Raw genomic sequence first — 57671 nt, 5'->3', positions numbered from 1 at the left:
GCCTTTGACACACAACCGGCCCGCATTGGCGGGATGGTGCGGATCGCCAATCACGGTGGCCTGATGAGATCCCTGCGGCGTAACGCAGACGCCACAGCCGACGCCGCAATAGGGACAGGTGCTGTTCATGATGCCTGCGCCAGCTGATTAAGCGGCCGGTTAGCCAGCCAGACCTGACCCGCTTCCAGCTTCACCGGCCAGCAGCGTAGCTGCTGCTGCGGATTATCCAGGCTCTGGCCATCGCGCAGCCGTATCCGCTGCTTGTAGAGCGGCGAAATCACCACCGGTTCGCCGCCGACATCCCCCAGAATCCCGCGTGACAGCACGCTGGCTTCGCTGCCGGGCTCCCGATCTTCCAGCGCATAGAGCGCATCGCCAAAGCGGAACAGCGCGACACGCTCGCTGCCGAGCCGCGCCCCGATCCCCGCCTGCGGCGGAATCGACTCCAGCGTACAGACCGCGCTCCACGGCTCGGCCGGCAGTTGCAGCAGAGCGCGTCCCGGCACCGCTTCGGGCTGGCGCTGACCGCGCACCCGACTGTAGTGCAGCGTCTCATCGGGCCGATCGCTGTTAACCGTCGGCGTAAACAGCGCGCGCCGCGACGGGTCGGCCAGCGTGGTCTGCCATTCGCACTGGTAAGCGTCTACCACCCGCTGCATCTCCTGCTCCAGCGTGGCCCCCAGCCCGAGGCTATCCTCAATCACCACCTGACGCAGATAGTCCAGGCCGCCCTCCAGATTATCCAGCCACACGCTGGTGCGTTGCAGCCGGTCGGCGGTGCGGATATAGAACATCAGCAGGCGATCGACATAACGCAGCAGCGTGGTGTCGTCGAGATCGCTGGCAAACAGATCGGCGTGACGCGGCTTCATGCCGCCGTTGCCGCAGACGTAGAGATTCCAGCCCTTCTCGGTGGCGATCACCCCAATATCTTTGCTCTGCGCTTCCGCGCATTCGCGGGTACAGCCAGAGACCGCCATCTTGATCTTGTGCGGTGCGCGCAGCCCCTTGTAGCGGTTCTCCAGCGTGATGGCGAAGGCGGTCGAATCCTGCACGCCGTAGCGGCACCAGGTTGATCCCACACAGGACTTCACGGTACGCAACGACTTGCCGTAGGCGTGGCCGGTTTCAAAGCCCGCCTCCAGCAGTGTCTGCCAGATTTCGGGCAGCTGATCGAGCCGCGCACCAAACAGATCGATACGCTGGCCGCCGGTAATTTTGGTGTAGAGATCGTAGCGCGCCGCCACCTCGCCAATGGCGATCAGCCCCTGCGGCGTAATCTCGCCCGCTGGCACGCGCGGCACCACGGAGTAGGTGCCATCTTTCTGGATATTGGCGAAGTAGCGATCGTTGGTGTCCTGCAACGGCAGATGGGCCGGTTTCAGCAGATAGTCGTTCCAGCAGGAGGCGAGCAGCGACGCCACCAGCGGTTTACACACTTCACACCCCTCGCCTTTACCGTGCGCGCTCAGCAGCGCATCGAAGGTGCGGAACTCCCCCGCCCGCACCAGGTGATAAAGCTCCTGTCGCGAATAGCTGAAGTGGTCGCAGACATCCTTCTTCACCTCGACGCCGAGATTCTCCAGCTGATACTCCATTACCTGCTTCACCAGCGCCGAACAGCCGCCGCAGCCGGTAGCGGCTTTGGTGCAGCTTTTGATGCTGCTCATCTCACTGCATCCATCTTTCACGGCGGCGCAGATGTCGCCTTTGCTGACGTTTTGACAGGAGCAGACCTGGGCGCTGTCGGGCAGCGCCGCCACGCCGGACGCACGGGCCGGTGCGCCTGCCAGCAGCGGCAGGATCAGGCTCTCCGGCGCGGCGGGCAGGGGTAAAGCGTTCAGCATCATCTGTAACAGCGTGGCGTAGTCGCTGCTGTCACCCACCAGCACCCCGCCCAGCAGCCTTGTCCCCTCCGCCGAGACCACGATTTTCTTGTAGATCCCTTTAGGCCCGTCGGTCCAGTGATAACTCTGACTGCCTGGCGTGCGGCCATGCGCATCACCAAACGACGCCACCTCCACGCCCAGCAGCTTGAGCTTGGTACTCATATCCGCGCCGCTGAACGCGCCCGGCTCCGCCGCCAGATGGGCGGCCAGCGCCCGCGCCATCTGGTAGCCCGGTGCCACCAGACCAAAGATCTGACCGTTCCACAGCGCGCATTCACCAATGGCGAACACATCGTCATCGCTGGTCTGGCAGCGATCGTTAATCTCAATGCCGCCGCGCGGTCCGATGGTCAGCCCCGCCTCACGCGCCAGCTCATCCCGCGGCCGGATACCGGCCGAGAACAGCACCAGATCGCTGTGCAGCGTGCCACCGTCGGCAAAATGCAGCAGCACGCTGCCGTCCGGCTGAGTCTCAATCTGTTCGGTCTGCTTCGCGGTGTGTACCGTAACGCCGAGCGCATCGATCTTCTGGCGCAGCATCAGGGCGCCGCCCTCATCGAGCTGAACGGCCATCAGGCGCGGCGCAAACTCCACCACATGGGTCTCCAGCCCCAGCTGGCGCAGCGCGTTAGCCGCTTCCAGACCCAGCAATCCGCCACCGATCACCACCCCGCGCTGACTGTGGCGGGCGCAGGCGGCGATGGCATCGAGATCGTCCAGCGTGCGGTAGACAAAGCAGCGGTCGCCGTCGTGACCCGGCACCGGCGGCACAAAGGCGCGCGATCCGGTGGCCAGCACCAGCTTATCCCACGCCAGCTGGTTGCCAGCGCTGTCACGCAGGCTGCGCTGTGGCCGATCGATCGCCACCACCTGACAGCCGCTGCGCAGTTCAATGCCGTGCAGAGCAAAAAAGTCCGCGCTGACCAGTGAGAGATCCGCCGCCGTTTTGCCGTTGAAATAGTCCGACAGATGGACGCGGTCGTAAGCCGGCTGGCGCTCTTCGCCATAGACCACAATGTGATAGTGCTGATGTAACTGCCGGGCGACCAGCTGCTCAAGAAACTGGTGACTGACCATGCCGTGACCAATCACGGCTAATACGGGTTTACTCATCTCAGAATTCCGTGCAGCCTGCGGCTGCGGTTCAGGTTGATCGGGATCGAACAGGGCGTTAAGCGTGACGGGGTCAGCCCGTTGCAGTCGCGCCAGCAGCGCAGCGCCCTGTCGGGTATCGCCAGACAGCACCACGCCATGGAGGCGGCCATGCCGCAGAAAGAGACGGCGATAGTCGCCGGAGAGTGGATCAAAGCTGCTGATCGAGTCGGCCTCACTGACATCGCCCGCACTGAACAGCGAAATACCGCTGACTTTCAGCCGGGTCGCCAGCGGCTGACTGACGAAATCCGCCTCAGGCGCGCCCGCCAGCTGCGCCGCCAGAATCTGCGCCTGCGCCAGACAGGGTGCGACCAGACCAAAGGTTTCACCGGCGATCTCACAGCATTCGCCCAGCGCATAGACATCCGGCACTGCGCTGCGTAACTGACCATCCACCAGAATGCCGCGCTGACACGGCAGCCCCGCCGCCTGCGCCAGCGCCACCTCCGGCACCACGCCGATAGCCATCACCACCTGCCCGGCCGCCAGCTGACGCCCATCAACAAGCGTGACCTGCGCTGCGCCAATCGCCCGCAGCCCGCTGTTCAGCTCACAGCGGATGCCGCGCTGTTGCAGCGCCGTCGCCAGCAGTTCGCCCGCCTTTGCATCCAGCTGGCGATCCAGCAGCCAGGGTTTGTGGTGCACCAGCGTCACCTCACGCCCGCGCGCCCGCAGCGCCGCCGCCGCTTCAATGCCGAGAAAGCCGCCGCCCAGCACCACCACCGGCCCCTGCCCGGCCAGCAGCCGTCGGACATCGGCAATGGTGCGAAAAGCCAGCACGTGATCGGCGTGGATGCCGGGAATGGCGGGCAGCCGTGGCTGCGAACCGGTGGCGAACACCAGCCGATCCCACGTCAGCTGCCGCTGATCGGTCTCTGCGGTGCGCGCCGCCAGATTGATCCGCAGCACCGTCTCACCGCTCAGCAGAGTCACACCGTGCTGCTGATACCAGTCGTGATGGTGGATCAGGGTCTCACTGAAGGAGGTTTCACCGGCCAGCACCGGCGAGAGCAGCACGCGGTTGTAGTTGCCGTGCGGCTCGCGGCCAATCACCGTAATGGCGTAACGCTGCGGCGCGCGTTGCAGCAGGCTTTCGACCATCTGCATCCCCGCCATGCCATTGCCTATCACCAGCAGCCGTTGCCTCATGGTCTGCTCCTCACGCCGCGCTGGTCTGTTTTTCATACAAAAAATGCAGCACTTTCTGGCGCAGCTGGTGATAGCGCGGCTCATCCGCCAGCGCGACGCGGGAACGTGGCCGCGGCAGATCGATAGTCAGGATCTCGCCGACCTGCGCCGCCGGTCCGTTGGTCATCATCAGCACCCGGTCTGACAGCAGCACCGCCTCCTCCACGTCATGGGTGATCAGCACGATGGTGGTGTTAAGCTCCTGCTGAATGCGCATCACGCTATCCTGCAAATGGGCGCGGGTTAAGGCATCCAGCGCACCAAATGGCTCGTCCAGCAGCAGTACCCGCGGCTTCATCGCCAGCGCCCGGGCAATGCCGACGCGCTGCTTCATGCCGCCGGAGATTTCGCCGGGCCGCTTGTGCATCGCGTGGCTCATCTGCACCCGGTTGAGATTGTGCTCAATCCAGTCGCGCATCTCCGCTTTGCTGAAGCGGCCTTTAAACACCTGCTGTACCGCCAGCTCGACGTTCTGAAAGGCGGTGAGCCAGGGCAGCAGCGAATGGTTCTGAAACACCACCGCGCGCTCCGGGCCGGGGCCGGTAATCTCGCGGTTATCACACAGCAGCACGCCGCTGCTGGGGCGGGTCAGCCCGGCTATCAGGTTCAGCAGCGTCGATTTGCCGCAGCCGGAGTGACCAATCAGGCTCAGGGTTTCGCCTTCGTGAATATCAAAGCTGACGTTATCCAGCGCCAGAAACTCGCCGCTGGCGGTATTGAAACGCTGACTCACCTGCTGCACGCGAATAATGGGTTGCATGGTTTTCTCCTTATTTATCCCAGCTGAAACGACGCACCAGCAGCATCAGCCCCTGCTCAAGCAGCAGCCCGACCACGCCGATGATCAGAATGGCGATCAGAATGTTTTCCACGTTGAGGTTGTTCCACTCGTTCCAGATCCAGAAGCCAATGCCCAGCCCGCCGGTCAGCATTTCGGCGGCGACAATCACCAGCCAGGCGATGCCGATAGAGAGCCGCACGCCGGTCAGCACCGCCGGCAGCACCGCGGGCAGCAGAATGCGGCGCATCACCGTCCACTCAGAGAGTTGCAGCACCCGCGCCACGTTGAGGTAATCCTGCGGAATGCGCTGCACCCCTTCGGCGGTGTTGATGATCATCGGCCAGATAGAGCAGATGAAAATGGTCCAGCTGGCCGCCGGTTCGGCGCGCTGAAACAGCAGCAGGCCAATCGGCAGCCAGGCCAGCGGGCTCACCGGGCGCAGCAGGGCGATCACCGGATTGAACATCCGGGCCATAAAGGTAAAGCGACCCAGCAGAAAGCCAGCCGGAATGCCGACCAGCGCCGCCAGACCGAAGCCGATCGCCACCCGCTGGAGCGAGGCAAGCACGTTCCAGCCGATGCCCTGGTCGTTCGGACCATTGCTGTAGAAGGGATCGGCGAACAGAATCTGCGCCGCCTGCCAGGTGGCGTAAGGCGAAGGAAAGGCGGGCTCCGACAGCGCCGCAATCTGCCACACCAGCAGCATCAGCAGGATGCCCCCGGCGGCCGGGATGAGGCGCTGAAGCAGCGGGCGCAGCCGTGCTGGCCGGATGGCGGCTTTCGGGGTGAGCTGTAACGGAATAACGGTGGCGCTGCTGTGAGTCTTCACCGGCTGCGCCAGGGCGCGCGCGTCAGTTTTCATGACAACCTCTCTTAACGTTTGATGGCGAAACTGGCGGCATAGGCGGCAGGGTTGCTGCCATCCCAGACTTTGCCGTCGATCAGGGTGCTGCTGCGCATCTCCGTGGCGGGCAGCGCGATCTGCCCGACGGCGCTGGCCGCCTGCTTATAGATGTCGAGGCGGTTGATCTGGCGCGCCACGGCGAGGTAATCGGGATCGCTGTTCAGCAGTCCCCAGCGTTTCATTTGGGTCAGGAACCACATGCCATCTGAGAGCCACGGGAAACTGACGTTGCCGTCGCCAAAGAAGCGCATCGGATGGGCGTCCTGCCACGACTGGCCCAGACCGTTCTGATACTGACCGAGCATCCGCCCCTGAAGCGTCTCTACTTTGGTGTTGATCCAGGCGCGTCCGGCTAACACCTGCGCCGTTTCGCGCCGGTTATCCTCTGAGGCGTCGATCCAGCGCGCCGCCTCCAGCACGGCGGCGGTGAGCGCGCGCGCGGTGTTGGGGTTCTCTTTCACCCACTGCGCGCGGGTGCCGAGCACTTTTTCCGGGTGATCGGGCCAGATCTGCTGGGTGGTGGCGGCGGTGAATCCGATGCTGTCGCTGATGGCACGCTGGTTCCACGGCTCGCCGACGCAGAAGCCGCTCATGTTGCCAATTTTCATGTTCATCACCATCTGCGGCGGCGGGATCACCACGGTGCGCACGTCGTCAAACGGATGGATGCCCGCGTTGGCGAGCCAGTAGTAGAGCCACATGGCGTGGGTGCTGGTGGGAAAGGTATGGGCAAAGGTGAGGCTGCCTTTGGCGCTGCCCGCGACCGCCTGTTTCAGGCTGGCGGCATCGGTGACGCCGCGGGCTTTCAGCTGGTTCGACAGGGTGATCGCCTGGCCGTTCTGGTTGAGCGTCATCAGGTTCGCCATGTCGTGCTGCGGCCCCGCCACGCCGAGTTGCAGCGCGTAGATCATGCCGTACAGCACATGGGCCGCATCCAGCTCGCCGGAGGTGAGTTTGTCGCGCACCGCCGCCCAACTCGCCTCTTTGCTCGCCTGGAGCGTCAGGCCATATTTCTTATCAAAGCCTTTGACCGACGCCATTACCACCGGCGCGCAGTCGGTCAGGGGAATAAAGCCGACCCGGACCTGCGCTTTTTCTGGCGCATCCGATCCCGCCGCCCAGACGGCGTTGCGTAACCCCGGCACAATCCAGGCGGCCCCCAGCGCGGCACCGGAGATCAGCGCCTGGCGTCGTGTCAGTGAAAATGGCGTTTTGCTCATCATCTTGTCCCAAAAAAGGAATAAAAAAAGGCGTCCTCCGCCGGGCCGTAGCCTGCGGATGGACGCCTTTATCCAAAGCACTGATCCCACCGCCGTTGGCGGGAGCAATGCGTACTCAGGGTAAGGTAAAGCAAACTGCGTGCCAGCCCGCAAAACCCGGTGCGCGGCGGGGAATGAGAAGCAGGTGAGTAAAAATTAACCGTTTTTGCACTTCTCTGACGCAGAGCGCGCACAAGCGCTGTGCAGCTACCTCGTTGGAGTTAGCTGCGCAGCGTGGCCGCCACCGCCAGCACCGCCTGCGCGATCTCCAGCACCCGCTTATTCTGGTTCATGGCGCTTTTGCGCAGCGCCTGCCAGGCCGCCTCCTCGCTGAACCCCTGCTGCTGCATCAGCCAGTGTTTAGCCTGATCGATCAGCCGGCGCTCATCCAGCGAAGCGCGCATCGAGGCCAGTTCATCCGCCTGCTGCTGTAACCGCTGCGACTGCTCGCCAATCAGCGACAGCACCGAGCGTCCGAGCTGCGGCGCCAGTCCGTCACTGTCGAGCGTCGCCGCGCCCGGCAGCCAGTCAGCGCCGGAAATATAGAGCGCGAAGTTGCTGTCCGCCTGGGCCACCGTCTGCGCCGCCTGCTGCTGCGCCTGTTCAATCGCCGCGCGGCAGCAGGTCATCAGGCTGGCCGACAGCCGATCTTCCAGCACCTTCATCTGATCCAGCCGCTCAGAGAGCAGTGAAAACCAGTGCAGCGCGCCCCGCTCTTCGCTCTTGCCGCCGGTACAGGCGATGCGCCGCAGCCGCTCAATGTCACGGCTGGCCTGCGCCAGCGGCAGCCAGCTTTCGCACGCGGCGCTATCGGCAAACTGCCGGAAGGTTGTAAAACTCTGCTCCTGAGCCGCGATCAGCGCCACCATCTGGCTGCGCTGGTCGGGCGTGAACTGCCCGGCGGCAAAGCCCGCCGAGCCGATCGCCCGCTCCTGTCCGGCCAGCTCTTTGCCCTGCATAAAGCTGAACAGGGCGATCAGGGCGCGTGAGATAGCGGGATGGCTGGCGGTATCCGCCGCTTCAAAGACCAGATTGAGCAGCGTGCGGATCACCTGGTTAAACGCGCTCATGGCGGCCGCCTGGTCATGCTCACCCAGGCTGATTTGCTGACGCAGGGCCGGCAGTCCCTCCAGCGCCTGCAACGCCGCGGCGATCAGATTGCAGAAGCGGCTGTAGCCCGGCTGCGCCACCGCGGGTGGCAGCGCCTGATAAAAGGCGTGCAGGCTCGCGCTCACCTCCTGCTGGCGGGCCTGACGCTCGGCGGTAAACAGGCGGCCGCGCGAGCAGATCCAGAGATTGCTGGCACCGCGCTCCCGTTGCAGCTGATGCACCAGTTCACTGACGGCGGCGATCAGTTCGCCGGTTTGCAGTAGCCGTTGCAGACTGGCTATATCACTCTGCCGTGATGCCTGTAACCAGCTCAGGGCGTCCCTCATCGCTCACCTCTTATCACGGTTAAAACCCAATCCAAGCAAAAGGCGTGCCGCTTTCCGGCAAAAACCGCGTCATCAGCGGCGCGGAAAGTCTGAAATTAAGCAGATTCTTAAGGCAAATCGATAAAATTTCTCAATAACGAGTCATTAGAAAGGCTTAATAATTTACAATCGGATTGATTGCATGCCAGAATGCGCCACCACGTTCTTAACCGGTTCGCGGTTGCGATAATTCAGTTCGCTTTAACTATCGTAATCTGAGACGCTTTTTTCGCCCTGCTGGCGGGCAAAAAAACGCCTGCTATCACGCATTGCCAGCCGGCGCAATGGTTTGAATTCTCAAAAGTCTTAGGTAGACTAAATACGTTACACCCCCAATATAATCCGTCCTTTTTTAGACTGAATTTCGGCACGATGCGGCGCTGCCCGCGGCGACCTCCGGCATCGGGCCAGGCAATATGCAGATACTTTGATGAGATCACGAGGAACATGGTGAAAAAGAGTCTTGCGTTAACACTGCTGGCGGTTCTCACCCTGGCAGGCTGTAAGGCCCCGCCGCCGCCCGTCACTGACGACACGCTGGTCACCAGCGAAATCAACGGCGTTAAGCTGGTTCACCGGCACGCCGTTGCGGCACCCACCGAATTTGAACCGGTCAACCAGACCTGGCGCGCGCTCTATGGCGCATCGGTCATGACCACGCCCGACTATGGCGGCAAAGTGGTTCGCTATCTCGAAACGGGTAAGCCCTTTGAAGTATTAGGTAATGTGGAACATAACTGGCTGGCGATTGCTGACCAGGCTGACGGCCCGCTGATCGGCTATGTGCCGTTAAAAGCGGGTGTCGAGAGCAGCCGCTACGATGCCACGGTGCAGAGCGATCGTCCCCGTCCCCGTAAAACGAAACAGGTCTGTGTCGCCGTTGGCGGTGCCAGCAAAGCGTGCCGGACTAACGATACCGCGACCTGGATCTTAGACTGAAGATGAAACCCGGCGCATATTGCCCGCAGCACCCTCCTGTGCTGCGGGTAGAGGGATTTGCCATTGGCTGGAAGATCACGAATTAATGACTGTGGAATCCCCTGCGCGTGAGGCGACCCCCTCAGGCAATGAGAATCTTTTACTTCAGGCTGCGGCGCCCCTGCTGAACGCGGTGGTGCAGATCCGTCAGTCAGCCACCCACGACGACCCTGCGGGGCTGCGCCAGTCCCTGATTGATGAAATCCGCCAGTTTGAGCAGCGCTGTAAACAGGCGGGACTGCCGTTTGAGATGATTATCGGCGCGCGTTACTGCATCTGTAGCGCGCTGGATGAAGCGGCGGCGCAGACGCCGTGGGGCACACGCGGCGTCTGGTCCGGCAACGGCATGCTGGTCACCTTCCACAATGAAAGCTGGGGCGGCGAAAAATTTTTTCAGCTGCTGTCGCGCATTTCACAAAGCCCGCAGCAGCACCTCTGGCTGCTGGAGGTGGTGCACTACTGTCTGCTGCTTGGCTACGAAGGCCGTTATCGCGGCAGTGAAAATGGCCGCGCCCAGTGTGACGGCATCCGTAAGCGCCTGAAAATCCTGATTGAAGAAACCCGCGCCCAGCGCCAGATACCGCAGCCGCCGCTGGTGGAGGTGCACCCGCTGGTCAGCACCCTCGCCCGGCCAATGGTGCCGCTCTGGGCCTGTGCCATGCTGGTGGCGCTGATTGGCTGCCTGATCTACAGCGGCCTCAACTGGCGGCTCGGCAACGCCGCGGAGCCGCTGCTGCGCGCCATCTATCAGACCCCGCTGCCGCAGATTACCGCGGGCCGCCGTCCCTCTTCCCCGCAGGCGCTGCTCGATCTGCGCCAGCGCCTGAACGATGTGATTGCCGCCGGGCAGCTGGAAGTGAGCGATGGCGCTTTCGGCAGCAAAGTGATTATTCCGGCGGATAAGCTGTTCGCCGAACAGGGCACGGTAATCAATCCGGTGGGCCGTGCGCTGCTGGCGCGGGTCTCGGCCGCCATGAAAGATGTTAAAGGCACCATTCTGGTGTCGGTGTTTACCGACGATCATCCGGTGGATAACAGCCGTTTTGCCTCCAGTTATGAGTTCTCGTTTGCCCGCGCCAGGGCGATCACCCAGCTCTTACAGCTACAGCTGGAAGATGGCCATACGGTCCGTTCTGAAGGCCGGGGCGACAGCGATCCGCTGCTGCCTAACGACAGCAGCGAAAACCGTACCCGCAACCGTCGCGTTGAAATCACCCTGTTTGCCGCGCCCGAAACGCTCAGTAATCATCAAGGAGCACAATAATGCGCGCTTCCCTGCTTCTGCTGTTAACCCACCGTCTGCTGTGGAGTTTTATCGGCGTCACGGCGCTCAGCTGCCTGGTCTGGATGCTGGGCCCGTTCTGGACATGGGGCGAGGCGCGCCCGCTGGAACCGGCCCTGCCGCGGCAGCTCACCGTCGGGGCGCTCTATTTCCTCTGGGTGCTGTTCCAGCTGATCCCCGCGCTCTATCGCGCCTGGTTTAACAGCCAGTTGCTGAACCGGCTTCAGCTACCGGAGAGCGGCGACCCCGCTGAACGTCAGGCCACCGAAGAGCGGCTTAATCAGCGCTTCAGCGAGGCGGCGATGCAGCTGAAACGCACCCAGTTTGGCCGTCGTCATAGCGGCGGGCTGCTGGCGCGCTTCAACAGCCACTACCTCTATCAGCTCCCCTGGTATCTGGTGATGGGCGCGCCCGGTGCCGGTAAAACCACGGCGCTGCTGAACGCCGGGCTGGAGTTTCCGCTGACCGACACCCTTGGCAAAAACGCCATTCGCGGCGTCGGCGGCACCCGCAACTGCGACTGGTGGTTTACCGACAGCGCGGTGCTGATCGATACCGCGGGCCGCTACGCCCTCCAGGAGAGCCAGCGCGCCCGCGATGCCGCCGAGTGGCACAGTTTTATCAACCTGCTGAAACGCTATCGTACCCGCCAGCCGATCAACGGGGTGATCATGACCATCAGCGTGGCCGATCTGCTGAGTGACTCCGCCGAGGCGCGCTTCGCCCAGGCGAGTGCGCTGCGCGAGCGGATGGCGGAGCTGCATCAGCAGACCGGCATCCACTTTCCGGTCTATGTGATGGTCACTAAAACCGATCTGCTGAAGGGCTTTATGAGCTACTTCGGCTCGGTCGAGAAAGCCAGACGGGACGCCATCTGGGGCTTCACCTTTAACTGGGAGATGGGCAAGCCGCATAAAGGTGACTGGCATCGTCACTTTGGTCAGCAGTTTCAGCAGCTGGAGCAGCAGCTTCAGTTACAGCTGGCGGAGCAGATGACCCAGGAGCGCGATCTCAGTGAGCGCGCAGAGTGCTTCCTGTTTCCGCAGGAGTTCGCCTCACTGCGTCCGCTGCTGAATGAGTACCTCGATATTGTCTTTTCCGAGCATCAGGATGCGGTCGCCTGGAGCCCGCGCGGTCTGTTCTTTACCAGCGGCACCCAGGAAGGGCTCCCTTTTGACCGGGTGATGGGGGAACTGAGCCGTAAGCTGCAACTGCGTCAGGCGGGCGATCACTCGATTGCCGCCTGGGACAGCGTCAACCGCAACAGCCCGATACCGGGTAACAAAGGTCAGAGCTTCTTTATCCGCGATCTGCTGAGCGATCTGATTTTCAAAGAGAGCGGGCTGGCGGGCAGTAACCGGCTGTGGGAGTACCGCAATCAGCTGTTTCACTGGATTGGTTACGGCGTGCTGGCGGGCGCGCTGCTGATTACCTCCAGCCTGTGGGGCATCAGCTACTATCAGAACCAGCACTATCTGCAACAGGTTGCCGCGCGTGTCCCGGCGATTCGTCAGCAGAGCCAGCAGGTGATTCATCAGCCTGCTGATAATATTTTTGATCTGCTACCCTTTCTGAATAGCCTGGTGAAGTTGCCGCTCTCGGAGCGTTTTTCTCTCGATAATCCGCCGCTTACTATGCGGGCGGGCTTATATCGCGGCAATCAGGTCAGCGACGCCGCCTGGGTGCTTTATCAAAATGCGCTTAAGTCTTTGTTGCTGCCGCGCGTGGCGCAGCAGATCACCAATATCCTGCGCAACGACCCTGGCGATGATAATGCGTACAGCCGCAGCGCGCTGCGCGCCTATCAGATGCTCTATCAGCCGCGAAATTATGATGGTGAGTTTTTGCGCGCCTGGCTGTTGCAGAATTTACAGCGTTCTCTGCCTGACACGGTGAGCGCGCGCGATCTTCAGCAGCTTGACTGGCATCTGAGCCAGCTGCTGGACCAGCAGATTCAGTCATCGCCCTATGCGCGGGACAATGCGCTGATGATGCGTAAGCTGGCGGAAAATCTGAAAATTGCGGGCCAGTCTGACCCGGTGCTGGCGGTGACGCCGCTGCACCCTGCCCGGCAATTGACCTCGCATAGCGAGTAAGGGTGAGGTGAATATGGCAGCTTTGGCGGCGCCCGGATGGTATGGCAAGCTGCCGTCAACCGGCGACTTTCTGCACCACCGGTTAGGCGAGCAGCAGATAACCCCCTGGAATCACTGGTTTCAGCAGGGGCTGATGCACTGGCATCAGCAGGAGAACGCGGTCAGCGCAAACTTTTTGCAGGCGCCGGTGTGGAATTTTGTCTTGCCGATCACCCCGACCCGCCAGCAGATCCAGATGGGCTGTCTGCTACCCTCCTGTGACCGCGTCGGGCGCGCCTGGCCGCTGCTGGCGCTGCACAGTTTTCCGCTGGCCCAGTGGCATCCGGCGCAGCTGACCATCTCCGGCGACTGGTTTCAGGACCTGGGCGCGACGCTGTTGCGGGCGGTTCAGACCCCGCTGAACGGCGAGCAGCTGGAGCAGCAGATCCAGACGCTGCCGCCGCTGCTGGTGCCGGTGCGCCAGCCGTCAGAGATTATGGATGTGATTGGTTTTCAGGATTTGCCCTGCACGCTGAGCTGGCGTGAAGTGGCAGAGCGCTTCGATCCTCAGCAGCACATCAGCTACTGGTGGAGTAACCGCAGTGATGGTTTCGCCCATGCCACCCACAAGCACAGCGGCAACCTCACGGCGCAGCTGTTTTCGTTACTGTTTAACCCGGCGGCAGGTGCACAGCCGGGACGTAATGGCCTCTATCCACCGATGTTCGAGTGAGGCCGGATGCGTTTGCCGTTAAATCTGGGATAACTCATGCAATTTACCATTGTGCAAAGCTCTACGGATGTTCCGGCCAGAAGTGTGGCGTTTCAGCCGCCTGGCGGCACCATTGGCCGCAGTCAGGACAACGATCTGGTGCTGCCAGATGAATCGCGGGCGATCTCCCGTTTGCAGGCGCTGGTTCACCTGTCACATGACGGTGAATGCCGTCTGACCAATCAGGGCAGCGTGACGCCGGTTGAACATAACGGGATTGCGCTGGGCCGTGGGATGCAGGTGCTGCTGAAACATGGTGACGCGCTGCGCATTGGCGACTATGCGCTGGAAGTGCGCGATCCCGCCTGTCACAGCGCCCAGAGCGATCCGCTGGCGCTGTTTGCTGGCGACAGTGGCCAGCCCGCCAATCCGCTGGGGATCCATGAGCACCATGAGGTGGAGGATCGCCTGCTGGTCAGTGAGCCGCTCGCGCGCCACGAGCGTCACAACGACGCCCGGCTGGCGATCGATCCGCAGGCCAATGAGCCGCAGCGGGCGCTTTCCGCCCAGCCGGTTGATCAGGATCGGTTAATTGCCGCGCTGCTGGATGGCATGGGACTGAGTAACGGCCACGCCACGCCCATCGACGAAGAGCAGATGCGCATCACCGGCCGGATGCTGAGCCTGTTCTCTCAGGGTACCGTCGCGCTGCTCTCCTCCCGTTCAATCCTCAAGCGCGGGGTGAAAGCGGATATGACGATGATTCTGAACGAGGCCAATAACCCGTTTAAGATCCTGCCCTCCGGTAAAACCGTGCTGATGCAGATGTATCAGAGCCAGATGCCCGGCTTTATGCCGCCGGAACAGGCGGTGCGTGATGCGCTGGTCGACCTCCAGGCCCACCAGCTGGGAATGATTGCCGGTATTCGCGCCATTATCGCCGCGATGCTGCAATCGTTTAATCCGCAGCGGCTGGAGGAGCAGGCGCGTGCCGATGGCGTGATGCCAAAACTGCCGTTTACCGGCGCGAAAAAAGCGGCGCTGTGGGACTACTTCACCCGCAACTATCAGCGTACCGCTGGCGAAATCGAAGATGATTTCCATACCCTGTTTGGTGAGGCGTTTCTGCATGCCTATGACATGGAAGTGAATCAGTATAAAGATTCTCAGACGCGGGTAGATGAAACATGAAAATCGCTTTTGCCAGCCGCTGTCAGCAGGGACTCCGGGATGAGAATCAGGACCGGACCGGGGCCGAACTGGACGAGCGCAAAGCCTGTTTTGTGGTGTGCGATGGCGTGGCCGGTCTGCCCGGCGGTGAAATGGCCGCCCAGCTGGTGCGCGACACGCTGCTGAGTCAGCTAGCGGAGTGTGGCGATTTCACCCCGGACCTGACCCGCGAGGCGGTGGAACAGTGCCGTTCAGCCCTGCATGAAGCACAGGGAAAGAATCCGAAATTTTCACGCATGAGCACCACGCTGGCCGCCCTGTTTATTGACCGCCAGAAACAGCGCGCATGGTGGGCGCACGCCGGTGATAGCCGGGTTTATCACTTCCGGCGTGGGGTACTGCATGAGGTGACGCGCGACCACAGTCTGGCCCAGCAGTTAAAAGAAGCGGGCTATGAAAATACCGGCATTAACAGTAATTTACTCTATAATGCGCTCGGTGCTGAACCGCCTCGCTCAGTGAGCTTTTCACGGGAAATTGCGCTGGAAGATGGCGATGCGTTTCTGATCTGCACCGACGGCTTCTGGCTGAATCTGACCAGCGGCGAAATGGAACAGGCGCTGCGTATGGTGAACGCCTGCGAAGAGTGGCTGGCCCTGATGGAACAGGCGGTCAGCCGCAACGTTAAGAAAGATAATCTCAGCGCCCTGGCGGTGTGGATTGGTGAGCCGGAAGAAGCGACATTGCTCTATTCACTGGCGGATTCGGCGCGCTTCCTGCCGCCTCGTTTTTGATTCCAAGGATCCTTATGAAACTGTGGTTGCCCGGCATCGCCACTCTGCTGATTGCCTTTTACGCCCAGGCTGAAAATTATCGGGTGGTCTACTCCCCCAGCCTTGCGCTGGAGGTCTACATCGATAATGTGGTGAGTAAAGCCCCTGACGACTGGTGTAAAGAGACGCTGCCGCTGCGCATCGTCTCCGGCAAAAGTAAGGATTCGTCGGTGCTGACCACCTTTTTACCGCGCGTCGGCACCCTGCTGGCGAATCAGTGCGGGCTGTTGGACGAACTGCCGTGGCAGATGACCAACAAAGAGGGCAGCGTCTTAGCCAGCGGCAGCGCCAGCAAGTTGCAGAACTGGCGGCCTATTGTGATGGCGGATGCGACCGCCAGCGCCAGCGCCGGTAACGCCGCCCCGCTCGATCTCTCCCGCCCGGCCAACAGCACGCCGCTGCAACATTTCGATCTGCCGAGCGGCTGCCATTTTCGCACCGCCTGGGATGAAAAGGGTCGCACCCTGTTTATCCCGGACGTCAGCAAGCAGCACTGCTCCCCAGACGGCTGGGCGGAAGGCAAAAGTGAGCTGACCCTGGTAACGCCGGACCAGACGACACCGGTCGCGGTCACCTTTTATCAGGGCTATCCGATCGCCAATCTGACGATCCCGGACAGCAAGCTGGAGGTGATCGCCGCCAATAATCAGCGCATGATCGTGACCCGCGCTGACGCGGCCGATAGCTGGCTGGTGCTGCCCTTCGATGCGCAACAGCATCTCTGGCGCTTCAACGGCGCGCTGTTGATTAAGATGGATAAGAATGCTGCGCAGCAGGATGCTGACGCTGTGAAATCGAAAGTCGAGACTTTGCGCGCCCGTTGGGCTCCGCATTTCATGCCACAGCAAAAAGTGAATGTGTTACTCATCGACACCCTGCACGCGGATCTGGTTGATCCCGCCATTGGTGCCTGGCGTAACATCAATTAATTACCGCGCAGCCTGGCGAGCAGGCCGTGTTCAGAGAGTTCACTATGTCGGCAAATGATAATCCGAAAACCGTTCCAAATGCGCTGCCTGACGGATACCGTTTCAACGAGTTTGAGATCAAGGAAGTAATCGGCGGCGGCGGCTTTGGCATCGTCTATCGCGCGTGGGACCACCAGCTTGAGCGCACCATTGCGATCAAAGAGTATATGCCGGTGTCGCTGGCGATACGCACCGCCGATTTAACCCTGGAGCTGCGCGGCGAACGCTTCCAGAAGCTGTTTAACGCCGGTCTGAACAGTTTTATTCAGGAAGCGCGGCTGCTGGCCCGCTTTAATCATCCTGGCTTGCTGCATGTGCTGCGCTTCTGGGAGCAGAACGGCACCGCCTATATGGGCACGCTCTACTACAGCGGCATGACGCTGAAAGAGTGGCAGATCACCAGCCCGGAGTCGATCACCGAAGCCTGGATCCGTCGCCTGCTGCCTCCGCTGCTGGGTGCCATCAGTACCATCCATCAGGCCGGTTATCTGCATCGCGATATTTCGCTCGACAATATCCAGATTCAGGAGAACCAGCTGCCGGTGCTGCTCGATTTCGGCTCGGCGCGCAAAGAGATTGGCAACCTTTCGGATGAAACGGAAATCATGCTGAAGCCTGGCTTTGCCCCGATTGAGCAGTACAGCGAAGAGGGCGAAGTGGAACAGGGACCGTGGACCGATATTTATGCGCTGGGCGCGGTGCTGCACAGCCTGATTACCGGTAATCCGCCACCGGTCAGCGTGGTGCGCTGCATTGAGGATAATTATCAGCCGCTGGTGGAGCGTCAGCCAGAGGGCTACTCCCTGCCGCTGCTGCATGCGATTGACTGCGCGCTGGCGATGAAACCCGGCGATCGGCCACAGAGTATCGACGCTTTTGCCGCACTAATCGATCTGCCGGTCAGCGATGTCGAGGCGGTGGTCAACAGCTTCCCGGTGCCGGGCGAGCCCTCTCCGCCAGTGGAAGAGGAGCCTGCTGAGCCGGTAGCGCCGGTGGTGATGGCGATGAACCCTGCCGCAGCGGCAGCCGAGCCAATAACCCCGCGTTCGGTTCGCCGGCTGTCGCCTGGCCTGCTGGGCATGGCCGCCGTAGCGGTTCTGGCGGTGATCGCCGCCGTCTGGCTGGCGAACCGGCATAGCGCGGCACCGGTCGAGGCGAGCCGTTCACCGGCGGTCAGCCAGGCACCCGCCGCTGTCCCGCCCGCCGCCGCGGTGCCCGCCGCGCTGGCCACGGTTTATCTTAAACTGGAGAGCGGTGAAAACGTGGTGCTCAACGGCCAGCCGGTTGAGGTGAAGCCGGGCAGCAGCGGATTTGCCGCGCTGACGCTGGCGGCGGGACAATACAAAATTGAAGTGCAGAATGGCAGCGTGATCCACACCCAGTCGCTGACCATCGATAAGCCCGGTACCTGGCTGATTAATCCCGGCAACTGACGGCTGAAAACCGCAAAAGGGCGCGTCACGATGACGCGCCCTTTTGTTGTGGGTGGTTAACCGCGCGATTATGCCTGTTTACGGCACTCCTGCTGCTGCGATTGCTGTAAGGTGCGCACCCGATGGGCCAGCTGGCTCAGTTGCTCCTCCACCATGCCGCGTCTGGTCAGCTCCTCTTCCAGCGCAAACAGATATTGTGCATTGGAGCCGAGCGGGCCGCTGGCGGAGGCGATCAATGGCGCAACCGCCTCCGGGCAGGAGTCCGATTCATACAGCGGATGGCGCGGGTCCATGATAAAGGTCAGCGCGGTCACGCTGCGCCCATCGTCCAGTTGCAGTTCGCACCAGGTCGGCAGATAGCAGCCGGTGATCATCTCACGCTTCCACAGCAGCGCCAGCTCTTCATGCAGCCGCGCTTCCGGCAGCCGGAACGCCAGTCCGCTGGTTCTGCCGCCCTGCTTCAGCGCCAGCATCCGGCCAGGATGGGTGGCGGTGCCGCGTCCGGCGGTCAGCCGCAGACAGAAAGCGCGGTGCCAGCCCTCCAGCGAGCCGGAGGCCACTTCATCCGCCTCAAAAATAGGATTCCACATCAGCGAGCCATAACCAAAGATCCAGACCGGGCTGTGATCGGGACGGCACGCCAGGGTAGCCGCCAGCGACGCCGCGCGCTGCTCGCAACTCCAGAGCAGGGTCTCTTCGATATCACCGAACGACGTTTTACAATCCGCTTTTAACAGAAATTCCCGGGTAAGCAATGCGACCTCCTCGACCTCAACGGCGTTCTGCTGAATGGCTCCCTGATGATGAACGCCTGAACGACAGTGCGACGGGTTCATAAAATTGACATTAATCTATTTCTGCGCGGGGTTTCAAGCGTGAGGTCGGTCGCAGGTTAAAAAAAACCAGATAAACCTGATAGCACTGCGGGAAAAAAGGGCCAGATATGCCTGGCCCTTTGGCGTAAACCGGCTAGCGGCTGAATTACTTAGGATGCCACTTATCGTCATCCCCTTTTTTATACTCTTTTTTCACGGCAGCCCAGGCGACTTTGTGCGCCACCTCTTCCCGTGAATCATCGCCGCGTCGATCTTCCGCCTCTTTATACTGGTCCCAGGCGCTGTTGAACGCCTGCTGATAGATCGCCTGCGCATGGGGCGGCAGAACGTGCTTAACATTGTCCGGTAACTCACTGCGGTTGTGGTAAGGCATATCCTCTCCTCCTTTTACGAACAGACATTAAGCCTGGCGCAGTCGCGCGAAAAAACAAATCGTCACTTATGCTGGCCTGAAATTAAAAATCAGCAGAAGCCCGTACAAAGTGAAATGATCATCCCTTTTTCAGCTGGATAAGCGTGATATTACTGAAGTGAGTGAAGTTGTGTGTTACTGATTAATCTTGCAATATTTATGATAACTGAGAGTTAACGCCAACTCGTTATGATTTTGCATTTAAGTAAAAAGCAGTAAATTTCCCCCGCAAGCGCCAGCAAAAAGATAAACTGCGCGCTGCCCTGAAACTGATTATATTTTTAACAGCAGCAGCCGCTGCGCTGGTAATCCTTAACCTGAGAGGATGGTGAATGCCTTCACATGAAAAAACACGTCACAAGGAATTCTCGCTGATATTCCCCCTCATCACGCTGGGTATTCTCTATTTCTTTGGCGCGCAGACCGCCTTTCCGGTGGTGGTCGGGATTAACCTGCTGGCGCTGATTGCCATTCTCAGCAGCGCCTTTAGCGTGGTGCGTCACGCTGACGTGCTGGCGCATCGCCTCGGTGAGCCCTATGGTTCGCTGATCCTCAGCCTGTCGGTGGTGATCCTTGAGGTGAGTCTGATCTCGGCGCTGATGGCGACCGGTGATGCCGCGCCCGGACTGATGCGCGACACGCTCTATTCGATTGTGATGATTGTCACCGGCGGTCTGGTGGGCTTTGCCCTGCTGCTCGGCGGAAATAAGTTTGCGACGCAGTACGTTAATCTGGCGGGGGTGAAGCAATATCTGATCGCCATCTTCCCGCTGGCGATTCTGGTGCTGGTGTTTCCTAACGCGCTGCCGGGCGGTAATTTCACCGTAACGCAGGGGCTGCTGATCTCCGCCATCTCCGCGGCCATGTATGGCGTTTTCCTGCTGATTCAGACCAAGACGCACCAGAGTCTGTTTGTCTATGAGCATGAAGATGAGAGTGACGATGGTGACCCGCACCATGGCAAACCCTCGGCGCACAGCAGCGGCTGGCACACCATCTGGCTTATCGTGCATCTGATGGCGGTGATTGCCGTTACCAAGATGAATGCGAATACGCTGGAGAGCCTGCTGACCGAGATGAACGCGCCAGCGCAGTTCACCGGCTTCCTGGTTGCCCTGCTGATTCTGTCACCGGAAGGTCTGGGTGCAATTAAAGCCGTGCTGATGAATCAGGTGCAGCGCGCCATGAACCTGTTCTTTGGGTCGGTGATGGCGACCATCTCGCTGACCGTCCCGGCGGTGACCATCATTGCGACCCTAACCGGTCAGGATCTGATTTTTGGCCTGGAGCCGCCGCAGATGGTAATCATGATGGCGTCGCTGCTGCTGTGTCAGCTCTCCTTCTCCACCGGACGCACCAATGTGCTGAACGGCGCGGCGCATCTGGCGCTTTTTGTCGGGTATCTGATGACGATTATGCTGTAACGGCACCGGAATTCAGACGAAAAAAAAGAGCGATTTATCGCTCTTTTTAATGCTGAAAACCCCGGACAGGGTGAATTTAACAGCAATGAATAAACTTAATGCGCAGGGAACCGGGCCAGAGGAGAAAAGCGTCCCGCGCCATGGACGGCGCGGGCCGAGCGGCCAGGGATGGCTTAGCGCCTTTTCGATCTGGCCCGGTTCCCTGCGCTGGCTCGATTTCACAGCGAATCCAGCCAGACGTTTTCAACCACCTTATTAAACGACTCCGCGCTCTTTTTACCGCAAACTTATTTGCTGGTATCCAGCTCGGCGAAACTCTTCACCAGGTCATCAATCGCTTTCATCTGCACCAGGAACGGCTCCAGCTTATCCAGCGGCAGCGCGGAAGGACCGTCACACAGCGCGTGGTCAGGGTCCGGGTGCGCCTCAATGAACAGACCGGCAATGCCGACCGCCATACCGGCACGCGCCAGCTCAGCAACCTGTGCACGACGACCGCCCGATGCCGCACCAAAGGGATCGCGCGTTTGCAGCGCATGGGTCACGTCGAAAATCACCGGGCTGTTTTTGGTCACTTTCTTCATCACATTGAAGCCAAGCATGTCGACCACCAGGTTATCGTAACCAAAGTTGCTGCCACGATCGCACAGGATCACCTGTTCGTTGCCGCCTTCGGCAAACTTGTCGACGATATTCCCCATCTGACCCGGGCTGACGAACTGCGGCTTCTTCACGTTGATCACCGCGCCGGTTTTCGCCATCGCTTCCACCAGGTCGGTCTGACGCGCCAGAAAAGCCGGCAGCTGGATCACATCAACCACTTCAGAGACCGGCTGCGCCTGGGACGCTTCATGAACGTCAGTGATGATTTTCACGCCAAAGGCCTGCTTAAGCTGCTGGAAAATCTTCATCCCCTCTTCCAGGCCCGGACCACGATAGGAGTGAATAGAGGAGCGGTTCGCTTTATCAAACGACGCCTTAAACACGTAAGGAATACCGAGTTTATCGGTAACGGTTACGTAGTGTTCGCAGATGCGCATCGCCAGGTCGCGCGACTCCAGCACATTCATCCCGCCGAACAGCACAAACGGCAGATCGTTTGCTACTTTGATGTCACCAATACTCACGACTTTCTGTGTCATGCCCTTTCCTTTTCAGTGGGTCCGCTTAGTGCAGCGTGACCTGTTTTTGTTCGATTGCGTGAATCTGAACTTTGATCATTTCGCTGACCGGGTCCTCAGGACACTGCTCAACGAAGTAAGTTAAATCATTCAGGGCGATATGTTCGCACTCCAGCTGCGCATAGATCAAACCGCGATCGCGGATTTCATAGGGATCGTCGGGATCGATACGCAACAGCACCTGACTCACCTTCAGCGCCAGCTCCATCTTCTTCTCTTCCATCAGCGCCGCTTTCAGCGTGTCGAGCATTTTGCGCATCACGGTCACGGTTTTGGCTTCGTCGAGGTCATCTTCATAGAGACGCGCGGTGGGGCTGATATTCCCCTTGAGCCACACTTCCAGCGTGTGTCTGTCGAGGGTTTCACCATTGAAGGGATTGATCATCCACTTGTCGCCATCAATCCAGTCAGCGCGCAGGATCAGCTGGGTCGGGAAGATCACCGGCATCAGCGGCAGATCCAGCTCACCGGCGATGTGCAGCAGGATGATACCCAGCGAAACCGCGGTGCCCTGACGGGTCTTCAGCACATTATCCAGCCACAGCGCATCGGAAAGATTGTATACGCCGCTGGCCCCGCCAAATCCCCACTGGCGATAGAACAGCTCCAGCAGCTTTTCGAGTTGCAGATCGGCTTCTTCTGTGTGACTGACATAGTCACGTGCTTCGGCCACCAGGGCCGCAAGTTGTTCTTCCACCGACAGCGCCGGAAAATCGGCGCGGATGGCCTGCGTGGCACCAATCACCGCTTCACACAGCGGCGTCTGGCTAAAATCTAATTGTTCGGTCGAGGTCATACTATCCCCATAACGGCATTTTGGTCAGCGCCAGCGTAATGATGGTCACCAGGGCGATTAACGCCACCAGAAAAGCGATCCAGCGGGTGCGATCAGTGCGTGGACGGCGACTCAATGCCACAAATCCTAAGGCGATGTAGATGATAACCCCTAAAAGCTTCTCCGTCAGCCAGCTTCCTTGCGGAGTAAAGGGATAGAAGTGAGTGATCATGACCAGCAGGACGCCGGTCAGCAGGAGCAGCGTGTCATTAATGTGCGGAAGAATGCGCACCCAGCGCCGCGTCAGCATCGCCGAGCCGCGGCGCTGCCAGTAAAAACGCAGCAGAAACAGCGTCACGGTGATGATCACTGTCAGCAGGTGCAGATTTTTAATCAGGGGATAAAAAGCGTACATCATCAATCCTTTTAAGGCGCTTTTATAAAAGAGTGTGGCCGAGGGTGACGCGCGGATTGCCGCCGTAATCGTTAACGGTTGCCACCGCCTGATAGCCTTTTTGCCGCATCAGCGCAGCGACCGCCTCGCCCTGCTGCCAGCCATGTTCCAGCAGCAGCCAGCCGCCCGGTTGCAGCCAGTCAGGCGCCTGTTCAATCAGCGTACGCAGATCCGCCAGACCCGCTTCCTCCGCCACCAGCGCGCTACGCGGTTCAAACCGCACGTCACCCTGCTCCAGATGGCGGTCGCTGGCGTCAATATAGGGCGGGTTGCTGACAATCATCGTAAACCGCTGCGGTAAGAGCGCCTGAAACCAGTGACTGAGCAGGAAAGTGGCGTTGGTGAGATTAAGCCGCTGCGCGTTACTGCGCGCCAGCTCCACCGCCGCCTCGATGCGATCAACGCCGGTGATCTGACAGTCGGGCCGTTCACTGGCCAGCGCCAGCGCAATCGCGCCGGTGCCGGTTCCCAGATCCAGAAGGGTGGCCGGCGTGGCGGGCAGCTGCGCCAGCGCCTGTTCAACCAGCAGCTCGGTGTCCGGGCGCGGGATCAGCGTGGCGTCATTGACCTGCAACGGCAGCGACCAGAACTCCCGTTCGCCCACCAGATGCGCCACCGGCTCACCGCGGGCGCGACGCGCCAGCAGGCTCTCCAGCTGCGCGAGCTGCTCAGCGCTAAGTACCGTTTCATCAAAGGCAACTAACCAGCTGCGCGATTTGCCGGTCACGAAACTCAACAGGATCTCTGCGTCACGCTTCGGGCTGTCGCCTCCGCACAGGGTGGCGATCGCCTGTTTCAGCCAGTGACGAATATCCATTAGTCCTGACCAGCCAGCGCCGCCAGCTGATCCGCCTGATACTCCTGCACAATCGGCTCGATCAGGCTGTCGATTTTGCCTTCCATGGTTTCATCCAGACGGTAGATGGTCAGGTTGATACGGTGGTCGGTAACGCGGCCCTGCGGGAAGTTATAGGTGCGGATACGGTCGGAACGGTCGCCGCTGCCCAGCAGATTGCGGCGGGTACTGGCTTCCGCGGCGTGACGACGGGCCATTTCGGCGGCGTGGATGCGCGCGCCCAGCACCGCCAGCGCTTTGGCTTTGTTTTTATGCTGTGAACGTTCGTCCTGACACTCCACCACAATGCCGGTTGGCAGGTGGGTAATACGAATGGCGGAGTCGGTGGTGTTGACGTGCTGACCGCCCGCGCCTGAGGAGCGGAAGGTATCGATTTTCAGATCGCCCGCGTTGATCTCCGGCAGCTCCGCTTCCGGGATTTCCGGCATCACGGCGACGGTACAGGCGGAAGTATGGATACGGCCCTGTGATTCAGTCTCTGGCACGCGCTGCACCCGGTGTCCGCCAGACTCAAACTTCAGGCGACCATAGGCGCCCTCACCGGTGACACGGGCGATCACCTCTTTGTAACCGCCATGCTCGCCTTCGTTGGCGCTGACGATCTCAACCCGCCAGCGACGCGCTTCCGCGTAGCGGCTGTACATGCGGAACAGATCGCCAGCGAAGATCGCCGCCTCGTCGCCGCCGGTCCCGGCGCGCACTTCAACAAAACAGGCGCGCTCATCATCGGGATCGCGCGGCAGCAATAAGACCTGCAACTGCTGCTCCAGCGCCTCGCCCTTCTCACGCGCCGCCTGCAACTCCTCCTGCGCCATATCGCGCATTTCAGGATCGTCGAGCATCAGCTGCGCCGTCTCAATATCTTCCTGCACCTGCTGCCAGTCACGGAAGCAGCGGGTCACATCGGTAAGCTGAGCATATTCGCGCGACAGCGCACGGAAGCGTTCCTGGTCAGCGATCACGCCAGCATCGCCCAGCATCGCTTCCACTTCTTCGTGGCGCTCCTGTAGGGCTTCCAGTTTGGCAACAATAGAGGTTTTCATTTAAATGTGGGATTCCCGTAACAGGTGGCGACAGCGGTGTGTCTAATCGAGACCCAGGCTGTCGCGTAAAATCTGCAAGCGTTCATTATCGCCATCGCGGGCGGCCTGCTGAAGTGATTTGGTTGGAGCGTGAATTAAACGGTTGGTCAGCTTGTGCGCCAGCTCCTGCATGACTTTCTGCGGATCGGCACCCTGTTGCAGCGCCTGCAACGCACGGCCTTCCAGCTCAGTGCGGATCTCCTCCGCCTGAGAACGATATTCACGGATGGTGTTTACCGCGCCCTGGGAGCGCAGCCAGGCCATGAATTCGCTGCTTTCCTGAACCACAATGCTTTCAGCCTGAACCGCCGCCGCTTTGCGCTGCGCCAGGTTCTGCTCAATGATCGCCTGTAAGTCATCCACGCTGTAGAGATAGGCGTTGGGCAGCTTGCCCACTTCCGGCTCCACGTCGCGCGGTACGGCAATATCCACCAGCAGCATCGGCTGATTACGACGCGCTTTCAGCGCGCGCTCCATCATCCCCTTGCCGATAATCGGCAGCGGACTGGAGGTGGAAGAGATGATAATATCCGCTTCGGCCAGACGGGCATCGATCTCCGCCAGGGTGATCACCTCAGCGCCCACTTCCGCCGCCAGCGTTTCGGCACGCTCGCGGGTACGGTTGGCGATGATCAGATTTTTAACCTGATGTTCGCGCAGATGGCGTGCCACCAGCTCGATGGTTTCACCCGCGCCGACCAGCAGCACGTTCACGGATGAAAGCGATTCGAAAATCTGACGCGCCAGCGTGCAGGCGGCAAAGGCGACCGAGACCGCGTTGGCGCCAATCTCGGTTTCGGTGCGGACCCGCTTGGCCACCGAGAAGGTTTTCTGGAACATCCGCTCCAGCTCGCTGCTCAGCGCCTGTCCGCGGGAGGAGTCGGCGAAGGCTTTTTTTACCTGACCGAGGATCTGCGGTTCGCCCAGCACCAGCGAATCGAGTCCGCTGGCGACACGCATCAGGTGGCTGACCGCCTCGTTATCCTGATGCCAGTAGAGGCTGTTACGTACATCCTCTTCATTGAGCTGATGATAATTGCACAACCAGCTCACCAGCCGCGCCTGTAAGTCCGCCTGCTGCTCGACGCTGAGGTAGAGCTCAGTCCGGTTACAGGTCGACAGCACCACGCCGCTCTGCACCATTGGCTCGGATAACAGGCTGTTCAGCGCCTGCTCAAGCGTCTCCGGCCCGAACGAGACACGTTCGCGCAGAGCAATGGGGGCAGTTTTGTGATTGATTCCGAGAGCGAGCAGCGTCATGGCGATTTTGGTTGGGATGTCCCAATAATGTCAGGGTTTTGTTTTGTGATGCGCATTCTACAAGATGCGGCAGATCAAGAAAAGCCATACAAAGGCTATGACTGTAATAAGATTAACCTGATCGTGCTCAATTTGCTGCATAACAGCATTGACGGTTAAAAGATGGATGGTTAGCGTTATCCGTTGCCAATAATAAATGTGTCCGAGGAGATGACCACTTGATGCTTAAATCACCACGCAATCTGTTGCGCCTTTTGCCCCTTGCCAGCGTCCTGCTGGCTGCCTGTAGCGTCAACAAACCGCAGGGCCCGGGTCCCAGCGTGACCGCGCCACAGTGGCAACAGCATCAGCAGGCGGTCTCAAAGGTCACCCACTACCAGACCCGCGGTGCCTTTGCCTACCTCTCCGATAAGCAGAAAGTCTATGCCCGCTTCAACTGGCAGCAGACCGCGCCCGATCGCTACCGTCTGCTGCTGACCAACCCGCTGGGCAGCACTGAACTGCAACTCGATGCGCAGGGTTCGGTGGTGCAGATTGTGGACAACAAGGGCAAACGCTACGTCAGCAACGACGCGCAGAAGATGATTTCGCAGCTGACCGGCATGAACATCCCGCTGGCTAACCTGCGACAGTGGATGATGGGGCTGCCTGGCGACGCCAGCGACTATCAGCTCAACGAAAACTATCAGTTGCGCAGCCTGAACTACAGCCGTGACGGCCAGAGCTGGCAGGTTTCCATCGCCGGTTATGACAGCAACGTAACCCCGCCGCTGCCGTCCAGCCTGGAGCTGAAAGAGGGCGACCAGCGGATTAAACTGCGCATGGACAGCTGGACCGTTCAATGATCACCCACTGGCCAGCCCCGGCGAAACTGAATCTTTTTCTCTACATCACCGGCCGTCGCCCCGACGGCTACCACAACCTGCAAACGCTTTTTCAGTTTCTTGATTATGGCGATGAGTTGCAGATTAGCGTTGATCACAGCGATCGCATTACGCTGCTGACCCCGGTGGTGGGCGTGGCGGATGCGGATAACCTGATCGTCCGGGCGGCGAATATGCTGAAACAGGCGGCGCAGGCTAACCACCGCCTTCCTGCACGGGCGGGTGCTCAGATTGGCGTTGAAAAACGTCTGCCGATGGGCGGCGGCCTCGGCGGCGGCTCTTCTGATGCGGCGACCGTGCTGGTGGCGCTGAACCATTTGTGGCAAACCGGCTTCACCCCGGAAGAGCTGGCGGCGATGGGCGTCAGGCTGGGCGCGGACGTTCCGGTGTTCGTGCACGGCTTTGCCGCCTTCGCCGAAGGGGTGGGTGAACAACTTCAGCCCGCAGCGCCGGCAGAAAAGTGGTATCTTGTCGCCCATCCCGGCGTGAATATCAGTACCCCGGACGTCTTCAACGACCCCGCACTGACGCGAGATACCCCATCGCGCAGTTTATCGACGCTTTTATCCTCCCCCTTCGCGAATGATTGTGAAGCGGCGGTAAGAAAACGTTTTCGCGAGGTTGATGAGCTTGTTTCCTGGCTGCTAGAATACGCGCCGTCGCGCCTGACTGGCACTGGCGCTTGTGTGTTTGCTGAATTTGACACCGAGTCCGCCGCCCGTCAGGTGCTGGAGCTTGCCCCGAATGGGGTACGCGGCTTTGTAGCCCGAGGCGTGAACGTTTCGCCGCTACAGCGTACCCTGCGAGGCGATTAGCGAATGCGTGACAGTGTCACCCCGTTCCAGACACTGCATGTTTCGCATCAACACACCCGTGTGAACGCCCATGACTGTACACGCCGGTTACCGTCATGCCGTTCATTCTCTGGACGCAAAGCCTGAGGTTCTTCTCGTGCCTGATATGAAGCTATTTGCTGGTAACGCCACCCCGGAACTAGCACAACGTATTGCCAACCGCCTTTACACCAGTCTGGGAGACGCCGCTGTTGGACGTTTCAGTGACGGTGAAGTGAGCGTACAGATCAACGAAAATGTACGCGGTGGTGATATTTTCATCATCCAGTCCACCTGTGCTCCCACCAACGATAATCTGATGGAACTGGTTGTGATGGTCGACGCGCTGCGTCGTGCTTCTGCTGGTCGTATTACCGCAGTCATTCCCTACTTTGGTTATGCCCGTCAGGACCGCCGCGTGCGTTCCGCGCGTGTGCCTATCACCGCTAAAGTAGTGGCAGACTTCCTTTCCAGCGTCGGAGTTGACCGTGTTCTTACGGTTGACCTGCACGCCGAGCAGATCCAGGGCTTCTTCGACGTCCCGGTTGATAACGTATTTGGCAGCCCGATCCTGCTGGAAGATATGATGCAGATCGGTCTGGAAAACCCGATTGTGGTCTCGCCTGATATTGGCGGCGTAGTACGTGCCCGTGCTATCGCTAAACTGCTGAACGACACCGATATGGCAATCATCGATAAACGCCGCCCGCGCGCGAACGTTTCTCAGGTGATGCACATTATCGGTGACGTTGCTGGCCGCGACTGCGTGCTGGTCGACGACATGATCGACACCGGCGGCACGCTGTGTAAAGCGGCTGAAGCGCTGAAAGAACGGGGCGCTAAGCGCGTGTTTGCTTACGCCACCCATCCGATCTTCTCCGGCAATGCGGTTGAAAACCTGCGTAAATCTGTTCTCGACCAGGTGATTGTCTGCGATACCATCCCGCTCTCTGAAGAGATTAAGTCACTGCCGAATGTGCGCACGCTGACCTTATCTGGCATGCTGGCGGAAGCGATTCGCCGCATCAGTAACGAAGAGTCGATCTCGGCGATGTTCGAGCATTAATCTTCGTGCAACCGGGCCTCGCGCCCGGTTTTTTTTCTGCCGCAACCTCTGCCCGATTAACACGCTTCTTTTTCTGATATTTCCGCGATAAATTTCCCTAAAAACCGCTATTTTCAACGCCACCCACTCTTTTACGTAAACGCCGCGCGCCGCACTTCTGCGCCGGGCCGTTAAGTGGTAATTTGCTGCGCACTTTTCATAAGAACCCTGGCACCATGAGCCTCGATATTTATACGTTATTTGTCTGCGAGCTCTACGTGCTGGGGTTTTTAAGCATCATCATGATTTTTGCCTGGATGGGATCGCAATACGATCGCGTGCTCGGCTTTACCTGCCTGACGCTGACGTTGACGCTGGTGGCGGTGTTTTTGAGCAGCCTGCGCAGCAGTGGCCTGCACTTCCTGCCGGTTGCGGTGGGTAACGTTCTGGTGATGCTGGCCTACGGCGGGTTACTGAATGCCTTCCGGCGCTTCTGCGGCAGACCCATCGGCAGTCACTGGCTGCTGGGTGCCCTGCTCTGGGCCATCCTCTGCTGTTTTCCTGAATTCTACTACAGCCTGCCCAAACGGGTGATCGTGCTCTGCATTGCCTGCATGACCTACACGGCGGCGCTGATCCATCTGCTCTGGCAGGTGCGCGATACCCTGAGAGCCACCTTCTGGCCCGCCCAGCTGCTGTTGTGGATCCATCTGCTGTTTCACCTGGCGCGGCTGTTTCTGGACAACACCGTCCCGATTAATCTGCCGGGCGCGATTGGCGGCTCAAAATTCTCGGTCTACGTTATCCTGGAATCGATTCTGTTTGTCATCGGCCTGACCTTTACCATCCTGGCGATGGTCAATGAGCGCACCCAGATCGCCTATAAACATGCGTCGCTGCACGATCCGCTGACCAGCGTCTGGAACCGGCGGGCCTTATTTAATGAGGCGGAGAAAATCGTGGCGCGCTGTCGCCGCCAGGATCGCCCCTTCAGCGCGATACTTTTCGATCTCGACCATTTTAAGAGCATTAATGACCGCTACGGGCATTATCAGGGCGACCGGGTTCTGATCGACTTTTGCGGGATCGTCAAAAGGCTGATCCCGGCTGAGGGACGCTTCGCACGGCTGGGGGGAGAAGAGTTTGCGGCGATTATCCCGGCGGCTGCGCCGGAGACCGAAGCCTGGTGTGAAGCTATCCGGCTGGCAGTGTGTGAGTCGCAACCTGACGCGATTAACTATTCAGTCAGCATCGGCTTTGCTACGGTCACACACCGCCATCAGGGATTTGAGGATTTACTGGCGCAGGCGGATCAGGCGCTCTATCACGCTAAGGCCAGCGGCAGAAACCGCACGGCACAGCATCCCCTGCCTGCAACCCTCTATTAATGATGTGGATGCGATGAGCGGCGGCAGCGTTTGTCATAGTGACGCAGCCAGAAATAGCGATCTTCCACTTTTTCACGGCCACTGATACGCGCGCCCGCTAACCACAACAGCGCCCCAATAAAGATGCTGAAAATCGCACCCTGGGCCAGTTCCTGCGGCAGATCGAGTGACGGCAACTGATTCATAATTGAAAAACCGATGCCCAGCACCATGATGACTAATCCCAGTATTATCAGACCATTACCCGCCACGCGGCAGTGTTGATGTTTCATGCTGAACCTCCATCCATATGAGTAAGTAAACCGCACATAATGTTAACTGCCATAAGTTTAGGCAATGACCCCGACGCACGTTGCGGACTGGATCACACATCAGCTATAAAGAATCGATCGGATCTGAATGCAGCCTGTTGATTCTGATAGAAAATGATTAATCACCTGTCTCAATTATTTCAATGCGCGTGCTTTGTCATCTCGCCTGTGGCGAAGTAAACTAACGCCCTTTCGCGACAACAGCAGGATAATCATTGTGAGCAGCATTAAACTGATTGTGGGCCTTGCCAATCCGGGCGCTGAATATGCCGCCACGCGCCACAATGCGGGTGCCTGGTATCTCGATCTACTGGCTGAGCGCCACAATCAGTCACTGAAAGAGGAAGGCAAATTCTATGGCTATACCGCCCGCCTGGCGCTGGCCGGAGAAGATGTGCGCTTACTGGTTCCGACCACCTTTATGAACCTGAGCGGTAAAGCGGTGGCGGCGATGGCCACTTTCTATCGCATCGCCCCGGAAGAGATTCTGGTGGCACACGATGAACTCGATTTACCGCCCGGCGTCGCGAAGTTTAAGCAGGGCGGCGGGCATGGCGGTCACAACGGGCTGAAGGACATCATCAGCAAACTGGGCAACAACAACAATTTCCATCGGCTGCGCATCGGTATCGGGCATCCCGGCGATCGCAACAAAGTGACCGGATTTGTGCTGGGCAAGCCGCCCGCCAGTGAGCAGAAGCTGATTGATGACGCGATTGATGAAGCGGCGCGCTGTACGGAGCTGTGGCTGAAAGAGGATCGCATTAAGGCGATGAACCGGCTGCACGCCTTCAAACCTGCTTAAACGCCCGAATCGTCGCGATTCTGTGTATAATGCGCGAAATTTTTCATTTCGTTTCTGACAGCCTGCCGTCTGGTGGGCTGTCCATCCAGGTATAAAGGGTATCAAACCATGGGATTCAAATGCGGTATCGTGGGCCTGCCGAACGTCGGTAAATCCACTCTGTTTAACGCGCTGACCAAAGCGGGTATCGAAGCGGCTAACTTCCCCTTCTGCACCATTGAACCTAACACTGGCGTGGTGCCAATGCCTGACCTGCGTCTCGATCAGCTCTCTGAGATTGTTAAGCCGCAGCGCGTGGTGCCGACTACCATGGAATTCGTCGACATCGCCGGGCTGGTAAAAGGCGCGTCCAAAGGTGAAGGCCTGGGCAACCAGTTCCTGACCAACATCCGTGAAACCGAAGCGATCGGTCACGTGGTGCGCTGCTTTGAAAACGACAACATCATTCACGTGGCGGGCAAAGTGAACCCGGCGGAAGATATTGATGTGATCAACACTGAGCTGGCGCTATCCGATCTCGATACCTGCGAACGTGCGATTCAGCGCGTGCAGAAGAAAGCCAAAGGCGGCGATAAAGACGCCAAAGCGGAACTGGCCGCGCTGGAGAAATGCCTGCCGCATCTCTCTGAAGCAGGCATGCTGCGTTCGCTGAATCTGGATGCGGATGAGAAAGCGGCTATCCGCTATCTGAGCTTCCTGACGCTGAAGCCGACCATGTACATTGCCAACGTCAATGAAGATGGTTTTGAGAACAACCCGTATCTGGATCAGGTGCGTGCTATCGCTGAAGCGGAAGGTTCCGTCGTCGTGCCGGTGTGCGCCGCTGTTGAATCGGACATTGCCGAGCTGGAAGATGAAGACCGTGACGAGTTTATGGCGGAGCTGGGACTGGAAGAGCCGGGCCTGAACCGTGTAATCCGCGCCGGTTACTCACTGCTGAACCTGCAAACCTACTTCACCGCTGGCGTGAAAGAAGTGCGCGCCTGGACCATCCCGGTTGGCGCGACGGCCCCGCAGGCAGCCGGTAAAATCCACACCGACTTCGAGAAAGGCTTTATCCGCGCCCAGACCATCGCGTTTGAAGATTTTATCGCTTACAAAGGCGAGCAAGGCGCGAAAGAAGCCGGCAAGATGCGTTCAGAAGGTAAAGAGTACATCGTGAAAGATGGCGATGTGATGAACTTCCTGTTCAACGTCTGATGGGTTGACCCATGAGGTTTGACTGAACCTTATGACAGCTTGAGAAATTCATAAAATCCACGCAGCTGCGTGGATTTTTTCTTTTCATGGTGTCTGTGATTTCAGACGCAATGAAAAATGAGCCCAGCTTTATTACTGGCGAGCAGAATATTGATACCACGCCCAATGGCGCAAATATCACCTTTCGTGATGTTCTGAATAGCACGCGCGCTCTCAATGAGGCACACCAGCAAGGTACCCTGAATGCCGCTCAGGAGCAGTGTTTTAACCGCAAGCCTGCTGAAGAGCTTTACGATCTGCAAAAAGATCCGTGGCAATTACACAACATTGCCGGGGATGCAGACGCCGGGCCTCAACTCGCCCTGTTTCGTCAAAAGCTGGAGCAGTGGCGCAACGAAACGAACGATAGTGACGTTCAGCCGTTTGCCCTCCCCGGCAGGCAGCAGTAGTGGCTCAGGTTGGTTTATTGCTACCCGCGAATGAGGCTCCCGGATGACCCGCGTTGAAGTTCATTCACCGCGCGTTTCTGCTCAGTTATACCGGTAAAACCCGCAAGCCGGGCGGCTAAGCGCGCCGCGACGAATGACCTTATCGCGGCATGAAAAAGTGTTGTGCTGCTAACCGGAGGCGTTACCCGGTTTTTGCATTTCAGAGATCCCGACTGCATGTAACAATATCCGTCACGCTTCCCACATCATTGTGGATATAGCCCGCTCCCAAATCGATGTAATAGTGCCCCCCACTACTATCGGGCTCCGATGACCAGTAATTACTGCCGAAAAATCCTGCCCCACTGTAGTGCGTGACATTTCCCCACTCGTTCCATAATGCGCCGGTTCCGCGCACCTGAGTTGCCACATATCCTGAGTTCTGGGACAGCTGAGCAACGGTTGGCAGACTATAGCCACTCTGACCCGAACAGTAAGCATTAGCCTGCGCCCAGGTCATCTGTACTGACTGATCATTGATAAACCAGTTTTTGAGTGAGAACGCATAACGGATGGTTTTATTCTGCGCATTTTTGGGAGCTCCTGTAATAACGACCTTATCGCCATTCCCTGTGCCGGTGAACTGAACGACACCATCCGTAACAGCTACCCAACTTAAATTTGCCGACCAATTATATTCCGAAGCATCAATATTATTTTTTGGAATAATGGTAAATGTCGCGCCCACAAATCCTGTTGAAGGGAACGTTCCCTCCTCACTACTGATGGTGAAGGTATGGGAATCGGCTTGCGTATTGATGGAGAGCGGAGCTTCAGTTTCCTGCAAAATATCATAGGAAGCGGATGTATTGCTTCCGCTCCAGCCGCTCAGCTTCAGCACTGCCTTCAGACCGGTGCCCGCCGTGCTGGCGGTATAGGTCGCCGTATAGGTGCCGTCGCCGTTGTCACTCCAGCCGCTGCCCGACTTCGGCACCGCGTTCGGCACGGTGACCGCACTCGCCGTCAGCTGGGATGATGCCCCGGTCACCGCGTTATCCTGTGCATCCTTCAGCGTCACCGTTACCGTTATGTCCGCCCCGGAGGCGTAGGTGCTGCTATCCACCGCAATGGCTGACTTCGCCTGATCCGGCGTGGCCGCCGTGATGGTGTAGGCCGCCGACTCCGCGTTTGCGCTCCAGCCGCTCAGCTTCAGAAGCGCCTTCAGGCCGGTGCCCGCCGTGCTGGCGGTATAGGTCGCCATATAGGTGCCGTCGCCGTTGTCACTCCAGTTGCTGCCCGACTTCAGCACCGCGTTCGCCACGGTGACCGCACCCGTGGTCAGCAGGGATGATGCCCCGATCACCGCGTTATCCTGTGCATCCTTCAGCGTCACCGTCACCGTTATGTCTGTGCCGGAGGCGTAGGTGCTGTTATCCACCGCAATGGCTGACTTCGCCTGATCCGGTGAGGCCGCCGTGATGGTGTAGGCCGCCGACTCCGCGTTTGCGCTCCAGCCGCTCAGCTTCAGCACTGCCTTCAGGCCGGTGCCCGCCGTGCTGGCGGTATAGGTCGCCGTATAGGTGCCGTCGCCGTTGTCACTCCAGCCGCTGCCCGACTTCAGCACCGCGTCCGGCACGCTCACCGCCTCCGCTGTCAGCAGGGACGCTGCGCCGATCACCGCGTTACCCTGTGCATCCTTCAGCGTCACCGTTATCGCCATATCCGCACCGGAGAGGTAGCTGCTGTTATCAACCTTAATGGCTGACGCCGCCTGCTCCGGCGTGGCCGGGGTAAGCGTAACGACCGCGCTCAGACTGCCCAGCGCGGTACCATTGAATTGTGGAATCACTTTGTATTGTGCGGCCGTCGTTCCTTTCAGGGTCGCCGTATAGGTTCCCTTTACACTGCTTTCCGTTATAGCGCTCTCCGTGATAACGCCACTGGCTGGCGCTTTACCGCTGTTGTCGGTGACCAGGAAGGTCAGGTTATCCTTCAGGCCCGTCAGAATGTTACCCTGGGCATCCTTCGCCATCAGAGTCAGCGTCGAGGTAGCACTGTTGTCAGCCACAATCCGCTCCGGGCTCGCCGTGAACACAGACTGCCCTGCATCCGGGGTCGTGCTGTTTATGGTGACCACCGCTGAAGAGAGCGTGATGCCGCTGACTACCGGCGTCAGGGTAACATTCTCAACATCTGTGCCAGCCGTCACCGTGACGCTATAAACACCGGCAGATTTCCTTGTGAGTGTTGATACCAGGGCGCTTTTCAGGCTATTACTCCGCAGGCTGATCTCCTGCGTCTCAACATCCACCAGCTGATTATTCTCATCTCTTAGCGTCAGGGTAAGTATCTGCGTGCCCTTTCCATCCGCCTGTAGCACGCTGCTCGCCGGGGTGAAGGTACTGTACTGTTTATTGACCTCAGGGGCCTGCACTGTCACCTGGGTGTCACTCCGGTCGGAGTGATTACCCCGGATGTCCACCGCCACACCGCTGACGGAATAGGTGTTCACCGCCTGTGCTGAAGCCTGATAGGCCGGCAGCAGCACAGCGTAATCCGCGCCATTCTGCACAATCCTGCCGCCAGCGGCGGTCAGGGCTGCCGCATCCCAGTCAATACGGGACAGTCCATAAGTCGTCGTCACCGACACCCCCAGGGATTTCTGCTCACCCGCTTTACCGGTAATCAGGTCCACCGTGTGCAGTTTGATGACCTCTTTCCTGCGATACTCCAGCACAATATTGTTATTGCGCTCCACCAGGTCATAGCGGCTGCCTGTCAGACTGCGCATCGCGGCCACCGCCGCCGGGTCCATCTGACTGCGCCACGGCACCCCGAGCTGGTAGTTCATGTTCACCATAACGCGCGTATCACTTTGCCCCGATTGCCCCTGCCGCTGCTCTCCTGCCAGGGTAATCAACGGAACGGGTGTATAGCTGAGCCCGGCCGTAATGGCATGCGGATCCCTCTGACGATGATCAACGCCGAACAGAGCGACCTCTTTGCCGTAGTACTGCTCATACGTCAGCCTGGCACCCAGCTGCGGCAGAGCAGGCACCCACGCCTGCGCCCGCAGGTCCCAGCCGTTTGCCGGTCGCTCCTGGTAGTCGGTCAGGCCCGGCGAGTCTTTCCAGCCCGTCAGACGTCGGTAACCATTGAGACCCAGCTTCAGGTAGTCACGCCAGTATTCGAGACCCGCGCCAGCACGCGCATGATCGCGTGAGAGGTCGTAGTCACCGAACAGGTTCCCGCCGAACATGTAGGTGGAGGTGAAGTAACGCAGACCGGAGCCGAGATTAGCCTGGGTCCGGCCATCTGTCCGGTGCAGGCTGCCCTGGGTGAAGAGCAGATCATCCCCCTGGTCATAGAGCGGCATCAGCAGGTCAAACTGCGAGTTTTTCAGAGAGAAGTTTTTATCCGCATCCAGCTGAACGCGGGCGGTACCAAAATGACTCAGCCACTGCTGAAGCGCGCCCCCGGCCTCATTCGTGGCCATACCGCGTGCCCTGGAAGCGGCGGCATCACTTTTTGCGCTGCCGCTCAGGAAACTCCCGGTCTGAGAGGCGTATCCTGCCATCTTCCGCGCCTGTTCATCATCCTCACCACGACCGGCTGACTGTGGGTGTTCATCGCCAGCGTTCCCGGAGGCATCCACGAAAAAAGGAGGTAAGGATGATTTTTTACCTTCCGGCATAACTACCGGCACGTCCACATCATCCCCCGGCCGCAGGCCGTTCAAACCCCGGGCAAAGGTGCGGAACTGATTGAGTTCACTGAGCTGTGCCAGAGTAAGACCATACTTTGCCGCAACAGAGGCGGCTGTCTCATGTTCTTTTAATGTGTAAACCTGTGTGCGCGGTGTTGATACAGCGGCAGGATGCTGAAGAAAGTGCTGTTCTGATGTCGCTGCGATTGCTGGCGTGAAAGCCACCGCAATGGGAAAGCCCGCCTGAACGGCAATATTGATCCAGCTAAGGAACAGACAAAGTCTGGAAGAAGACGTCACACCGATCGGGTTTGCTGAATGGAATGTTGTTTTTTTCATTTATTTTACAACCGAACCCAAAAGGACGTTAACCACCAAAACCCGTCACAAGTCCGCCTGATGAAAAGGAGTCATCAGACTTTGCTAAAAAACAAAATCACCTGGGAACAGTTAATTAAGAAAAGATACTACACCGCATTGAAATAAACAATCATGCCCTGCAACAATTAACATTATCACTACAACATAGATTGGAAAATGAGAACACCTGTATTTCTCTTTCTGTGAACCAACACAGCGTAAGCCTTATAGTTAACGGACTCTGCTCCGCTGTGATCCTCTGCAAAATATCTGTCATCTTTTATTATCGCATCCGGCTCGGCAGCCCCATCGCATTACGTCGCGCCTGCTGAAAAGCACGCCGTGCGGGATAACAGGTTACTTTATGGAAACGCAGCCAGAACGAGACGGGATGATCAATCTTCGTTCAGCAGACAATGCCAACGGGCCTGCGCGCTAATGTCCGTAACGCCAGGGCCGCTGCAACGAACAACGCCTGCTGCTGAACATTAATTTTAAAACGCACGCTAGTCATCACGGGTAAAAGCTGCGTTAACAGCGCTTAACGTTAATAAGGAATTTAAGGTAGGCGTATTTAATCAATTATCGGAGTCTATCGATCTCTTTACTGAATGGATTAATTTTAAAATCCAGCAAATCATAAAGTTATTATTTCAATGTAAATACTCTTTTATCCACGCTGAAACGGTATCCGCCTGCCACTGCTTCAGCGACAGAGGAGCAAAATATTGACTCCTCAATAATCCCGGACGCAAACGGCGCAATAGTCATGATAATCAGCAGGCAAGACTTCCCGTTTTCCAGACCGCACCTTATAACATCTCGCCACAGGAAATGACCTGGCATAAACACCGCCCTAACCTCATTAAGGACGGTTAACTGATAAAGATCAGCCAAAAAAGAACCACGCCGTAGCGTGGTTCCCTGTTAACAGAGCGGCGCCGTTAACCGCGCCCGCCTCCCCCACTGACTCAGAAGAAGCCCAGCGGTTCGATGCTGTAGCTCACCAGCAGGTTTTTGGTCTGCTGATAGTGATCGAGCATCATTTTATGGGTTTCACGCCCGATACCCGATTTCTTATACCCGCCAAAGGCGGCGTGGGCCGGATAGAGGTGATAGCAGTTGGTCCAGACGCGACCCGCTTTAATCGCCCGGCCAACGCGGTAGGCGCGGTTAATATCGCGGGTCCAGACGCCCGCCCCCAGGCCATAAATAGAGTCGTTGGCGATGCTGACCGCTTCCGCTTCATCTTTGAAGGTGGTGATGCCGATGACCGGGCCAAAGATCTCCTCCTGGAAAACGCGCATCGAGTTGTTGCCTTTCAGCAAGGTTGGCTGGATGTAGTAGCCGCTGTTCAGTGAATCATCCAGCTTCTCTACGCCACCGCCCACCAGCACTTCCGCGCCCTCCTGCCGGGCAACGTCCAGATAGGAGAGGATTTTATCGAACTGCTGCTGCGACGCCTGCGCGCCAACCATTGTCTCGGTGTCCAGCGGGTCGCCGCGCTTGATGGTTTTGACCCGCTTCATCACCGCCGCCATAAACGGCTCATAGATCGACTCCTGCACCAGCGCACGCGACGGACAGGTACAGATCTCGCCCTGATTCAGGAAGCCCAGCACCACACCCTCGGCGGCTTTCTCAATAAAGCTCTCTTCCGCCTGCATGATGTCTTCAAAGAAGATGTTAGGGGACTTGCCGCCCAGCTCGACCGTAGAGGGGATCAGGCTCTTGGCCGCCAGCTCCAGAATATGACCACCGGTGGCGGTGGAGCCGGTAAAGGCCACTTTAGCGATACCGGAATGGGAGGCCAGGGCCTCACCCGCCTCTTTACCAAAGCCGTGCACCACGTTCAGCACGCCGGGCGGCAGCAGATCTTTAATCAGATCGACAAAAACGGTGATAGAGAGTGGCGTCTGCTCAGCCGGTTTCAGCACCACACAGTTGCCTGCGCCCAGCGCCGGAGCCAGCTTCCACGCCGCCATCAGCAGCGGGAAGTTCCACGGAATAATCTGCGCCACCACGCCCAGCGGCTCATGGAAATGGTAGGCGGCGGTGAACTCGTCAATTTCTGCGGCACTACCCTCCTGCGCCCGAAGACAGCCCGCAAAATAGCGGAAGTGATCGACCGCCAGTGGCATATCCGCCGCCAGCGTCTCGCGCACCGGCTTGCCGTTATCCCAGGTTTCATACACCGCCAGGGTTTCCAGATTCTGTTCCAGCCGATCGGCAATTTTCAGTAACAGCAGCGAGCGCTGCTGCGCAGAGGTCTTACCCCAGGCGTCAGCCGCGGCGGTCGCGGCGGCCACGGCGTTATCCACATCCGCACTGTCTGAGCGTGGAAACTCACCCGCCACCGAGCCATTCACCGGCGAGGTATTGGTGAAGTAGTTGCCATTCACCGGCGCGACGAATTCACCGTTAATGAAGTTGCCATAATTCTTTTGTAGCGTGATCAGAGAACCCTGTTCTCCGGGGGCGGCGTAACGCATGGTCATTCTCCTTACTGGCGTCGTATGCAACAATGATGAAACTTATTATTAACATAAGGGATCGCCATCAGCCTGCCAGTTCTGCTATGCGGAAACTGTGACCGCCCCGAAGGAATCGCTGAATTGCCGGCTGGCTAAAGAAAATTCTGACTTTTCCCGGGAGGGCTTGCTGAGAAGAAACTTGTGCGCCACAAAGGAGTCCACCTCAGGAAGAATTCATTCTGGAGATAAGCATGCTGGCTTCGGCTTTCACCTCAATGCGCGCAAAAGCCAACTTTGTGCATCAGTTCATCCTCAACCCGCGCAAGATGGGCAGCATTACGCCCTCGTCAGACGCGCTGTGTCGCGCCATGACCGACTCGGTGGCGTGGCGTCCTCAGTTGCGTATCGCTGAACTCGGTGCAGGAGATGGGGTGCTGACGCGCCAGATACTGGCGCGGATGGCCCCGGACGCCACGCTGGACGCCTTTGAGATCAGCAGCACGCTGGCGGATAAGCTGATTGCCCTGGATGATGCGCGCATGACGGTGCGCACCTGCTCGGCACAGTATCTGAACGGCGAATATGACGCGATCTTCTCCGGGCTGCCGCTGTTGTCGTTACCGCCCGACCTGCGTGAGTCGATTCTGCACGCGGTGTTTACCGCCCTGAAGCCGGATGGCGTCTTTGTGCAGTTTCAGTACACCTCGCTGACCCAGCCCGATCTGTCGCGCTACTTCACCTGGGAACGCCAGCGGGTGCTGAAAAATGTGCCCCCCGCCTGGGTCTATCGCTGTACGCGCCACTACGCGCCCTGAAGACGCTCTGCAACCGCCGGGCGCGTCTGCTGCCAGAAGGCGGCTAGCAGCTCACGTCCCCAGTCGCGCCCCTCGATGGCTGGCCCATCCTCTGCGCCACCTTCCGGCTGGCAGGCGCGCATAATGCGTGACGAAAACTCCGGGTGAAACTGCACCGACAGCGCCTGCGGCGAGTAGCGCAGGATCTGACAGCCATCATACGCTGACGCGGCCAGCACCTGCGCCTGAGCAGGCGGCGTGACCACCGACTGGCGATGCGACAGCCAGACATTGAAGCTGTCAGGCAGGTTTTGCAGCAGCGGATCGTGCCGCGCCTGAGTTGCGCAGCAGATCGGCAGCAGACCACGCTCCCAGCCATGGGGATTATCCGCCACCTCACCGCCCAGCGCATAGGCCATCAGCTGATGGCCGTAGCAGACCCCCAGCAGCGGCAGCCCGGCTTCCAGCGCGGCCCGAACCCAGGCCGCACAGCGTTCGCTCCAGTCGGCATGATCGGTGACCATCGCCCAGGAACCACTGAGGATCGCCCCGGCTATCTGATCGAAAGCGGGTAACGCCTCGCCCAGATGGGGGCGCACAATCAGATACTCATCGCTCTGGAGTTGCAGCGCATCGATAAACCAGCGCGGCTGTTCACCAATCTGCGCGACGACATTTGCAGGCGGCACTTCAAGCTGAATTAAAGCAATGGGTAAGGCGGGGGTGTGGGTCATACCGAATCGGGTCCTGTTTCAGAAAGTCGTTTCGAAAAGTCAGTCTGCCAGCAACCTGGCGGAATGTCTCAGCCATCAGAGAAAATTTCCGGCCACCGTTGGCCGGAACCCCGGAGTTCGTGCCATCATTAGCGGGCTAAGCAAAAAACTTCAAAGGATATTATTGTGGCCGTGCGGCATTTTTTTCTGGTTCTGATGGTGGTGTGTATCTGGGCCTTCAACAACGTCGCGGTGAAATGGGGCCTGCTGGAGCTTCCGCCGCTGTTTCTCACCTTTATGCGTTTTGTGGTGGTGGCCATCGTGCTGGTGCCCTTCTGTCGCATTACCCGCCAACAGCTGCCCTGGCTGCTGCTGCTCGCTTTCACCTTCGGCTTTATGCACTTCTCGCTGCTGTTTCTTGGCCTGCGCTATACCGACGCCGGGACGGGCGCGATTGTGGTGCAGCTGGGCACACCGATCGCCATGCTGCTGGCGATGGTGGTGCTGAAAGAGAAGTTAAAGCTGGTGCAGCTGCTGGGCATTATGATTTCGCTCAGCGGCGTGGTGGTCCTCTCCGGCAGCCCGACCATCCCCTCCTGGTGGGTGCTGTGCCTGCTGTTGTGCAGTGCGACCGGCTGGGCGGTCAGCAACCTGATTGTAAAAAAGTCGCCATCCATTAAGCCGCTGACCATGACCGGCTGGATCGCCTTTCTGGCGATCCCGATAGTCGGCGCCTCCAGTCTGGTGCTGGAGTCGCATCAGCTTTACGCGCTGCGTCACGCTGGCTGGCACGGCTGGTTCGCCATTCTCTACAGCGCCATTGCGTCATCGATATTCGCCTACACGCTGTGGTATATGCTGCTGAAAAAATATAACGTCAACCTGATCATGCCCTACTCGCTGCTGACGCCGGTGCTCTCGGTGCTGATGGGAATTGTGGTGCTGGGCGACAGCCTCAACAGCTTCAAAATTATCGGCGCGTCACTGGTGATCCTCGGCACTGCCATTGCGGTGATCAACCTGCGTAACCTGCGGATGCATGCACGCTTCCCGCGTCTGCGGCGGCGTTAATGCTGCGTGCTATGCTTGAGAAACCATTCTTCTCAGGGAGCACCGCATGGACTTCCAGCTCGCCACCTCTCTCTGGCAGCAGATGCAGCAGGGATTGCGTGGCAACGCCGCAGCGTGGCCGGTTCCTGACTTTGTCGATTGCGCCACCTTTTCTTCCGCCTTTGCCGTCAGCGAACTGGCGGCCACCTCTGTCGGCCTGGCCACGCAGGCCAGCGCCGCGCTGATCGCCACCGCCCACCCGTTATACCGCTCCCGGCCAGTCAGGGTGAATGTCCGGCTGGCGTCACGCTGGTTCCAGCACAGCTTTATCCCGCTGAACCGCGCAGCACCGGCAATGTGGGATGCGTTTGCCGGTGACTACCGCAGCCGGGATGGCTGGATCCGCCTGCATACCAACGCTGCGCATCACCGGCTGGCGATGGAGCAGGTGCTGGGCACGCATCCCGACCGCACGGCGCTGGCGCAGCAGGTACGGCAGTGGCGGGCTGGCGAACTGGAGCAGGCGATTATCGACGCAGGCGGCTGTGCCGCGGAGATGCGCAGCGCCGCCGCCTGGCAGCAGCATCCGCAGGGTAAAGCGGTACGCCAGGAGCCGCTGTTTGACTGGCGCACCACCGCTGCCGCCCCTGCGCCTGACCGGGCGCTGGCTGAAGCCCGTCCGCTGCTGGGGATCAAAGTGCTGGATCTGACGCGCATCATTGCCGGTCCGGTCGCCACCCGCTTTCTTGCCAGCCTCGGTGCCGATGTGCTGCGTATCGACCCGCCCGGCTGGCAGGAACCGACGCTGGATGAGGAGATGAGTTGTGGCAAGCGGCGGGCGGTGCTGGATTTAACCCGGCCCGCCGATCGCGAACAGTTCACCCGTCTGCTGCGTGAGGCGGATGTGCTGGTGCATGGCTATCGGGCAGATGCGCTGGAACGGCTCGGATTTGACGCCGCCACCCGTCAGCGGCTGGCTCCTGGCCTGGTTGATGCCGCTCTGAATGCCTGGGGCTGGCAGGGACCGTGGCGTAATCGCCGCGGCTTTGACAGTCTGGTGCAGATGGGCTGCGGCATCGCCGAACAGGGTATGCAGTGGCAGCAGAGCGACAAACCCACCCCGCTGCCGGTGCAGGCGCTGGATCACGCCAGCGGCTATCTGCTGGCAGCCGCGGTGCTGGAGGGATTACGGCGGCGGATGGTCAGCGGACACGGCAGTCAGGTGCGGCTGTCGCTGGCGCGCACCGCCTGGCTGCTACAGCAGCATCCCTGTGGTCAGAACCAGCAGAGCGGGATTGTGCCGCAGGTGAAGGATAACCTGCCCGGTTTTGAATTAACGCCGTGGGGATTCGGGGTAAGGCTGCGTGCCGCCGCCTGGCTGCCTGGCACCCCGCAGCTGTGCGCGACGCCGGGCTGTGCGCCGGGCACCCACCCGGCGGCCTGGTAAATCAGGCGTCAGCGCCGGGTTCGCTGCTCTCCAGTAACTCGTTGTACATCACCTGGATCGCCTCACGGCTCAGCATCGCCAGCGTGCGGTAGAAGGCCGTGGTGGCGTGCGCTTCCACTTTGCCCAGGAAAGCGCCACACCACGGCAGCAGATACTCTTCGAACAGCGCCAGCTGCGCCGCGCTCTCATCTTCCGCTGACTGATCTTCCAGCCACGAGGCGGCCAGCAGCAGCACGCCAAAATGGTCGGCTGGCGCATCGCTCAGTGGCATTCCGCGCGAGGTTAAAAACGCCCGCACTTCCGGCTCGGTTTTGCCTTCCGGCCAGCGGGAAGCGTAAGGCGGCACATTCGCGTCGCTGCCGACAAACAGCGCGTTGTAATCAGCGGCCAGCGCCTGCGGATCGCTGTTCTGTTGCAGACGCTGAAGCAGTTCATCCTGTTCCAGCGGCCACTGCGCCTGAAGTTTCCCTTCACGTAGCAGGGTAAACAGCGGCACCAGCAGCGGGTCCTGCGGCTGACGATTGAACAGTGAGCCGATCACACGGCACAGAATGGAAAACTCATTCATGAGTCAGATTTCCTTGAGGCAAAGTAAGTTAAAAGTCAGCCAGTTCAGCAACGGGTTTGCCGCTGCGCCGTTCGGAAAAGCCGGGCAGGCGACGCGGCGTGACATTTAACACCCGATCCCCGGGAAAATCCACCTCGCGGGCGATATGCAGAGCGTGTTTGCAATGGCTTCGGATAATGAGGGCGTGGGGATCGGGGCTGAACGCCAGTCGTTCAATCGCGTCGCACACCGCTACCGCAAACGTTCGGCAGTTTTTTTAACTGTTGATCGGGAATGGATGCGTTGGAGCAGACTGGTGCAGATAACGGCATATCGGAATTCTTTTGAACGTATCGGGAGAGTATCCCTGGTGAAGCCGGGCCAGACGATGACGAAACCCTACCCGGTGCTGTCGTCGACATCATGGCTGCACAGGATGTCAGTTTACAAACTGCATGGCGTCTCTAACGTGGTCTGAGCCAGCACGATGTCGCTGAATACGACGCAGAGTGCTGCCTCGTGTGGAAAGTTAGCCACAGCAGAAGAGGCGCGAACGGCGGGCAAAGATTTATGATTGCCGACCCGGGCAGTTAGTACTCCAAAATAAAAGGCTATCGTACAGGGTAGCTTTTTGCTTATTTAAGATCGTATCGGGCACTCTCGCCTGAGCCATCACTATATAATTGTTTTAAGGTAAGATTATTACCGTTAATACTATAAGTGATCACAGCATCGGCAGGATGATTACGCCATCTCCCCGTGCTATCAGGATTATCAGATGCCCACAATACTCGATCGCCTTCAAGTCGGCATTTAATAGCCCAGCGTGTATTATCTGAGGGCCGATTATAGTGTACGTAAGCGATCCCGTCAGCATCAACTTTATCCAGCTGCATAATTTTATAATCACGTCCAAAAGTCATTGCAGCAGTCGCTTTACAGATCTGGCCTGACCTTGGGTTTACATCAACTTTTGCAGCTTGTGCATTTTGTATGGAGCCGCTTTTATCGGAAAAGTGGACATAAGTAGAAATGCCTGCAATCGCGATAAATAATAGATGCCGTATCTTCACCAGTAATCCTTTAATGAATAAATGACAGAAGTAATATCGGCATTATTTTCATTTTCTTTAGCCCTATTTTGGTTTGCTATTTTGATATTATATTGAGCACTTTCTTTTGCATAGCAGACTCGATACACTCCTGTCACTGGCTACCGGCAACTGATCAGGGTAGTTACGCTGATTATTTACTAAGGTGTCATACTACATATGAGATGTGGTAACTAAACTTCATCATAAATCTGGGGCTTAGCATATGCCTGTTTACGAGCGCATTCACCTTGATTATTATTCCGGCCAACAAGAAAAACCTTCCAGAAATCAGCTTCTGTTTTAAGGATGAATCATGACCGAAGCCGCTGATCTAGCATTAGTTAAAGAGTGTCTGTTTGAATTCCTCAAGAAAAAAGAAATAAAAGCCAAGCTCTCCTTTATCATTGAAAAAGAATACCGCGACTGGGAAAAGTGGTTCCAGATTGAGTTTGAAAGTTTTCTGATGCATGAAAAGGGGTATCGTACCCGTAGAGAACTCAAGGCAAAGTCTGATAAGAGGAGCCGACTTAACAGATTTTATATGTTTGTTGACCTGATTTTCAGGAAACCTAATACCAGTAAAAATAAATATATCTATCTTGAATTCAAACGGGCAATGAGAGCGACAACGCTGGTTAATGGCATGATTTCAGACATCACTAAAGTTAACTCCATCGTTAAATCCCATTATACTGAAGGTGAATTTAAACAGCGGTCTTTTTGGTGTGTTGGATTTTATCAATCTTTTCAACCCATCAGTGTTAACCGAGCGGGTAAAGACATAGGTGCTTATAAACGTTATGTACATGAACCTGTGTATCTCTGTGCATGTAGAGGAAAAACACACACCGAGGAATGTTTAAAGTTAGGAGTGGTGGTTATTTAGTCCGGCTGAGAGGAGTTGATAAAGAGAGACACTAAGAAAAAATAGCAGGACGAAATGCCTTTTTTGACCAGTTCATCGTTGATGACTCCTTTCACGCATCAGGCCGCTATCTCAGCGGCCTGACTGACAGCTCCGGCATTCGTGCAGCATCAGCGATGCCACACGCGATAAGTCCCCCACCTCACTCCATCCTGCGCCGGGTTTCCCTGAAGTAAAGTCAGTTAAAACTCAGCCAGTTCCGCAATGGTCTTACCGCTGCGCAGTTCGAGAAAGTCGAGCAGGCGACGCGGCGTGACATTTAATATCCGATCCTCAGGAAAATCGACCTCGCGGGCGATGCGCAGACAGTGTTCAAAGTTGCCGAGGGTAAAGGCGGTGTGGGAATCGGAGCCAAACGCCAGCCATCCACCGGCGTCGCGCACCGCGGCGGCGATCGCCCGGCAGTTCGGTTCGCTGCCCGGTCGGGAGTGGGTGAAAGAGGAGTTATTCAGCTCCAGCGCCACATTGTAGTGGGCCGCCGCCTCGGCAATCGCCGGAATATCCACCGGGAACTTCGGGTTGCCGAAAGTAATTTGTGAACACATAATACTTACCTATTAAACCCTATGTCAATCAAGTAATTAAAGCACATGCAGGTTGGTAATTAACCATAAGGCATAATGCAGATCTTTACCAGCTTCATAGTATGTACACCTTCAAACCGCGTAAGAAAATTACATTAGGTAATTAGAAAAATGATCTTGAAATGATTAGGTATTGATCATACTATCTAATCATCCCAAGCGGGATATGTTCTTTAAAATTTGGGGGCATAATGGTTGAAGTAGTTTGGTCTAAGCGTGCATTGAAGCACTTGACTAAGATCGATAGCCGCTACCGGAAAGCCATTAACGAGAAGACTCAGCAGTTAGTAACCTTCCCTCTTGTGACTTTAGACATAAAGAAGTTACAGGATACAGATAACCAGTACAGGTTACGTGTTGGTGACTACAGGATAATCTTTGAGTTGATAGATGGTGAACCGGTAGTACTAAGGATCGAAGAAGTGACACGCAGAACATCGAAGACTTACTGATACAAGGCGGGGCAACCCGCCGATTATGCTCCATGACATTAACCGCGACTCCAAGACACCCGGATAAACTATGTCAAAACAGTACATTTATGATGAAGCAGGTAAGCCACAATTTGTGGTACTTCCTGTAGCAGAGTACGAAAAACTTCTCTCAGACGCTGAAGGCGAATGGGAGAGTATACCTATTGAAGCAGGCCCAGATGATGACGAAACTGTACCTGGTGAAGTCGTGAACATCATGGTTGAACAGGACGTAAGCTTACAAGCCGCCTGGCGTATCCATCGTGGACTAAGCCAGTACGATGTAGCGGAAAAATTAGGTACTACTCAGAGTGCTATCTCTCAATTGGAACGTACAGAGAGTAAACCACAGAAGAAGACGCGTGAACGTCTGGCAAAGCTCTATGATTGCCGTCCAGAACAGTTAGTACTTTAAAGCAAAAGGCCACCAAATTAGGTGGCCTTTTGCTTATTTAAGATCGTATGTTGCGTTATCGCCTGAACCATCACTATATACTTGTTTTAAATTCAATTTTTTTCCATTAATACTATAAGTGATAACTTCATCGGCGGGGTTATTACGCCATCTGCCAGTACTGTCAGGATTATCAGATGCCCACATTACACGTTCTCCTTCAAGTCGGCATTTGATCGCCCAGCGTGTATTATCTGAGGGTCGATTGTAATATACATATGCAATCCCATCAGGATCTACTTTATCCAACTTCATGATTTTATAATCACGCCCAAAAGTCATTGCAGCAGTGGCTTTACAAATTTGGCCTAACTGCGGATTCACATCAACCTTCGCAGCTTGTGCTTCTGGTATTGGGCTGCTTTTGCCCGAAAAATGGACATAAGCAGTAATGCCTGCAATCGCGATAAACAATACATGACGTGTTTTCACAAGGAATCCTTTTCTAAAGAATAGACAGCAAGAATATCGGCGTTACTTCTGTATTCTTTAGTCAAAGTAATGTTTGTACTTTTGAAAATGTTACTGAGCGATACAGATAACCTTGAACACCCCATACATCAGCCTCCTTCAAAATCCCCAACTCGCCCTTCTCTTCTACACCTTCAACGATAATGCGATCACAGTAACGCTTGATGTTTTTGCTCAGAGTACTGAATGTTGGCTTCTGTACTTCATGGCGATAGAAGGCTTTATCAAGTTTGACTGTGTGATAGCAGCCTGTAGTAAGTGCTGCCAGGTTAGCCCGCCCTGCACCGAGAGCATCAAGGAAAAGATCATTACCGTTGGCGATAAGCTTTTTGAGTAGAGGCTCATTGATACCGTACTCTAACCCCTCAAAATCTTCAGAGATCTCGATACGTACAAAGTCACTCAAGCCTGCCAGCCATTCGACTAACTCACGGTCATACGCACATAACCTTGCCTGATGCCGGTCAACATTTAGAGAACAGAACAATCCGTAGTCCCTGAACCAAGACGCGGCGATCTGAATCTCTATTAATTGCTGTATCAGTAGTTGCCGTTTCTGCTCTATCGGCATTGCCAGTATGTAGTACTTGCTATCCAGTACTGGCATATCTGCATGATGGAACTTAGACAGTAGTTCTACCCCTAAAAGTTTTCCGTCGGTACTCATTACTGGTTCTGCGAAGAAGGTTTTGTTGATCATTCTTGTTATCTCTTTTTTTGGTAATAGATCAATTATTGATCATTTTTAGTTGTTACCATTGATCATTAAGTTCTTGATATTGATCATTTTTATCTGGATTTGGCGGTTTTGCTTGTTGAAGCAGATATACTTAGAAATACTGTACGCATGAACAGTATTTTATTGTGGGGGAAAGTAAAATGGCTATCATTGAGATGAGTGGTAAAACTATTGTGCATTGTCAGAAAGGAGACGTTTTCACCTGCTACAAACCTGAGCTACACGGCTGTTACGGGCTTTTCGAAAGCTACACAAACCCATGTTTTTACTGGATTGTCTTCGTTTATTCACATCACGTAGAATTTATAATTAACACGCCAATGTACATAGATGATGCGTTCAGAATCGTTCAGGAACACGGTCCGAGTACTTTCTTAGTACGTTAAACTCATAGTATGATGTTTGAAGATATGGACAACTTCGAATACTAATTTCATAACAGAGAAACCTCTATGTATCTTGCCAGATATATCAAAAGTTTGTTCAGTTCAATAAAATATTATTATGACAAGCTGGATGCCTGGAAGAATTATGTTGCTTTAATAGCAACCGGGAGTGTTTTATATTATTCTATTGACCCATTTGAAAAATTAAAAGAATATGAAAGCTACAAGCCAACCTTCTTTATCTTGCTCGCATTCGTAGTGCTTTTTATGGCTGGCTATCGCTCCTGGAAAGAGCAGTTTGAAAAAAACGTTAAAGAAGATTCTATAGTCTTAGCTGCCGATTGTTCAACCTCTCTCATGACAACGTGGAAATTAGGCGTTAAATTTGGACATTAAAAAACCATCTTTACTTTTTCTATCAGAAACATGAAAACTCATCCTGTCACTATCAAAAAAATAAGCGTTGAACTTTTTGAAAGGCAACTTGATTTCAATAAGTATTACAGATCAGATTTTATTAGCCAACAAAATATCCCTTCAGTATTAGAGCCTTTAGGCACAAAAGAGATAACGATTGATAGAGACTACGATATTTCCAAACTTGAATATATAGAACAAGTCCAGCTTATTGATAGTTTAAACAACATTAATTCAGAGTGCGTTATAACTTTTGTCTCCATATTAGGTGAAGAAAGTATTGTTGTTCCAGTACAGATTGATAGCCAGAAACTATTTATCGATAATTTTAACAAGAGAAAAGATACAGGGATGAACGGTAGCCCGATTAAAGCGGTATTAGAAAAGAGAGGCATAAATTTAGAATGGTAAGTGTCGCCCATCGAGGTTTTGCAGAACACTCTTCAATATGGGTTAGGGCGACAATGAATGATATAAAAAAATTGACTATTTTTTAAAGTTCAATACAAGACGGGAGCCTTATGTTTAGTGAATCCTTTCAACAGTTCTTAATAGAAGCATCCTTAGCAAGTTCATCGATTCGTGGGGGATTAACAGCCCTCAACAGATGCACCATTACAGATAAAGGTACTTTCTATAGTGCATTCTTTCCATTGTCTGTTGGGCTTGAAAGATTTTTTAAGATTATCTACATCTTGCAGTATATGGTAAACAACAACCTCAATAAGCCAGAATTTAAAGAAATTAAAGCGTTAGGTCACGACATAAGATCGTTGCATAAAGCTGCCGCTGATATTGGTAAAAATCATACAGAAAACACATCACTATTTGATCTTAATGATTTACAGTCCGATATAATTAACATGCTGTCTGATTTTGGTGATCAATCAAGATATTATGTTTTAAATACAATTACAAAAGCAAAAAAGAAGACTAACGATCCATTAGAAATGTGGAACGATATAATTGACTCTGGTTTTTGGATTCATTTTTCTGAAAGTAAAAGAAAGAAAATAGTCGATAATGCAATAAGCATAGTAGATAGGTCAGGAGAGTTTACCTATTCTCAGTATTTCAGCTTAGATGGTTTTATCATGTCAGAAATTGATTTTATCGTTTTGGATTGGAAAATAAAAAATGTTTCGCCTTGTATAGTTGCTGAAATCATTGCCCTTTTACAACCTTACTACACCTTATTATGTAAACTTAGAGAAGGCATTTTCATTATTGATCAATCCAAGGGAAGCCAGGAACAACCAGTACCTTACTTTGAAGAATTGTTCCCATACCTCTTAGAATCCTCAACAAGAGCAAAAAAACGTAAGAATTGGCTCCAATAAAAAAGGGATACCGTATGGTATCCCCTCTTCTACTTCCCAAATTTGTGTATGTAGCTTTGTATCTCTTCTTTGTCAGTCATAGTCCCGGCAAGTAGTTCACTCTCCATTAAACGCCTTGTATATAGCCCGTAACATAGCTTGTTAGGCTTACCGTGATGGTACTTAGAGCAATCATAATAGTACTTACCATTTCTGTGTTCCCAACAACCTTTAGAGTAATCAGGCTTCTTCTGAGAGACGTAACGCCATTGCAGTACTGCCTTACTTGCTTGTGCATAGTTACCTTCTGCGAGCCGTTTTTTTACTTTACTGCTATTCGCTACGTTTATACCTGCATTATATGCAAAATCCAGAAAACCTACAGTTGTTGAAACTGGCATTACTGGCAGATTGTTCAGTACTATTGTGTCCTTATAAAGAGTCTTATCAAGCAGTACATCACACTCTTTTTTATAAACTCTTTCTGTATAGCTCCTGTCATTTGTGGAACATAGCCATAACATAGAGTCGTAATACCAACAGGATCTTTATACGGCGAGTAACTACCGTTAGGATTCATTGATGGTAATCCTTCAAAGGTTACTACGCTTGTTCCAAACAGAAATATTACTCCTGCACTTACTCCCTTAATTGTGCTTTTTAAATCCATCCATAGACTCCGTTTTTAATATCTTGAAATCAGTTATATCAGTACAATCATGAATCTTTCCATCCACTACTACACATTGAATATAACTAATTCCTTTCGGCTCTGTTTGTTTACTATTGTGTGCAAAGAACTGGAAAGAACCGATAACAATAATAAGTTCGACAACAATCTTTTTATATAAAACTCTCATAAAATTAAATGTCAGGAAGGGAATTTGCTTTCCTTTCCTGATATTATTTAATTAAATAGTAAAAAAGAGGTCCAAATGAAATGAGTTTATTTTTCTTTTTTATCTTGATAATACTATTTAATTTTATTATAGCAGCTATCCAAAAACCGTATGAACTTAACTAAATTCCTCACAAACAAAAGTATTGCACCAATAGCGAGAATGATTGCGAACAAATCTTTTTCATTCAGATTAGATAATCCGAGCCCCGCTACTATTCGCCACCGCGCCGCGTAATATAGATAACGCAGTCGAGCCGCCACAACACACCTCCCCCTGAAAGAATGGTGATCGTCTTATTCCGGTCGCCGTGTAAAATTTTGTTCTACTGCGTAATCTCCTGAATCCGGGCAACTTCTTTTTCTGTGCAAAGCGGCGGGAAATAACCGTCAAGAACGATATGTCTGCCCGTTGGATAGGGTTATGGCGGGTTACTCATGGTGGGTTGTTCCTCAGCCCGATGGCTGGGCCAAGTAGTATAATCCTGGATCAACATTCAGTAAGGATGATTCTCCAGTATCCATCAGGGTGATTCTTTTATTCTCCCTATCTGCGCCCCCTGCTTTGCGTTATTCAGATCTCTAACGCATCAGGCCGCTATCTCAGCGGCCTGACTGACAGCTCCGGCATTCGTGCAGCATCAGCGATGCCACCCGCGATAAGTCCCCCACCTCACGCCATCCTGCGCCGGGTTTCCCTGAAGTAAAGTCAGTTAAAACTCAGTCAGTTCCGCAATGGTCTTACCGCTGCGCAGTTCGAGAAAGTCGAGCAGGCGACGCGGCGTGACATTTAATATCCGATCCTCAGGAAAATCGACCTCGCGGGCGATGCGCAGACAGTGTTCAAAGTTGCCGAGGGTAAAGGCGGTGTGGGAATCGGAGCCAAACGCCAGCCATCCACCGGCGTCGCGCACCGCGGCGGCGATCGCCCGGCAGTTCGGTTCGCTGCCCGGTCGGGAGTGGGTGAAAGAGGAGTTATTCAGCTCCAGCGCCACATTGTAGTGGGCCGCCGCCTCGGCAATTGCCGGAATATCAACCGGGAACTTTGGGTTGCCCGGATGACTGATGATATGCACCAGCCCGCTCGCCATCGCGGCAATCATCGCGTCGGTATGGTGTTTCCGGTCCCGCGGCGCATAGACCGGTTCGTGGAAGCCGGCGATGATCAGATCGAGCGCATCCAGCATCGGGCCGGAACAGTCGATCTCACCCTGCTGATTTTTAATATTGGCTTCGATACCGCGCAGGATCGCCACGCCATCGATCACCCGTGGCCAGATGCGCATATTGATAAAGTGCCAGTAGTGCGGCGCGTCGGCCATATCGGGGCCGTGATCGGTAATGGCAAACAGTTTCAGGCCCGCCTGCTTCGCCTGTGCCACATAGTCATGCAGCGTGCTGTAAGCGTGGGTGCTGGCAATGGTGTGCATATGCAAATCTACCGGATACATCCTCTTCTCCTGCTGATTGCCCCTGCCGGGGTCGGTTGATTAATAGCCGCGCTGACGATCCACCCGGCCCTGCGGCTCCTCGCCGGCCTGATGCTGGTTGATGGCGCGGGCAATATAGTCGATAGCTTCGTCGATCAAAGTTACCGCCGCATTATGCGGCGTAATGGTGACGCGCGGATGGGACCAGAGCGGATGCGTCTCAGGCAGCGGTTCAACCTGAAACACATCAAGCGCCGCACCTTTAAGCTGGCCGCTCTCCAGCGCGTGCAGCAAATCCTCTTCAACCACCTGTGCGCCACGCGCGATGTTAAGCAGGAAGGCGCCGTGCGGCAGCTGCTGCAAGAAGTCACGGTCGATCAGGTTAATCGTCTCGCTGGTGCTCGGCAGCAGGTTGATCAACACCCGCGTGCCGTGCAGAAAATCGTGCAGCGCCTCGCGACCGGCAAAACTGGTGACGCCGTCGATCTGTTTGGGCGAACGGCTCCAGACCCGCAGCGGGAATCCCCAGGGACGCAGGCTCTGCGCCACGCTCTGCCCCAGCACGCCAGCGCCCAGAATGCCAATGGTGAAACTTTCCCGTTCAAAGGCGGGCAGCGGCTGCCAGCACTGTTGCTGCTGCTGAAGGCGGTAGTCGTCGAAGCGGCGGAACCAGTTCAGTACGCTGTGTACCGCATACTCCTGCATCTGGCGCGCCATGCCGGTATCCTCCAGCCGGAACAGCGGCACGCTGTCGGGCAGCATTTCCGGGTGCTGTTGCAGCTGCTTCAGGATCTCGTCTACGCCCGCGCCCAGTGCAAAGACGCCGCGCAGAGCGGCGCGCCCCTGCAACATCTCAACCGGCGGGGAACGCACCAGCGCGTAATCGGCCGGGCCCGTGTCGCCGGGCTGCCAGGCGCGGACCCGCGCCTGCGGCAGACGCTGCTGTAAACCGTTAATCCAGGCCGCAGCGGATTGCGACGGGTGATACCAGATGATCTCCATGCTGCTCTCCTTTTTTTTGCTTCAGCGTCGGGGAAAAGTGGAGGGAGAGCAAGAAAAAACCCGCCAGGCCTGACGAATTTTTCCATAAAAATAATTCCCGTGGCTTCACATTTCCGGCTCGCCTCAGGGTGAAGTGGTCAGATAAGGTCTAAAGTTGGTCCTGTGGTCAATGCGTTACGTGCGGCCGCGTTTCGGACAAGGAGAAAAACCGATGACAAAATTTGAGGTAAACGCCGCTGACCGGCGTCAGCGTTATGCGCCCCTTCTGCTCACCTTACTGCTGAGTGTGCCCGCTTTCACCGCCCATGCCGACGAGACCCGCATGCTGAATAATCAGCCGCAGCCGCCGGATGTACGTTTAGGACCGCTATTTAATGCCGTGCAGCAGGCGAAGTTCTATCCCGATCAAAAAACCTTTGCGGATGCGGTGCCTAAATTCGATCCCGCCTCCATTCTTGCCGACTGGCAGATGCAGAAGAAACAGCGCAATTTCGATCTGAAACGCTTTGTCGATGCCAACTTTACCCTGCCTAAAGCGGGCGACAAATATGTGCCACCGGCCGGACAGAATCTGCGTGACCACATTGATGGCCTGTGGCCGGTGCTGACCCGCACCGCCAGCAGCGCCGGCCAGTATGATTCGCTGCTGCCGCTCCCCAAACCCTATGTGGTGCCGGGTGGTCGCTTCCGCGAAATCTACTACTGGGACAGCTACTTCACCATGCTGGGTCTGGCGGAGAGCGGACACTGGGATAAGGTGCAGGATATGGTGGATAACTTCGCCTCCCTGCTCGACCGCTACGGTCACATCCCCAACGGCAACCGCAGCTACTACCTGAGCCGTTCCCAGCCGCCCTTCTTTAGCATGATGGTCGATCTGCTGGCGACGCACGACGATGGCAAGGCTTACACCCGCTATCTGCCGCAGTTGCAGAAAGAGTATGACTACTGGATGGCGGACAGCGACAGCGTCGCCGCCGGATCAGCCAGCAAGCGGGTCATCAAACTGGCCGATGGCACCCTGCTCAACCGCTACTGGGATGCGCGCGACGTGCCGCGAACCGAGTCATGGATGGATGACATCGCCACCGCACAGAAAGCGCCACAGCGTAATAAAGCCGAACTCTACCGCGAGCTGCGTTCTGGTGCGGCGTCGGGCTGGGATTTCAGCTCACGCTGGTTTACCGATGCGCATAACCTGGCGACCATCCGCACCACCCAGCTCGCCCCGGTGGACCTCAACAGCCTGCTGTTCCATCTGGAGCAGACGCTGTCGAAAGGCTACCAGATGAATAAGCAGCAGGATCGGGCGAAGCAGTTTGCCGATCGCGCGGAGAAGCGCCAGGCGGCGATTAACCGCTATCTGTGGGACAGCAAACAGAACTGGTACGCCGACTACGACTGGCAGAAAAAGCAGGTCCATCCGCAGCTGACGGCGGCCACCCTGTTTCCGCTCTACCTGCGGGTCGCCAGCGATAAGCAGGCGGAAAGCACCGCCCGCGCGGTGGAGAAACAGCTGCTGAAACCGGGCGGTCTGGTGACCACCACGGTGAATAACGGCCAGCAGTGGGACGCGCCTAACGGCTGGGCCCCGCTGCAATGGGTGGCGGTTGAGGGACTGGAGCACTACAACCAGCCGAAACTGGCGAAAGAGGTCGGGCTGCGCTTCCTGCAGAACGTGCAGAGCACCTACGACCGCGAGCATAAGCTGGTGGAAAAATATGTGGTGGAAGGCAAAAACCTCGGTGGTGGCGGCGGCGGTGAATACCCGCTCCAGGATGGTTTTGGCTGGACCAACGGCGTCACCCTGAAGCTGCTGGACAAGTATTGCCCGAAAGAGAAAACCTGTAACAGCGCCCACGATATTCCGCAGGCGTCTGCCTCTCAACCCTGATCCACTCGGGATACCGCTGGCCTTGCCGGTGGTATCCCCCCACCTGACTCAGCGAATTTTACTTGACCTTCTTTCATCAACAGGCAAAATTGCAGCGAATTTATAAACGGTAATAATTCTCAATATGATAATGAGATTACCTATCATTAATTTTTCCAACCTGCCTGAGCCTTTGCTATGAAAGGAATTTCAATGAAACTGCCATTGCCGCTGAAAGGTTATTTTCCCCTCTGTACGCTGGCGCTGACCGCGCCGGTCCTGAGCTTTGCCGCCGATGATATGGTGGTCACGGCCCAGCCCACGGAAACCGCTGCATCCCCGACCCAGGGTTATCTGGCGACCACCAGCCAGGGCGCGACCAAAAGCGATCGTCCGCTGGTGACCACGCCCCAGTCGGTGTCGGTGGTGACCCGCCAGCAGATGCAGGATCAGGGCGCGCTGACGCTGAATCAGGCACTGGGCTACAGCGCCGGCGTCTTTACCAACTTCGGCGGTGCCGCCACCCGTTACGACACGGTCGCCCTGCGCGGCTTCCACGGCGGTGATGTGGATAACACCTTCCTCGACGGGATGCGGGTTATGAGCGACGGCGGCAGTTTCAACGTATTGCAGGTCGACAACGCCTTCCTGGAGCGAATTGATGTGATCAAAGGCCCCTCGTCAGCGCTCTATGGTCAGACGGTGCCCGGCGGGCTGGTCAATATGGTGACCAAACGCCCGCAGTTCAGTGAAGAAGGACATATTGAGGTGCAGGCGGGCAGCAACGCCACCACCGGCACGATGTTTGACTACACCAACGCGATTAACAACCAGTGGGCGTTTCGTCTCACCGGCGTGACCCGCAACAGCGATACCCAGTACGATCACACCCGGGAAGAGAAATATGCGCTGATGCCACAGCTGATGTGGCAGCCGGACGAAGATACCCAGCTGATCCTCAAAGCCTATCTGCAAAAAGATCCCTCCGGCGGCTATCACGGTTCGGTTCCCGGTGACGGCAGCATCACCGAACATAACGGCTATAAGCTGAGCAACGGCTTTTACGAAGGCAACAGCAACCTCGACCAGTTCAAGCGTCGCGAGCAGATCTACAGTTTCGATTTCACCCATCGCTTTAACGACGTCTGGTCTTTCGCCTCAACCGGCAGCTACAGCCACTCCGATGTCGATCTCGATCAGGTCTATCAGATTGGCTGGGATGCGGTTAACCCCGACCTG

At 56.6% G+C, this 57671-nt stretch carries 54 protein-coding genes and 1 pseudogene (2 of these 55 running past the window's edge); 27 read left to right on the top strand and 28 right to left on the bottom strand.

All coding sequences use genetic code 11. From position 1 onward, the window contains the following. From ACCW71_RS02190 to ACCW71_RS02165, 6 genes are all read right to left on the bottom strand, one after another. Positions 1-129, bottom strand: the 5' end (the start) of a protein-coding gene (locus tag ACCW71_RS02190; protein WP_436369339.1) for a nitrate reductase. 2490 nt of this gene lie to the left of the window's left edge; only the first 129 of its 2619 coding nucleotides appear in the window; its start codon is at positions 127-129; its stop codon lies beyond the left edge, outside the window. Continuing rightward, positions 126-4193 carry a nitrite reductase large subunit NirB gene (nirB, locus tag ACCW71_RS02185; protein ID WP_436369337.1) on the bottom strand — a complete coding sequence of 1356 codons (4068 nt, stop codon included), beginning with the start codon at positions 4191-4193 and terminating at the stop codon, positions 126-128. The genes ACCW71_RS02190 and nirB overlap by 4 nt, the downstream gene beginning before the upstream one ends. 10 nt (positions 4194-4203) lie before the next feature. After that, positions 4204-4992, bottom strand: coding sequence for an ABC transporter ATP-binding protein (locus ACCW71_RS02180; RefSeq protein ID WP_436369335.1), 789 nt, complete (start codon positions 4990-4992; stop codon positions 4204-4206). Between the two features lie 10 nt (positions 4993-5002). Beyond that, on the bottom strand, positions 5003-5875 hold the full coding sequence (gene ntrB / locus ACCW71_RS02175) for a nitrate ABC transporter permease (protein ID WP_436369333.1): 873 nt from the start codon (positions 5873-5875) through the stop codon (positions 5003-5005). An 11-nt stretch (positions 5876-5886) separates the two neighbouring features. Continuing rightward, positions 5887-7137: a CmpA/NrtA family ABC transporter substrate-binding protein gene (locus ACCW71_RS02170; protein WP_436369332.1), complete on the bottom strand. Its 1251-nt coding sequence runs from the start codon at positions 7135-7137 to the stop codon at positions 5887-5889. A 260-nt stretch (positions 7138-7397) separates the two neighbouring features. After that, entirely contained in the window at positions 7398-8612 is a 1215-nt protein-coding gene (locus ACCW71_RS02165) for a nitrate- and nitrite sensing domain-containing protein (protein ID WP_436369330.1), read from the bottom strand. A 486-nt stretch (positions 8613-9098) separates the two neighbouring features. Here ACCW71_RS02165 and ACCW71_RS02160 point away from each other — a divergent pair, with 486 nt between their 5' ends. The 8 genes from ACCW71_RS02160 (at position 9099) to ACCW71_RS02125 (ending at position 18102) form a co-directional block, all read left to right on the top strand. Further along, complete coding sequence (locus tag ACCW71_RS02160) at positions 9099-9590, top strand: SH3 domain-containing protein (protein WP_436369329.1); 492 nt, start codon at positions 9099-9101, stop codon at positions 9588-9590. A gap of 85 nt (positions 9591-9675) precedes the next feature. Then, positions 9676-10893 (top strand): type IVB secretion system protein IcmH/DotU, encoded by a 1218-nt coding sequence (gene icmH / locus ACCW71_RS02155; protein ID WP_436369327.1) that lies wholly within the window; start codon positions 9676-9678, stop codon positions 10891-10893. Further along, complete coding sequence (tssM, locus tag ACCW71_RS02150) at positions 10893-13007, top strand: type VI secretion system membrane subunit TssM (RefSeq protein ID WP_436369325.1); 2115 nt, start codon at positions 10893-10895, stop codon at positions 13005-13007. The genes icmH and tssM overlap by 1 nt, the downstream gene beginning before the upstream one ends. Positions 13008-13020: 13 nt before the next feature. Next, a complete protein-coding gene (gene tagF, locus ACCW71_RS02145) occupies positions 13021-13719 on the top strand; it encodes a type VI secretion system-associated protein TagF (RefSeq protein ID WP_436369323.1) in 699 nt (232 codons plus the stop codon). A 36-nt stretch (positions 13720-13755) separates the two neighbouring features. Next, the gene (gene tagH, locus ACCW71_RS02140; RefSeq protein ID WP_436369321.1) at positions 13756-14889 is read left to right on the top strand and encodes a type VI secretion system-associated FHA domain protein TagH; all 1134 of its coding nucleotides are present in this window, start codon (positions 13756-13758) and stop codon (positions 14887-14889) included. Continuing rightward, positions 14886-15662, top strand: coding sequence for a PP2C family protein-serine/threonine phosphatase (locus tag ACCW71_RS02135; protein WP_436369320.1), 777 nt, complete (start codon positions 14886-14888; stop codon positions 15660-15662). The genes tagH and ACCW71_RS02135 overlap by 4 nt, the downstream gene beginning before the upstream one ends. A gap of 14 nt (positions 15663-15676) precedes the next feature. Further along, positions 15677-16630 (top strand): hypothetical protein, encoded by a 954-nt coding sequence (locus tag ACCW71_RS02130; protein ID WP_436369318.1) that lies wholly within the window; start codon positions 15677-15679, stop codon positions 16628-16630. 44 nt (positions 16631-16674) lie between these two features. Beyond that, the gene (locus tag ACCW71_RS02125) at positions 16675-18102 is read left to right on the top strand and encodes a serine/threonine protein kinase (RefSeq protein WP_436369316.1); all 1428 of its coding nucleotides are present in this window, start codon (positions 16675-16677) and stop codon (positions 18100-18102) included. 68 nt (positions 18103-18170) lie between these two features. Here ACCW71_RS02125 and ACCW71_RS02120 read toward each other — a convergent pair whose 3' ends face one another. Then, positions 18171-18857, bottom strand: coding sequence for a gamma-glutamylcyclotransferase (locus ACCW71_RS02120; protein ID WP_436369711.1), 687 nt, complete (start codon positions 18855-18857; stop codon positions 18171-18173). 226 nt (positions 18858-19083) lie between these two features. Next, positions 19084-19311 carry a putative cation transport regulator ChaB gene (chaB, locus tag ACCW71_RS02115; RefSeq protein ID WP_436369314.1) on the bottom strand — a complete coding sequence of 76 codons (228 nt, stop codon included), beginning with the start codon at positions 19309-19311 and terminating at the stop codon, positions 19084-19086. A gap of 371 nt (positions 19312-19682) precedes the next feature. On the opposite strand from chaB, the gene chaA reads away from it, so the two are divergent. Beyond that, positions 19683-20774: a sodium-potassium/proton antiporter ChaA gene (chaA, locus tag ACCW71_RS02110; protein WP_436369313.1), complete on the top strand. Its 1092-nt coding sequence runs from the start codon at positions 19683-19685 to the stop codon at positions 20772-20774. A gap of 12 nt (positions 20775-20786) precedes the next feature. Here the strand turns inward: chaA and ACCW71_RS02105 are convergent, their stop codons facing one another. The 7 genes from ACCW71_RS02105 to hemA all read right to left on the bottom strand — a co-directional run bounded on the left by ACCW71_RS02105 (position 20787) and on the right by hemA (position 26382). Then, entirely contained in the window at positions 20787-20996 is a 210-nt protein-coding gene (locus tag ACCW71_RS02105) for a hypothetical protein (RefSeq protein WP_436369311.1), read from the bottom strand. A 65-nt stretch (positions 20997-21061) separates the two neighbouring features. After that, the gene (gene kdsA, locus ACCW71_RS02100; RefSeq protein WP_436369309.1) at positions 21062-21916 is read right to left on the bottom strand and encodes a 3-deoxy-8-phosphooctulonate synthase; all 855 of its coding nucleotides are present in this window, start codon (positions 21914-21916) and stop codon (positions 21062-21064) included. A gap of 25 nt (positions 21917-21941) precedes the next feature. Beyond that, complete coding sequence (gene sirB1 / locus ACCW71_RS02095) at positions 21942-22751, bottom strand: invasion regulator SirB1 (RefSeq protein ID WP_436369308.1); 810 nt, start codon at positions 22749-22751, stop codon at positions 21942-21944. 1 nt (position 22752) lies between these two features. Continuing rightward, the gene (locus tag ACCW71_RS02090) at positions 22753-23145 is read right to left on the bottom strand and encodes a SirB2 family protein (protein ID WP_436369710.1); all 393 of its coding nucleotides are present in this window, start codon (positions 23143-23145) and stop codon (positions 22753-22755) included. A 22-nt stretch (positions 23146-23167) separates the two neighbouring features. Next, the gene (gene prmC, locus ACCW71_RS02085; protein WP_436369306.1) at positions 23168-24001 is read right to left on the bottom strand and encodes a peptide chain release factor N(5)-glutamine methyltransferase; all 834 of its coding nucleotides are present in this window, start codon (positions 23999-24001) and stop codon (positions 23168-23170) included. Beyond that, positions 24001-25083 carry a peptide chain release factor 1 gene (gene prfA / locus ACCW71_RS02080; RefSeq protein ID WP_436369305.1) on the bottom strand — a complete coding sequence of 361 codons (1083 nt, stop codon included), beginning with the start codon at positions 25081-25083 and terminating at the stop codon, positions 24001-24003. The genes prmC and prfA overlap by 1 nt, the downstream gene beginning before the upstream one ends. Before the next feature lie 42 nt (positions 25084-25125). Then, positions 25126-26382, bottom strand: coding sequence for a glutamyl-tRNA reductase (hemA, locus tag ACCW71_RS02075; RefSeq protein WP_436369303.1), 1257 nt, complete (start codon positions 26380-26382; stop codon positions 25126-25128). Between the two features lie 221 nt (positions 26383-26603). Here hemA and lolB point away from each other — a divergent pair, with 221 nt between their 5' ends. The 4 genes from lolB to ACCW71_RS02055 all read left to right on the top strand — a co-directional run bounded on the left by lolB (position 26604) and on the right by ACCW71_RS02055 (position 30532). Further along, positions 26604-27227 (top strand): lipoprotein insertase outer membrane protein LolB, encoded by a 624-nt coding sequence (gene lolB / locus ACCW71_RS02070; RefSeq protein ID WP_436369302.1) that lies wholly within the window; start codon positions 26604-26606, stop codon positions 27225-27227. Beyond that, positions 27224-28081, top strand: a complete 858-nt coding sequence (gene ispE, locus ACCW71_RS02065; protein WP_436369301.1) for a 4-(cytidine 5'-diphospho)-2-C-methyl-D-erythritol kinase — start codon at positions 27224-27226, stop codon at positions 28079-28081. The genes lolB and ispE overlap by 4 nt, the downstream gene beginning before the upstream one ends. A 136-nt stretch (positions 28082-28217) precedes the next feature. Continuing rightward, positions 28218-29165 carry a ribose-phosphate diphosphokinase gene (gene prs / locus ACCW71_RS02060; RefSeq protein WP_279771607.1) on the top strand — a complete coding sequence of 316 codons (948 nt, stop codon included), beginning with the start codon at positions 28218-28220 and terminating at the stop codon, positions 29163-29165. 215 nt (positions 29166-29380) lie between these two features. Next, positions 29381-30532: a GGDEF domain-containing protein gene (locus ACCW71_RS02055; protein WP_436369300.1), complete on the top strand. Its 1152-nt coding sequence runs from the start codon at positions 29381-29383 to the stop codon at positions 30530-30532. On the opposite strand, the gene ychH is transcribed toward ACCW71_RS02055, so the two are convergent. Continuing rightward, positions 30529-30804 (bottom strand): stress-induced protein YchH, encoded by a 276-nt coding sequence (gene ychH, locus ACCW71_RS02050; protein ID WP_436369299.1) that lies wholly within the window; start codon positions 30802-30804, stop codon positions 30529-30531. The two genes, ACCW71_RS02055 and ychH, sit on opposite strands and share 4 nt — an antisense overlap. Before the next feature lie 256 nt (positions 30805-31060). Between ychH and pth the strand changes: the two genes are divergently transcribed. From pth to ACCW71_RS02035, 3 genes are all read left to right on the top strand, one after another. Further along, positions 31061-31648 (top strand): aminoacyl-tRNA hydrolase, encoded by a 588-nt coding sequence (gene pth / locus ACCW71_RS02045; RefSeq protein ID WP_436369297.1) that lies wholly within the window; start codon positions 31061-31063, stop codon positions 31646-31648. A gap of 108 nt (positions 31649-31756) precedes the next feature. Then, the gene (gene ychF / locus ACCW71_RS02040; protein WP_436369295.1) at positions 31757-32848 is read left to right on the top strand and encodes a redox-regulated ATPase YchF; all 1092 of its coding nucleotides are present in this window, start codon (positions 31757-31759) and stop codon (positions 32846-32848) included. Positions 32849-32934: 86 nt separating this feature from the next. Beyond that, positions 32935-33297 carry a hypothetical protein gene (locus tag ACCW71_RS02035; protein WP_436369293.1) on the top strand — a complete coding sequence of 121 codons (363 nt, stop codon included), beginning with the start codon at positions 32935-32937 and terminating at the stop codon, positions 33295-33297. A gap of 199 nt (positions 33298-33496) precedes the next feature. Here ACCW71_RS02035 and ACCW71_RS02030 read toward each other — a convergent pair whose 3' ends face one another. Further along, positions 33497-37282: an inverse autotransporter beta domain-containing protein gene (locus ACCW71_RS02030; protein WP_436369291.1), complete on the bottom strand. Its 3786-nt coding sequence runs from the start codon at positions 37280-37282 to the stop codon at positions 33497-33499. A 1031-nt stretch (positions 37283-38313) separates the two neighbouring features. Beyond that, complete coding sequence (gene exaC / locus ACCW71_RS02025; RefSeq protein WP_436369289.1) at positions 38314-39834, bottom strand: acetaldehyde dehydrogenase ExaC; 1521 nt, start codon at positions 39832-39834, stop codon at positions 38314-38316. Between the two features lie 233 nt (positions 39835-40067). On the opposite strand from exaC, the gene ACCW71_RS02020 reads away from it, so the two are divergent. Continuing rightward, entirely contained in the window at positions 40068-40631 is a 564-nt protein-coding gene (locus ACCW71_RS02020; RefSeq protein ID WP_436369287.1) for a class I SAM-dependent methyltransferase, read from the top strand. Here ACCW71_RS02020 and ACCW71_RS02015 read toward each other — a convergent pair. Continuing rightward, positions 40619-41344: a glutamine amidotransferase gene (locus tag ACCW71_RS02015; protein WP_436369285.1), complete on the bottom strand. Its 726-nt coding sequence runs from the start codon at positions 41342-41344 to the stop codon at positions 40619-40621. The two genes, ACCW71_RS02020 and ACCW71_RS02015, sit on opposite strands and share 13 nt — an antisense overlap. Before the next feature lie 165 nt (positions 41345-41509). Between ACCW71_RS02015 and ACCW71_RS02010 the strand changes: the two genes are divergently transcribed. Beyond that, positions 41510-42394, top strand: coding sequence for a DMT family transporter (locus ACCW71_RS02010; protein WP_436369283.1), 885 nt, complete (start codon positions 41510-41512; stop codon positions 42392-42394). Between the two features lie 46 nt (positions 42395-42440). Continuing rightward, positions 42441-43820, top strand: coding sequence for a CoA transferase (locus ACCW71_RS02005; RefSeq protein WP_436369281.1), 1380 nt, complete (start codon positions 42441-42443; stop codon positions 43818-43820). Between the two features lies 1 nt (position 43821). On the opposite strand, the gene ACCW71_RS02000 is transcribed toward ACCW71_RS02005, so the two are convergent. From ACCW71_RS02000 to ACCW71_RS01990, 3 genes are all read right to left on the bottom strand, one after another. Further along, positions 43822-44388: a TorD/DmsD family molecular chaperone gene (locus ACCW71_RS02000; RefSeq protein ID WP_436369279.1), complete on the bottom strand. Its 567-nt coding sequence runs from the start codon at positions 44386-44388 to the stop codon at positions 43822-43824. Between the two features lie 28 nt (positions 44389-44416). Further along, on the bottom strand, positions 44417-44617 hold the full coding sequence (locus tag ACCW71_RS01995) for a histidinol-phosphatase (RefSeq protein WP_436369277.1): 201 nt from the start codon (positions 44615-44617) through the stop codon (positions 44417-44419). Between the two features lie 385 nt (positions 44618-45002). Further along, positions 45003-45362, bottom strand: coding sequence for a hypothetical protein (locus tag ACCW71_RS01990; protein ID WP_436369709.1), 360 nt, complete (start codon positions 45360-45362; stop codon positions 45003-45005). Between the two features lie 412 nt (positions 45363-45774). Between ACCW71_RS01990 and ACCW71_RS01985 the strand changes: the two genes are divergently transcribed. After that, positions 45775-46347: a hypothetical protein gene (locus ACCW71_RS01985; protein ID WP_436369275.1), complete on the top strand. Its 573-nt coding sequence runs from the start codon at positions 45775-45777 to the stop codon at positions 46345-46347. 221 nt (positions 46348-46568) lie between these two features. On the opposite strand, the pseudogene ACCW71_RS01980 reads toward ACCW71_RS01985, so the two are convergent. Beyond that, a pseudogene (locus ACCW71_RS01980) lies at positions 46569-46910 on the bottom strand (phosphatase); the annotation flags it as partial. 251 nt (positions 46911-47161) lie between these two features. Here ACCW71_RS01980 and ACCW71_RS01975 point away from each other — a divergent pair. Further along, complete coding sequence (locus tag ACCW71_RS01975; RefSeq protein WP_311781612.1) at positions 47162-47422, top strand: type II toxin-antitoxin system RelE family toxin; 261 nt, start codon at positions 47162-47164, stop codon at positions 47420-47422. Between the two features lie 70 nt (positions 47423-47492). Continuing rightward, positions 47493-47858 (top strand): helix-turn-helix domain-containing protein, encoded by a 366-nt coding sequence (locus ACCW71_RS01970; protein WP_436369273.1) that lies wholly within the window; start codon positions 47493-47495, stop codon positions 47856-47858. A gap of 33 nt (positions 47859-47891) precedes the next feature. Here ACCW71_RS01970 and ACCW71_RS01965 read toward each other — a convergent pair whose 3' ends face one another. Both ACCW71_RS01965 and ACCW71_RS01960 read right to left on the bottom strand, forming a co-directional pair. After that, the gene (locus tag ACCW71_RS01965) at positions 47892-48251 is read right to left on the bottom strand and encodes a hypothetical protein (RefSeq protein WP_436369708.1); all 360 of its coding nucleotides are present in this window, start codon (positions 48249-48251) and stop codon (positions 47892-47894) included. Between the two features lie 139 nt (positions 48252-48390). After that, positions 48391-49068: an EAL domain-containing protein gene (locus tag ACCW71_RS01960; protein WP_436369271.1), complete on the bottom strand. Its 678-nt coding sequence runs from the start codon at positions 49066-49068 to the stop codon at positions 48391-48393. A 491-nt stretch (positions 49069-49559) separates the two neighbouring features. Here ACCW71_RS01960 and ACCW71_RS01955 point away from each other — a divergent pair, with 491 nt between their 5' ends. From ACCW71_RS01955 to ACCW71_RS01945, 3 genes are all read left to right on the top strand, one after another. After that, a complete protein-coding gene (locus ACCW71_RS01955; RefSeq protein WP_436369269.1) occupies positions 49560-49889 on the top strand; it encodes a hypothetical protein in 330 nt (109 codons plus the stop codon). Positions 49890-49919: 30 nt separating this feature from the next. After that, positions 49920-50321, top strand: a complete 402-nt coding sequence (locus ACCW71_RS01950) for a hypothetical protein (protein WP_436369268.1) — start codon at positions 49920-49922, stop codon at positions 50319-50321. A gap of 110 nt (positions 50322-50431) precedes the next feature. Beyond that, positions 50432-51250: a hypothetical protein gene (locus ACCW71_RS01945; protein ID WP_436369266.1), complete on the top strand. Its 819-nt coding sequence runs from the start codon at positions 50432-50434 to the stop codon at positions 51248-51250. 29 nt (positions 51251-51279) lie between these two features. Here ACCW71_RS01945 and ACCW71_RS01940 read toward each other — a convergent pair whose 3' ends face one another. From ACCW71_RS01940 to ghrA, 3 genes are all read right to left on the bottom strand, one after another. Next, positions 51280-51753, bottom strand: coding sequence for a glycoside hydrolase family protein (locus ACCW71_RS01940; RefSeq protein ID WP_436369264.1), 474 nt, complete (start codon positions 51751-51753; stop codon positions 51280-51282). 1087 nt (positions 51754-52840) lie between these two features. Then, the gene (locus tag ACCW71_RS01935) at positions 52841-53578 is read right to left on the bottom strand and encodes a phosphatase (RefSeq protein WP_436369262.1); all 738 of its coding nucleotides are present in this window, start codon (positions 53576-53578) and stop codon (positions 52841-52843) included. Positions 53579-53617: 39 nt separating this feature from the next. Beyond that, positions 53618-54559, bottom strand: coding sequence for a glyoxylate/hydroxypyruvate reductase GhrA (gene ghrA, locus ACCW71_RS01930; protein ID WP_436369260.1), 942 nt, complete (start codon positions 54557-54559; stop codon positions 53618-53620). A 211-nt stretch (positions 54560-54770) separates the two neighbouring features. Here ghrA and treA point away from each other — a divergent pair, with 211 nt between their 5' ends. Both treA and ACCW71_RS01920 read left to right on the top strand, forming a co-directional pair. Then, positions 54771-56453 carry an alpha,alpha-trehalase TreA gene (gene treA / locus ACCW71_RS01925; protein ID WP_436369258.1) on the top strand — a complete coding sequence of 561 codons (1683 nt, stop codon included), beginning with the start codon at positions 54771-54773 and terminating at the stop codon, positions 56451-56453. 192 nt (positions 56454-56645) lie between these two features. Then, on the top strand, positions 56646-57671 hold the beginning of the coding sequence (locus tag ACCW71_RS01920) for a TonB-dependent siderophore receptor (protein ID WP_436369256.1). The gene runs 1077 nt beyond the window's last position; 1026 of the gene's 2103 nt are visible here — the first part of the coding sequence; it begins with the start codon at positions 56646-56648; the stop codon falls past the right edge of the window.

The sequence above is a fragment of the Pantoea sp. C2G6 genome (genome assembly GCF_051336815.1).
Lineage (GTDB): Bacteria > Pseudomonadota > Gammaproteobacteria > Enterobacterales > Enterobacteriaceae > Pantoea.
This window is presented reverse-complemented; position numbering and strand designations above follow the sequence as displayed.

Excerpts from the sequence above, each read along its gene's own strand:
- nirB (WP_436369337.1), bottom strand. The coding sequence starts at position 4,193 with ATGAGGCAACGGCTGCTGGTGATAGGCAATGGCATGGCGGGGATGCAG.
- ACCW71_RS02180 (WP_436369335.1), bottom strand. The coding sequence starts at position 4,992 with ATGCAACCCATTATTCGCGTGCAGCAGGTGAGTCAGCGTTTCAATACC.
- ntrB (WP_436369333.1), bottom strand. The coding sequence starts at position 5,875 with ATGAAAACTGACGCGCGCGCCCTGGCGCAGCCGGTGAAGACTCACAGC.
- ACCW71_RS02170 (WP_436369332.1), bottom strand. The coding sequence starts at position 7,137 with ATGAGCAAAACGCCATTTTCACTGACACGACGCCAGGCGCTGATCTCC.
- ACCW71_RS02165 (WP_436369330.1), bottom strand. The coding sequence starts at position 8,612 with ATGAGGGACGCCCTGAGCTGGTTACAGGCATCACGGCAGAGTGATATA.
- ACCW71_RS02160 (WP_436369329.1), top strand. The coding sequence starts at position 9,099 with ATGGTGAAAAAGAGTCTTGCGTTAACACTGCTGGCGGTTCTCACCCTG.
- icmH (WP_436369327.1), top strand. The coding sequence starts at position 9,676 with ATGACTGTGGAATCCCCTGCGCGTGAGGCGACCCCCTCAGGCAATGAG.
- tssM (WP_436369325.1), top strand. The coding sequence starts at position 10,893 with ATGCGCGCTTCCCTGCTTCTGCTGTTAACCCACCGTCTGCTGTGGAGT.
- tagF (WP_436369323.1), top strand. The coding sequence starts at position 13,021 with ATGGCAGCTTTGGCGGCGCCCGGATGGTATGGCAAGCTGCCGTCAACC.
- tagH (WP_436369321.1), top strand. The coding sequence starts at position 13,756 with ATGCAATTTACCATTGTGCAAAGCTCTACGGATGTTCCGGCCAGAAGT.
- ACCW71_RS02135 (WP_436369320.1), top strand. The coding sequence starts at position 14,886 with ATGAAAATCGCTTTTGCCAGCCGCTGTCAGCAGGGACTCCGGGATGAG.
- ACCW71_RS02130 (WP_436369318.1), top strand. The coding sequence starts at position 15,677 with ATGAAACTGTGGTTGCCCGGCATCGCCACTCTGCTGATTGCCTTTTAC.
- ACCW71_RS02125 (WP_436369316.1), top strand. The coding sequence starts at position 16,675 with ATGTCGGCAAATGATAATCCGAAAACCGTTCCAAATGCGCTGCCTGAC.
- chaB (WP_436369314.1), bottom strand. The coding sequence starts at position 19,311 with ATGCCTTACCACAACCGCAGTGAGTTACCGGACAATGTTAAGCACGTT.
- chaA (WP_436369313.1), top strand. The coding sequence starts at position 19,683 with ATGCCTTCACATGAAAAAACACGTCACAAGGAATTCTCGCTGATATTC.
- kdsA (WP_436369309.1), bottom strand. The coding sequence starts at position 21,916 with ATGACACAGAAAGTCGTGAGTATTGGTGACATCAAAGTAGCAAACGAT.
- sirB1 (WP_436369308.1), bottom strand. The coding sequence starts at position 22,751 with ATGACCTCGACCGAACAATTAGATTTTAGCCAGACGCCGCTGTGTGAA.
- ACCW71_RS02090 (WP_436369710.1), bottom strand. The coding sequence starts at position 23,145 with ATGTACGCTTTTTATCCCCTGATTAAAAATCTGCACCTGCTGACAGTG.
- prmC (WP_436369306.1), bottom strand. The coding sequence starts at position 24,001 with ATGGATATTCGTCACTGGCTGAAACAGGCGATCGCCACCCTGTGCGGA.
- prfA (WP_436369305.1), bottom strand. The coding sequence starts at position 25,083 with ATGAAAACCTCTATTGTTGCCAAACTGGAAGCCCTACAGGAGCGCCAC.
- hemA (WP_436369303.1), bottom strand. The coding sequence starts at position 26,382 with ATGACGCTGCTCGCTCTCGGAATCAATCACAAAACTGCCCCCATTGCT.
- lolB (WP_436369302.1), top strand. The coding sequence starts at position 26,604 with ATGCTTAAATCACCACGCAATCTGTTGCGCCTTTTGCCCCTTGCCAGC.
- ispE (WP_436369301.1), top strand. The coding sequence starts at position 27,224 with ATGATCACCCACTGGCCAGCCCCGGCGAAACTGAATCTTTTTCTCTAC.
- ACCW71_RS02055 (WP_436369300.1), top strand. The coding sequence starts at position 29,381 with ATGAGCCTCGATATTTATACGTTATTTGTCTGCGAGCTCTACGTGCTG.
- ychH (WP_436369299.1), bottom strand. The coding sequence starts at position 30,804 with ATGAAACATCAACACTGCCGCGTGGCGGGTAATGGTCTGATAATACTG.
- ychF (WP_436369295.1), top strand. The coding sequence starts at position 31,757 with ATGGGATTCAAATGCGGTATCGTGGGCCTGCCGAACGTCGGTAAATCC.
- ACCW71_RS02035 (WP_436369293.1), top strand. The coding sequence starts at position 32,935 with ATGGTGTCTGTGATTTCAGACGCAATGAAAAATGAGCCCAGCTTTATT.
- exaC (WP_436369289.1), bottom strand. The coding sequence starts at position 39,834 with ATGCGTTACGCCGCCCCCGGAGAACAGGGTTCTCTGATCACGCTACAA.
- ACCW71_RS02020 (WP_436369287.1), top strand. The coding sequence starts at position 40,068 with ATGCTGGCTTCGGCTTTCACCTCAATGCGCGCAAAAGCCAACTTTGTG.
- ACCW71_RS02015 (WP_436369285.1), bottom strand. The coding sequence starts at position 41,344 with ATGACCCACACCCCCGCCTTACCCATTGCTTTAATTCAGCTTGAAGTG.
- ACCW71_RS02005 (WP_436369281.1), top strand. The coding sequence starts at position 42,441 with ATGGACTTCCAGCTCGCCACCTCTCTCTGGCAGCAGATGCAGCAGGGA.
- ACCW71_RS02000 (WP_436369279.1), bottom strand. The coding sequence starts at position 44,388 with ATGAATGAGTTTTCCATTCTGTGCCGTGTGATCGGCTCACTGTTCAAT.
- ACCW71_RS01985 (WP_436369275.1), top strand. The coding sequence starts at position 45,775 with ATGACCGAAGCCGCTGATCTAGCATTAGTTAAAGAGTGTCTGTTTGAA.
- ACCW71_RS01975 (WP_311781612.1), top strand. The coding sequence starts at position 47,162 with ATGGTTGAAGTAGTTTGGTCTAAGCGTGCATTGAAGCACTTGACTAAG.
- ACCW71_RS01970 (WP_436369273.1), top strand. The coding sequence starts at position 47,493 with ATGTCAAAACAGTACATTTATGATGAAGCAGGTAAGCCACAATTTGTG.
- ACCW71_RS01960 (WP_436369271.1), bottom strand. The coding sequence starts at position 49,068 with ATGATCAACAAAACCTTCTTCGCAGAACCAGTAATGAGTACCGACGGA.
- ACCW71_RS01955 (WP_436369269.1), top strand. The coding sequence starts at position 49,560 with ATGTATCTTGCCAGATATATCAAAAGTTTGTTCAGTTCAATAAAATAT.
- ACCW71_RS01950 (WP_436369268.1), top strand. The coding sequence starts at position 49,920 with ATGAAAACTCATCCTGTCACTATCAAAAAAATAAGCGTTGAACTTTTT.
- ACCW71_RS01945 (WP_436369266.1), top strand. The coding sequence starts at position 50,432 with ATGTTTAGTGAATCCTTTCAACAGTTCTTAATAGAAGCATCCTTAGCA.
- ACCW71_RS01940 (WP_436369264.1), bottom strand. The coding sequence starts at position 51,753 with ATGTTATGGCTATGTTCCACAAATGACAGGAGCTATACAGAAAGAGTT.
- ACCW71_RS01935 (WP_436369262.1), bottom strand. The coding sequence starts at position 53,578 with ATGTATCCGGTAGATTTGCATATGCACACCATTGCCAGCACCCACGCT.
- ghrA (WP_436369260.1), bottom strand. The coding sequence starts at position 54,559 with ATGGAGATCATCTGGTATCACCCGTCGCAATCCGCTGCGGCCTGGATT.
- treA (WP_436369258.1), top strand. The coding sequence starts at position 54,771 with ATGACAAAATTTGAGGTAAACGCCGCTGACCGGCGTCAGCGTTATGCG.